Raw genomic sequence first — 51607 nt, forward strand, 5'->3', positions numbered from 1 at the left:
CGCCCGGTTACATTCCGAACCCGGAAGCTAAGCCTCACAGCGCCGATGGTACTGCAGGGGGGACCCTGTGGGAGAGTAGGACGCCGCCGAACAATCATTCAGGGAAAGCCCCCCGCCTTCTGGCGGGGGGCTTTTTCGCGTTTCCAGAGAATTCCCGACGCCGCCCGGCCCGGACCGCCCCACCGGGCCCGGGCCGGCACGCCTCAGAGGTGCGAGCCGCCGGTCGCGTCGATGGTCTGGCCGGTGATCCAGCGGGAGTCGGGGGTGGCCAGGAAGGCGACGATGTCGGCGATGTCGTCGGGCTGGCCGATGCGGCCGAGCGCGGAGAGGGAAGACGCGTGGGCCTGGGCGGCGGGGTTGTCGCGGAGCCAGAAGGCATTGACGTCGGTGTCGATGATGCCGGGCCGGACCGAGTTGGCGGTGATGCCGCGAGGGCCGAGCTGGGCGGCGAGGTTGAGGGTGAAGTTGTCGAGGGCGCCCTTGGTGGCGTTGTAGGCGATGATCTCGGGCATGGCGATACGGGCGACGCCGCTGGAGATGTTGATGATGCGGCCGCCGTCGCGGAGCCGGGGCAGGGCCTGCTGGGTGATGAAGAACGGGGCGCGGACGTTGACCGCGAAGACCTCGTCGAACTCGTCCTCGGTGAGCTCGGGGAGCGCGGAACTGCGGCCTATACCGGCGTTGTTGACCAGGATGTCGAGCCCGCCGTCGGGGGTGTACTCGTGGCCGGCCCGGTCGAAGGCCTCCCAGAGGCGGACGGCGTCGCCGTGGCTGCCGAGGGGTGCGTGGACCAGGAAGGCCCGACCGCCGTTGGCGCGGATCTTCTCCAGGACGGTGGTGGCGGCGTCGTGGTCGCGGGCGTAGCCGATGGCGACGGTGGCTCCGTCCTGGGCGAGGCGTTCGGCGATGCCGCGGCCGATGCCGCGGGAGGCGCCGGTGACCAGGGCGATCTTGCCGTCAAGTGCGCGAGCAGACATGGTGGTTGACCCATCCCTCATTTGTTGAGTGACCGTTCAAGAATGACCGTAGCATGGCCCGGCACACTTTTTGAGTGATCGCTCTAAAATGGATGGCATGACGACGAGTGCAGGTGCGAGACGCGGCCGCCCGCCGGCCTTCGACCGGGCGGCGGTGCTGGCGGCGGCGACCAGGCTGTTCTGGGAGCGGGGCTACCAGGCCACCTCGGTGGGGGAGTTGACCGGGGCGATGGGGATCAAGCCGGGCAGCCTGTATGCGGCGTTCGGCGACAAGGAGTCGCTGTTCCGCGAGGTGGTGCGGGCGTACCAGCAGTCCCCGGAGGGGGAGTTCGTGGGGCTGGCGTTCGCCGAGGAGCCGACCGTCCGGGCGGCGTTCGCCCGGATCCTGCGGGAGGCGGCGCGGGTCTACTCGGATCCGGAGCACCCGGCGGGCTGCCTGGTGATCAGCGCGGCCACCAACGTGGCCGCCCAGGACGACGAGGTGGCGGTGTTCCTCCGGGAGCTGCGGGCCGCGAACCTGGCGGCGTTCGAGGAGCGGCTGTCCTCCGCGCAACGGCTCGGCGAGCTCCCGCCCGGCGCGGAACCGGCCGCGCTGGCACGGTACTTCGGCGCGGTGCTGCAGGGGATGTCGCAGCGCTCCCGGGACGGCGCGGACACGGCGGAGCTGGCGGCGACGGCCGAACTGGCCATGGCGGCCTGGCCCGTTGTGGGCGCAGGCAGTATCGCCTCCTGAAACCGGGCCGGAGGACGTACGCTCGGCAGTATGCAGACTGCTGAGAACACGTCAGGCGGCGGCCGGGTCGAACGCGTCGAGGTGCTGACGGCGGAACAGGCCGAGGCGGTACGGGAGTTGCTGGCGGAGGCGGCCCGGACGGACGGCCGGGAGGCGGTCTCGGAAGCGGGCCGACTGCGCATTCGCCCCGACAGCCCCCGCCCGGGCGTGCGGCACCTGGTGCAGCTGGCGGACGACCGGGTCACGGGGTACGCCCAGCTCGAGGGCGAGCGTCCGGGGACGGTCGAGCTGACGGTGGCCCCGGCCGACCGCGGCCGGGGCCTGGGCGGATCGCTGGTGGACGCGGTGCTGAACGGGGCGGACGGCGAGCTGAACTTCTGGGCGCACGGCGGCCTGCCCGCTGCCCGGCACCTGGCCGAGGCCCACGGGGCGGTGCTGGTGCGGGAGTTGCGGCAGATGCGGCGCACCGCCGAGGCCCCGGAGCCGGTGCCGCTGCCGGCCGGCGTCGAGCTGCGGACGTTCGAGCCGGGCCGCGACGAGCAGGCCTGGCTGGCGCTGAACGCGCTGGCGTTCGCCCACCACCCCGAGCAGGGCTCGTGGACGGAGCAGGACCTGGCCGAGCGGATGGCCGAGCCGTGGTTCGACCCGAAGGGCTTCTTCCTGGCGGAGCGCGACGGCCGGCTGGTCGGCTACCACTGGACGAAGATCCAGCCGGACGGCCTGGGCGAGGTGTACGTGGTGGGCGTGGACCCGGCGGAGCAGGGCGGCGGCCTGGGCAAGGCGCTGACCGCGGCCGGCCTGCGGCACCTGATCCTGGAGCGCGGGGTGCCGACCGTGATGCTGTACGTGGACGCGGACAACGCTGCGGCCGTCCGGGTGTACGAGCGGCTGGGCTTCGCCGTCCACGAGGTGGACCTGATGTACCGCTGGGAGCCGTCCGCAGGCCGCTGAGCCGGTCGGGCTCGGGGCGGGTGCCAGGCGGACGGAGCCGTCCGGTAACTGCCACAGGGGTGACGGACTCAGCTTTCCTCCCGGCCATGCGGTGTTTACCGTGGATTCAATTGGCGCCGCGAAGATCACAGAATGTCGTCCGTATTGCCCCGTCCGCGTCACCGCTCCACCCGCCGTCCGGCCGGGCCGGTTCCGGCTGCGCCGGGTGGGTGGCCGTGGGTCGACGAGGACGAGCAGCGAGCGGAGGCGTGTCCTTCGTCCCGCCGGGACCGCGTCCTGCAGGAGGAGCTGGAACAGATGAGCATCCCGCGCCCCGTCTCCGATTCGGCAGCGGCCGAGTCCAGCACCGAGCAGAAGCCGACCGCCCGGTCCGGCGCGAAGGCCGGGCCCGCGAAGGCCGGGCCCAGGTCCGGCGGCAGGTCCGCGGCCAAGGACCCGGCCGGTGGTCCGGTGAAGCCGTCGAAGCCCCGGGCCGCGGCGCGCGCCAAGGCCGAGCCGCCGGCGCCGGCCGAGCCGCTCCGGGCGACCACCGCACTGCCGGCGGCCTTCCTGGCGGGCAGCGCGGGCGGCGTGGGCAGCACGGGCAGCACAGCCGTCGCGAGCAGCGCGGACGGGCGCGGCGCCGAGGAGGCGGAGCTGCCGCAGGGCCGGTTCCTGGACCGTGAGCGCAGCTGGCTGGCGTTCAACGAGCGGGTGCTGGAGCTCGCCGAGGACCCGAACATCCCGCTGCTGGAGCGGACCAAGTTCCTGGCGATCTTCGCGTCCAACCTGGACGAGTTCTTCATGGTGCGGGTGGCCGGCCTGAAGCGCCGGATCGCCACCGGGGTCGCCCAGCGGTCGGCGTCGGGGCTGCAGCCGCGCGAGGTGCTGGACCAGATCTGGCGCCGCTCCCGCGAACTGATGGCCCGCCACGCGGCGACGTTCCAGCAGGAGGTGCTGCCGGACCTCGCGGCCGAGGGCATCGAGCTGGTGCGCTGGCCGGACCTGGCGGAGACCGAGCAGTCCCGCCTGCACACGCTGTTCCGGCAGCAGATCTTCCCGGTCCTGACGCCGCTGGCGGTGGATCCGGCGCACCCGTTCCCGTACATATCGGGGCTGTCGCTGAACCTGGCGGTGGTGGTGCGCAACCCGGTGACGGGCCACAAGCACTTCGCCCGGGTGAAGGTGCCGCAGCTGCTGTCGCGCTTCCTGGAGGCCTCGCCGCAGCGGTACGTGCCGCTCGAGGACGTGATGGGCGCGCACCTGGAGGAGCTGTTCCCGGGGATGGAGGTGCTCGCCCACCACGCGTTCCGGGTCACCCGCAACGAGGACCTGGAGGTGGAGGAGGACGACACCGAGAACATCCTGAAGGCGCTGGAGAAGGAGCTGATGCGGCGCCGCTTCGGGCCGCCGGTGCGCCTGGAGGTCGAGGAGTCCATCGACCCGTACATCCTGGACCTGCTGGTGCGGGAGCTGAACATCACCGAGGCGGAGGTCTTCCCGCTGCCCGGCCCGCTCGACCTGACCGGCCTGTTCGGCATCGCCGACCTGGACCGCCCGGAGCTGCGGTACCCGAAGTTCGTGGCGGGCACCGCGCGCGGCCTGATCGACGTCGAGTCGGCCTCGCAGCCGGACATCTTCGCCGCGATGCGCGAGCGCGACGTGCTGCTGCACCACCCGTACGACTCGTTCTCCACCTCCGTGCAGGCGTTCCTGGAGCAGGCCGCCGCCGACCCGCACGTGCTGGCGATCAAGCAGACGCTGTACCGCACCTCCGGCGACTCGCCGATCGTGGACGCGCTGATAGACGCCGCGGAGTCCGGCAAGCAGGTGCTGGTCCTGGTGGAGATCAAGGCGCGCTTCGACGAGCAGGCCAACATCAAGTGGGCCCGCAAGCTGGAAGAGGCCGGCTGCCACGTGGTGTACGGCCTGATCGGGCTGAAGACGCACTGCAAGCTGTCGCTGGTGGTCCGCCAGGAGGGCGAGACGCTCCGCCGGTACTCGCACGTCGGCACCGGCAACTACCACCCGAAGACCGCCCGGCTGTACGAGGACCTCGGGCTGCTGACCTCCGACCCGCAGGTCGGCGCGGACCTCTCCGACCTGTTCAACCGGCTGTCCGGCTACTCGCGCCGCGAGTCGTACCGGCGGCTGCTGACCGCGCCGCGCGGGCTCCGCGACGGCCTGGTCGCCCGGATCAACGGCGAGATCGCGCACCATCGGGCCGGCCGGCCCGCCTCCGTCAAGATGAAGGTCAACTCGATCGTCGACGAGGTGGTCATCGACGCCCTGTACCGGGCCTCGCAGGCCGGCGTGCCGGTGGACGTGTGGGTGCGCGGCATCTGCGCGATCCGGCCGGGCGTGCCCGGGCTGAGCGAGAACGTCCGGGTGCGGTCCATCCTCGGCCGGTTCCTGGAGCACTCCCGGGTGTTCGTGTTCGGCAACGGCGGCGACCCCGAGGTGTGGATCGGCAGCGCCGACATGATGCACCGCAACCTCGACCGCCGGATCGAGGCACTGGTCCGGGTCACCGACCCGGCCCACCGGGCCGAACTGAACGGGCTGCTGGACCTCGGCGTCTCCGACGAGACCGACTCCTGGCACCTCGGCCAGGACGGCAGCTGGATCCGCCACGCGCAGGACGCCGAGGGCCGCCCACTGCGGCACGTCCAGGACCTGCTGATCGACTCACGCCGCCGCAACCGCGGCTCCGCCGCCGCACGCTGAGCGGCACCCCGCCCGCGCCGGGAGCCCTCCCGGCGCGGGCGGCATGCAGCCCCGGGGCAGGCCCGGGGACGGAATCGGGGAGAGCCACAGCCATGACCGATGCGCCGACGACGGCCCCGGTGGCGCGCGCCGCGACCGCCGGGGAGGTCCTTGCCGGCTACCTGACCGCACAGGCGGGCGTGTTCCTGCGCGCCCTGCCGCAGGCGGTCGGCGAGGCGGGCTCCAGACCGGGTGCGCTTCCGGCGTCGGCACAGGCCGCGGACGACCTGCTGCGCGCGGTGCGCCGGATCGGCGGGGCACTGCACACCTTCGGGCCGGCCTTCGACCCGGTGTGGGCGCAGGAGTCACGGACCGAACTGCGCTGGCTGATCGACCTGCTCACCCAGGAACCCGGCTACCGGCGCCGCTCCGACCGGCTGCTCGGCGCCGTCGACTCGCTGGCCGACACCGCCCCCGACGGGGCCGGCATGCTGGCCGGCCACCCGGGCGCGCCGAAAGCCCGGGCGCTGCTGGAACGCCAGCTGACGCTGGCCCGGACCCGTTCGCACACCGCGCTGCTGCAGGAGCTGCGCTCGGCCCGGCTGCACGCGCTGGCCGACCGGATGACGCTGCTGGCCGGCGAGCTGCCGCTGGAGCCGGAGGCCGCCGCCGAGCCGGCGGTGGCGCTGCTGCCGCGGACGGCGGCGGCGCTGGCGGCGCTGGTGGCGGCGGCCGAGCGGCTGCCCTGGCAGCGTTCCGCGCAGGCGTACGCCGGTGCGGGCCTGCACCGGCTCGGCGCGGCCCCGGCGGACACGGTGCCGGTACCGCGCGGCGCCGGAGACACCGCGGACGTGGCGCTGGCGGCGGACGACGCGCCGTGGCTGCGGGCCCGGATCCTGGTGAAGCGGGCCCGGTACGCGCTGGAGGTGTGCAGCGCGCCGGACGGCGAACTGCTGGAGCTGGACCGGGTGCTGGGCCACCACCAGGACGCCTCGGACGCGGCGGCCACGGTCGCCGCGGCCGCCCGCACGCCGCGGATCACCCCGGCGACGGCATACGTGCTGGGTGTGGTGCACGCCGATCAGCGGCTGGACGTGGAGGCCGCCCGGTACGCTTTCGGGCGCCAGTGGCCGGCGTTGGCGCCCGGGCTGGCCGGCCCGGCAGCGGTGGCGTCGGACTGAACCCTGGATCCCCGACCCGGATGGACCGCGTGCCGCAGCTCCCAGATCACCCGTCCCCGTCCGACCGCGCCCACCCCCGGGCGGGCGGTGCCCGCACCGACCGCCGCCCGGCGGCCGGTGCGCGGTCGACGGTGCTGGCGGCGGGCGCGGTGCTGTGGGTGCCCGGGCCGCTGCGCAAGGACGGCAGCCGCAAGAAGCCGCGGGTGGCGCTGGTGCACCGGCCCAAGTACGACGACTGGAGCCTGCCGAAGGGGAAGCTCGACCCCGGCGAGGGCTGGCGGACGGCGGCGCTGCGCGAAGTGTGGGAGGAGACCGGGATGCGCTGCGTGCTGGGCCCGGAGCTGCCCACCCAGCACTACCTGGTGCAGGGCCGCCCGAAGGAGGTCCGGTACTGGGCCGCGGTGCCGACCGGCGGGGCGTTCCGGCCCAACCGGGAGGTGGACCGGCTGGAGTGGCTGCCGCCGCGGCGGGCCAAGGAACGGCTGACCCACCCCCGCGACCGGGTACTGATCGACGCGCTGCTGGAGCTGTTGCTCGGCTGAGCGCCCCGGCCTGTTCCGTACGGCCGGAACGGGTGATCTGCCCGCGCCCGACCTGTGACGCAACCGTTACTACTGGCCAAGGTTTCCTGACATCCGTCCGAGGTTCACTCCCCGTTCATTTGTGACGGGCTGACGCGTCACCTGTCCTGCCTAACTTCGGGGTTACCGGAGGGCCGGAAGGGCCCCGGACCACAGCAAATCCGGTCACTCGTGGACCGGTATTGCCTCAGAAAGGGACACCCTGTGAACCTGCGGAACGGCCGCTCCAAGGCCCTCGCCATCGGTGCCGTCGCGCTCGTCTCCACGCTGTCGCTGTCGGCCTGCGGCACGGACGACAACTCCAAGCCCAGCGCGAACGGCTCGTCCGCCGGCGGGGCCCCGGCCGCCAAGATCGCCTGCTCCGACAAGGGCGGCCAGCTGCTGGCGGCCGGTTCGACCGCGCAGACCCCGGCGATCGAGGTCTGGAAGGCCGCCTACGGCGCCGCCTGCTCCAGCACCAGCCTGACCTACAGCGGCGGCGGCTCCGGCGCGGGTGTCACCCAGTTCAACCAGGGCAAGATCGCTTTCGCGGGCTCCGACGGCGCCCTCAAGGCGGCCGAGATCGACGCCTCGAAGCAGGTCTGCACCGGCGGCCAGGGCATCGACCTGCCGATGGTCGGCGGCCTGATCTCGATCGTCTTCAACGTCGAGGGTGTCGACAAGCTGACCCTGGACGCCCCGACCCTGGCGAAGATCTTCGACTCGCAGATCACCAAGTGGAACGCCCCGGAGATCGCCGCCCTGAACCCGGGCGTCAACCTCCCGGCCGCCGACATCCAGGCGATCCACCGCTCGGAGGACTCCGGCACCACCCAGAACCTGACCGCCTACCTGGCCAAGGCCGGCAACGGCGCCTGGAAGTACCCGGCCGCCAAGAGCTGGGCCGGCCAGGGCGGCCAGTCCGCGAACGGCTCCGCCGGCGTGGTGGCCCAGGTCAAGCAGGCCAAGAACTCGATCTCCTACGTCGAGCTGTCCTACGCCCAGACCAACAAGCTGAACAGCGCGTCCATCGCCACCGGCGCCTCCAAGCCGGTCGAGGCCAACGCCGCCAACGCCGCCACCACGCTGGCCAACGCCAAGATCACCGGCACCGGTGCGGACATGGCGCTGGACATCGACTACGCGACCAAGGCCGAGGGTGCCTACCCGCTGACCCTGGTCACCTACGAGATCGTCTGCGACAAGGGCAACAAGGCCGACACCCTGCCGGCCCTGAAGTCCTTCCTGAACTACACCGTCAGCGACGAGGGCCAGCAGGCCATCGGTGCGGTCGGCTACGTGCCGCTGCCGAAGGAGCTGGCCGGCAAGGTCAAGACCCAGATCGACGCCCTCGCCTGAGGCTGAGGGACGACCGGCCGGGCGGCCCCCGAAGGAGGGGGAGGGGCTGCCCGGCCGGGCCGTGCGCCACGCGCACCACCTGTAACACCAGCACCACCCACCATCAGAACGTCCGGGGCACCGCCGCCAAGGTGCCGCCCTCCGCGGGGCAGCGCCGCCAGACCGGAGTAAACGATCATGACTTCTTCCTCCCCCGCCGACGCGCGGGGACGGACCCCACGACGCCGCGACAGCCGCCGCGGTGACGCCGTGTTCTTCAACCTCTCCCGCGGTGCGGGCATCCTGCTGCTGGTCATCATGGCCGCCATCGCAGGCTTCCTGGCCTACCGCTCGGCCCTCGCCCTGGGCAAGAACGAGGGCAACTTCCTCACCACCTTCGAGTGGACGCCGGACGCCGCGACGCCGGTGTTCGGCATCGCCGTGCTCGCCTTCGGCACCCTGGTCAGCGCGCTCATCGCGATGCTGATCGCGGTCCCGATCGCGGTCGGCATCGCGCTGTTCATCTCGCACTACGCGCCGCGCCGGATCGCCCAGCCGTTCGCCTACCTGGTGGACCTGCTGGCCGCCGTCCCGTCGATCGTCTACGGCCTGTGGGGCGTGCTGTTCCTGGTCCCGCACATGGACGGTCTGACCAGCTGGATGGACCAGTACCTCGGCTGGACGTACATCTTCGACCAGTCCAGCGCCGGCGTCCTGCCGCGCAACCTGTTCACCGTCGGCATCCTGCTGGCGATCATGGTGCTGCCGATCATCACCGCGGTCACCCGCGAGGTGTTCCGGCAGGTCCCGCGGATGCACGAGGAGGCGGCGCTCGCGCTCGGCGCGACCCGCTGGGAGATGGTCCGCACCGCGGTGCTGCCGTTCGGCCGCCCCGGCATCATCTCCGCGTCCATGCTCGGCCTGGGCCGCGCGCTCGGCGAGACCATCGCGGTCGCCACCGTGCTGTCCACCAACAGCAAGCTGTCGCTGCACCTGCTCGACCCGGGCGGCGGCACCTTCGCGGAGAACATCGCGCTGAAGTTCAACGAGGCCCAGCCGCTCGGCCGGGACGCCCTGATGGCCTCCGGCCTCGTCCTGTTCGTGATCACGCTGCTGGTGAACGGTGCCGCCCGCGTCATCATCGCCCGCCGCAAGGAGTACTCGGGGGCCGCCGCGTGAGTACCGTCTCGACCGTCACCGACGCCACCGTTCCGCAGCTCAGCCACCGGCTGACCGCGGCCCGGCTGCCCCGCTGGGCACCGGCCGGCATCGCCGCGGCCTCGATCGCCGTCGGCTGCGGCCTCGGCGCCGTCGCCGGCCTCAAGAGCCACCTGCAGTGGGGCCTGATCTCCGCCCTGCTCTTCCTGGTCGCCAGCTACGCCGTCTCCGCCTCGGTGGAGGGCCGCCGGCAGGCCAAGGACCGCTTCGCCACCTCGCTGGTGTGGGTCGCCTTCATCTGCGCCGTGGTGCCGCTGGTCGCGCTGACCTTCTACACCGTGCAGCAGGGCATCGGGGCGATCAGCCCCGAGTTCCTCAGCCACTCGATGAAGGGCGTCGTCGCCACCCTCAGCCCGGACGGCGGCATCTACCACGCCATCATCGGCACCGTCGAGCAGGTCCTGCTGGCCACCCTGATCGCCGCGCCGATCGGTCTGCTCACCGCCGTCTACCTGGTGGAGTACGGCCGCGGCCGGCTCGCCAAGGCGGTCACCTTCTTCGTCGACGTGATGACGGGCATCCCGTCGGTCGTCGCCGGTCTGTTCATCCTCTCGCTCTGGAACATCCTCCTCGGCTTCCAGTACTCGGGCTTCTCCGGCAGCCTCGCGCTGGCGATCCTGATGATGCCGGTCGTGGTCCGCTCGACCGAGGAGATGCTCAAGCTCGTCCCGAACGAGCTCCGGGAAGCCTCGTACGCGCTCGGCGTGCCGCGCTGGAAGACCATCCTGCGGATCGTCCTCCCGACGGCCATCGGCGGAATCACCACCGGTGTGATGCTGGCGGTCGCCCGCATCACCGGTGAGACCGCCCCCGTGATGATGCTGGTGTTCGGCGCCGACTTCATCAACAGCGACCCGTTCAACGGACCTCAGCAGTCCCTGCCGCTCTACATCTGGCAGCAGTACTCGCAGGTCAACAACGACTACGGCTACTCGCGCGCCTGGGGCGCGGCGCTGGTGCTGATCGCCTTCGTGATGGGGCTCAACCTCATCGCACGGGGCATCGCCCGCTGGCGCGCGCCCAAGGGCGGACGCTGACCCCGACTGACGTACGAACAGACGAGAGAAGACGAAAGATCATGGCCAAGCGCATCGACGTCAGCGGACTGTCCGCCTACTACGGCTCCACCCGCGCCATCGAGGACATCTCGATGACCATCGAGCCCCGCTCGGTGACCGCGTTCATCGGCCCCTCCGGCTGCGGCAAGTCCACCTTCCTGCGCACCCTCAACCGGATGCACGAGGTGATCCCCGGCGCCCGGGTCGAGGGCAAGGTGATGCTCGACGACGAGAACCTGTACGGCTCGAACGTCGACCCGGTCGCCGTCCGCCGCTCGGTCGGCATGGTGTTCCAGCGCCCCAACCCGTTCCCCACCATGTCGATCTACGACAACGTGGTGGCCGGCCTGCGGCTGGCGGGCGTGAAGAAGAAGTCCGTCCTGGACGGCGTGGTGGAGAAGTCCCTGCAGGGCGCCAACCTCTGGAAGGAGGTCAAGGACCGCCTGAACAAGCCCGGCGCGGGCCTGTCCGGCGGCCAGCAGCAGCGCCTGTGCATCGCCCGGGCGATCGCGGTCGAGCCCGAGGTGCTGCTGATGGACGAGCCCTGCTCGGCCCTCGACCCGATCTCCACCCTCGCCATCGAGGACCTGATCGGCGAGCTGAAGTCGCAGTTCACCATCGTGATCGTGACCCACAACATGCAGCAGGCGGCCCGCGTCTCCGACCGCACCGCGTTCTTCAACCTGGCGGGCGTCGGCCAGCCCGGCAAGCTGATCGAACTGGACGACACCCAGCGGATCTTCTCCAACCCGTCGGTGCAGGCCACCGAGGACTACATCTCCGGCCGCTTCGGCTGACCGGCCCCGCCGCCTTCCGGCGGCGGAGCACACCAGCTGCTCCACGGTGCTGCATGGCGGTGCCGCCGCGGAGCCGACGAAGGGCCCGCCCCCGTGCTGTGGGGGCGGGCCCTTCCGCTCTGTCGCTTACTCGCTGACGCGGTCAGAGGACCAGCAGGTTGGTGAGGCCGAACATCGCGGCGGCCACGAGCGCCGCCGCCGGCATGGTGATGAACCAGCCCATCACGATGTTCTTCGCCACGCCCCAGCGGACCGCCCGGACCCGCTTGGTGGCGCCCACACCCATGATCGCCGAGGTGATCACGTGGGTGGTGGAGATCGGCGCCGCGTAGACGAACGAGGTGACGTACATGACCGCGGAGGCGGTCGCCTCAGCGGCGAAGCCCTGCGGCGGGTCCAGCTCGATGATCTTCCGGCCGAGGGTGCGCATGATCCGCCAGCCGCCCGCGTAGGTGCCCAGCGAGAGCATCATGGCGCAGGAGATCTTCACCCAGATCGGGATGCCGGTGCCGGAGTGGTGGCCGGAGATGGTCAACGCCATCACCACGATGCCCATGGTCTTCTGGGCGTCCTGCAGGCCGTGCGCCAGCGCCATCGCGGCCGCCGAGGCGGTCTGCGCCACCCGGAAGTTGCGCTTGGCCTTGTGCGGGTTGGCCTTCTTGAAGATCCACAGGATCGCCAGCATCACCAGGAAGCCGCCGATCAGGCCGACCACCGGCGAGATGACCATCGGAAGGATGATCTTCTCGACCACGCCGTGCCAGATCACCTCGGTACCGCCCGCCAGCGCCGCGCCCACCATGCCGCCGAACAGCGCGTGCGAGGAGGAGGACGGAAGGCCGAAGTACCAGGTCACCAGGTTCCAGGCGATGGCGCCGACCAGCGCGGCGAACAGGATCGCCATGCCCTTGGAGCCGGTAGGGGTCTCGATGATCCCCTCGGAGACGGTCTTCGCCACCCCGCTGCCGAGGAAGGCGCCCGCCAGGTTCATCACCGCGGCCATCGCCAGCGCCGCCCGGGGGGTCAGCGCCCGGGTGGAGACCGAGGTGGCGATCGCGTTCGCGGAGTCGTGGAAGCCGTTCGTGTACGTGAAGAAGAACGCCACGCCGACGACGACGATCAGTGCTGCCATGTCCACGGAGCTCAGGACTCCTTGACGGCGATGGTCTCCACCGTGTTGGCCACGTGCTCGAACGCGTCGGCGGCCTCTTCGAGGACGTCCACGACCTGCTTGAGCTTCAGCACCTCGATCGCGTCGTACTGGCCGGAGAACAGGTGGGCCAGCAGCTTGCGGTGGATCTGGTCCGCCTGGTTCTCCAGCCGGTTGATCTCGATCCAGTACTCGGTGAGGTTGGCCATCGAGCGCAGGTTGGGCATCGCCTCGGCGGTCAGCTCGGCGGCCCGGGCCAGCACCTCGATCTGCTGCTCGATGCCGTTCGGGAGGGTCTCGATGTCGTACAGGACGACAAGGTCGACGGCCTCCTCCATGAAGTCCATGATGTCGTCCAGCGAGGACGCCAGGGCGTAGATGTCCTCCCGGTCGAACGGGGTGATGAAGGAGGAGTTCAGCTGGTGGAAGATCGCATGGGTGGTGTCGTCCCCGGCGTGCTCGGCGGCGCGCATGCGCTCGACGATCTCCGCGCGGGCGGACACGTCCGAGCCCAGTAGTTCCAGCAGGAGCTTGGATCCGACGACAAGGTTCTCCGCCGCGGCGGCGAACATGTCGTAGAAGCTCGTCTCCTTCGGGGTCAGGCTAAAACGCACGGAAATCTCCGATGTGCGGGGTCGGTACTTGACGATGCTAGGCGCACGTCCGCCGTGTCCGGACACGGGGCCGCCGACGCGCGCCCTAAGTGTGTCCCACGACACGCCGGTTTGCTCCCGCTCTGCAGGGGGATCTGTGCCCTGACGCCCGGACGGCGGAACACCGGACCGGCGCCGGATGTTGGACACTGGGGGCACCTCCCGGCCGAAGGCTGGGGGAGGGCCGAGTACCGAAACCAAGAGGGCGGACCGGGATGACCACCATCGACACCCCCAGCACCGACACCGCACCGGCGTGCCACGGAGCGGCGCAGGGCGCCGGGCCGCACGGCTACAGCAGCGACAAGGAAGCACACCTGAAGCGACTGCGCCGGATCGAAGGTCAGATCCGCGGCCTGCAGCGGATGGTCGACGAGGACGTCTACTGCATCGACATCCTCACCCAGGTCTCCGCGTCGACCAAGGCGCTGCAGTCCTTCGCGCTGTCCCTGCTCGAGGTGCACCTGGCGCACTGCGTGGCGGCCGCCGCGGCGGCGGAGGACGGCGGCGAGGAGCTGAACGCCAAGGTCTCCGAGGCCAGCGCGGCCATCGCGCGACTGCTCCGCACCTGACGCCCGGTCGTCCTGACGTCCGCTCAGCCGTCCGTGCCGGACGGCTGTTCGTCGTCCCTGCGCAGCAGCACCTGGTCGATCTGCTCGGCGGCCAGCCGTTCGGCGCGGCTGGCCGAGGCGGCGATCATCAGCTCACCGGCCAGGTCGATCTCGTCCAGCGCGGTGCTGTCGTGGCCGCCGGTGCCGTTCTCCCCGGTTGCCATTGGCCTCCACCCCTTCCGCGCCCCGTCCGTGCCGACTACCCGCCCCGTACCAGCGTAGGCAGCGGGAGGCCGGCCCACATGGCACGGACGGGCCATCTCTGGTGTCCGAAACGGGTGGGACGGTCACTTCGGGGAGGGCGAGGCCGACATCGACCAGAGGTCGGCGGCGGACGGCTCGGCGGCCTCCACCGGCTTGCCGAAGTCGGTCAGCGCCAGCGTGGAGACCACCTTCACCTGGTCCTTCGCGGCGGTGGAGCCGGCCACCCCGGCGAAGGTGAAGTTCTCCACCACCTTGTGCAGCCGGCCCTGGCCGTCCAGCCAGACCTCGTACGGGACCTCCTTGACCGTGAAGGTCTGCCCGGCCATCCGCAGGCCGTCCGCGCCGCGGCCGCCGGTGGCGTCGGCGGCCTTCACCAGGTCCAGGGTGCCCTTGTAGTGCTTCAGCTCCACGCCGTTCACCGTCTCGGAGCCGACCAGCTCGGCGCTCTGCGCCCCGCGCAGCGCACCCGCGGCGGACGCCGGGTCGGTGGCGCCGGAGCTCACCAGATTGCCGTCCGGGAGCTGGCGGACGTCCAGCTTGACCCACTTGCCCTCGGGGATCTTGGCGCCGCTGTTCTGCAGGTAGACCGTGCCGGGCAGCACCACCTCGACGATCTTCCCGCCGGCGGCGGCCCCCGACGGGACGTCGATCTCCAGCCGGCCCAGCCGCTTCACGTAGTCGTAGCCGCCGGTGCCGTGGAACACCGCCTTCTTCTCCGCGGACTCGGTGCTCAGCTCCGTGGACGCGTGCGCCGAGCCGGTGCGGCCGGTGATGTCGGCGGTGGAGCGGACCGCGGTCAGTGGGTCGGCGGACAGCTGGTCGGCGGAGCTGTCCTGGTTCTGCCCGCCGCCGGTGCAGGCGGTCAGCACACCGGCGAGCGCGGCCGCGGCAGCGGCCCGGTAGAGCTTCTTCACGACTTCGACAACCCCCTGGCCCCGGAAGGCCCGGCCAGCAGCCGCCCCGGATGGACAGCGCGCCTGCCAGGCAAACGAATTGGGGTCCGGAAGGTTACGGGCGATCGACCCTTCGCCGAACACGTACCGGCGTGCGACCAGGGAGGACTACCGTGAAGGACGTGGCAGACCGGCAGCCGGAGACGACCGGCGTGGCAGCGTGCAGCGACCATCGACCCGAGGTGGTGGAGCGCGGATCCTTCTGCTTCGCCCAGTGCGACTGCGGCTGGTTCGCCCCCGGGCGGCGCTCCCGCGACCGGGCCCGGCGGGACGCCGCCGACCACCTGGCCGACCCGGAGCCGCTCGACTGACTCGCTGCTTCCGTGAGGCGGTCAGGCCGCCAGGTCGGACTCCCGGTCGCGCTCCGCACGCCGGCCCGAACGGGCCGCCCGCCCGCTGCCCTGACCGGCCGACCGACGCCGGCCACCGGCCGCGGCGGGGGCCTTGGCCGCCACCAGCGGCCGCAGCGCCGTCCGGGACAGCGCGTGACAGAGCGGCACCAGCACGGCCATCGCGATCGGCGCGAGCAGCAGCACCACGGCGGTGGCCAGCGCGTAGCCCCCGATCACGTCCGTCGGGTAGTGCACGCCCACGTACATCCGGCAGAAGCCCTGCAACAGGGCGAGCGCACCGGCGGCCACCCCGAGCTTGCGGTTGACCAGGAACAGCGCGACGGCGATGCCCATGGACATCGCGGAGTGGTCGCTGACGAAGGAGAGGGTGTCCTCCTTGCCGGGCACCAGCACGTCGATCTCGGGGTGGTCGACGAACGGGCGGGGCCGGTCGACGATCGCCGAGATCGGCAGGTTGGCGAGCTCGGCGATGGCGACCGCGATCGGCGCCCACAGCACCCCGGCGACGGCGACCGGCGCATCGGGGCGACGGCGGGCACTCAGCCAGGCGGTCAACCCGATCGCGGCCAGGCCCAGCAGGATGCCGTACTCGGCGGTCCAGGCGACCAGTGAGTCCAGCCAGCCGGGCGCGTCGGCGGCCAGGCCGTTGACTGCCTTGAGCAGGCCGAGGTCGGGGTCACCCGAACCGGTTCCCGCATCGGCGAGCAGCGTGGCCACGCCGTACCTCCCTGTCCGCATCTCCGCAGTGGTTCCCGATCAGTGCGGCCGGGTGCGGACGTCCGGCAGCCTCCTGAGTCAACGCGATCGAGACCACCGGGGGTTCCGTCCGAAACATGCTGTTATGCAAACTTGACTCACCGTCCACCCCGCATGCACATGCCGAGCGGACGGCCCGTCAGCTCTTTACCGGTCCTTGACCCGCCGTGATGGTGCCGTCGTTCGTGTTCCGGTTGGGCAGCGCGGCCGCACCGTCCGGGGTGACCCGGGTCGCCCCGATGTAGTCCCGCTGGTCGATCTTGTCGTAGCGCACCTTGGCGCCGGTGTGCGGGGCGTCGATCATGTAGCCGCCGCCGACGTACAGACCCACGTGGTGGATGGTCCGCGGGTCCTCCAGGTCATTGGCGAAGAACACCAGGTCGCCGGGCCGGAGTTGGTCCCGCGACGGGTGCGGCCCGCTGTACCACTGGTCGTTGGCCACCCGGGGCAGCTCGATGCCCACACTCTTGAACGCCGCCTGGGTCAAACCCGAGCAGTCGAACCGCCCGTCCTCCCAGGTCTGCCCGGTGCCACCCCACATGTAGTCGATGCCCAGCTTGCTCTGCGCGTAATAGATCGCCCCCGCCGCCTCCTTGGACAGCGCGATCTGCGCCCCCGCCTTCGGCGGCGCGGTGAACGACTTCGCCAGCGACTGGATGCTCTTCACGTACCCCTGGGTCTCCTTGTACGGAGGCACCCCGTTGTTCTTGATCACCGCGTACGGCCCGGCGTTGTACGCGGCCAGCATGTTGGCCTGCTTGTCCCCGGGCACCTTGGCGACGTCCCGGGCCAGCGCGCAGTCGTAGGTGGCGGCGGAGGCGATCGCGTCGTCCGGGTTCCAGATGTCCGGCTTGCCGTCGCCGTTGCCGTCCGTCCCGTACGTCGCCCACGTCCCCTCCAGGAACTGGGCCATCCCGTACGCCTTCGCCGGGCTCTTCGCCAGCGGGTCGAAACCGCTCTCCTGGTACAGCTGCGCGGCCAGCATCGGCGCCGAGATCTCCGGGCACAGCGCGCCCCACTTCTGGATCTGCGCCCGGTACTGCGCGGGCACCGTCCCACCGGACAGCGTCAGTTCACCGGCCTGCTCCGGCGCCCCGCTGGCCGCGTACGTCCCCAGCGTCACCACCCCGACGAACCCGATGGCCACCACCGCGGTCGCGGCACCAGCGAGCCGAGCCTTCCGGAGCACCATCCCGCACCATCCCGACGGATCGTCAGCAGTCATGTCCTGTTGCGTTATTGCCCGGTGCAATCATCACAGATACCAAGGGAGGGCAGTATCCTCGGACTACCGGACATCTTGGCGGAGGCGTCCGGCCACCACGAGCAATCCGCGAGAAGCAGCCAAGTCGGCGTCAGATCTGGCCAAGAATAGGACCTGCCCCTTCGCTCGACCGTGGTCCGGGGCCTTGAATTTTCCTGATCGGGCGGTGAGATGGGATGAACCTGAACGTGGACAGCGCAGTGATCGGGTACCTGGCGGAAGACCCGCCGAAGAAGGCCGGCATCGACACCATCATCGGCGGCATCGCCCCCGACTGGGGCCCGTTCGCCTCACTCGGCTCCTCGGCCCGCGTGATGGTCCAGGTCGTGATGGCCGTCGCCATCCTGGTCTGCCTGGGCATCGCGATCTGGGGCGCCGCCAAGCAGCGGATCGGCGCCACCGCGATGCGTGACACCTTCAGCGCCGAACAGGGCAAGGGGCTGATCATCGCCGGCCTGACCGGCGTGTTCATCATCGGTTCGCTCGGCACCCTGTTCACCATTGTGTACGGCATGGCGATCTGACCATCGGACAACTCCCGTCCACCTCGCGCAGATCCACGCTCCGCGCGCCGACACCGAGAACACCCGTCACGCCGCCGCGCCCCGCGCGGTGACGCCGCACCAGGAGGGCCCCCGTGCCGTTGTCCGACGACCAGCCGCACACCCGTACGCGGCTACCGGTCGCCGAACAGACCGCCCCCGCGGCCGGCCGCCAGGCCCGCCCCCTGCGCACCCTCCTCACCATCCTCGGCGTCGTCACCCTGCTGGTGATCGCCGTCGCCATCGCCAACCGTGACAAGGCCCTACCCGGCCGCACCCCCGCCGCGACCTCCGGCGACCAGGCCCGCGGCGGAACCGCCCCCGCCGCCGACCGCACCGCCGCGACCGGCCAACAGCCCGTCACCACCACCACCAACGGCATCGGCACCGGCTACCCCCACACCGACCAGGGCGCGCAGTCCGCCGCCGCCAACTACGCGGTCGCGCTGGGCTCCACCGACATGTTCCGCCCCGACACCCGCCACACCATCCTCGCCACCGTCGCCGACCCCACCAGCCTCCCCACCCTCCAGACCCGCCTGGACCAGGCGTTCTCCCCGGAGACCAACGCGCGGTACGGGCTGGACGCCCAGGGCAAAGCGGCCAAAGGCCTCACGTTCATCAGCCGCACCGTTCCGATCGGTGCCAACCTGGCGAACTACTCCGACACCGGGACGAAGGTGGATGTGTGGTGCAACTCGCTGGTGGGGCTGACCGGCGAGGCCTCAACCATCCCGGTCACCGAGAACTGGTACACGCTCAATGTCACGCTGCGCTGGACCGGCAGCGACTGGAAGCTCATCGACTTCAGCCGGAAGGCAGGCCCGACCCCGTTGCCCGCTGACCAACAGGCCGCGACCTCGGAGGAGATCACGGATGCCGTCCAGCAGTTCGGAGGTTTCCGTTATGCGCGCTGACGGATCGGGTAGAGGCTTCGGCCGCCGAGTCGCAGCCCTGGCCGGCGCCACCGCCGCGCTCCAGATGGCGATTCTCGCGGTGGCCCGGATCGCCACTGCCGCTCCCTCGCCCAGCCCACAACCGTCCTGCAAGGTGGACGTTCCGGTGCCGGGCGCCGACAAGTTGTGCACTCCCCCCGGGGTGCCGGTGGTCGGCGGGGACACGGTCTCCTCGGTGACGGATCCGTTGGGGTCGTTGGCCAAGGGGTGTGCGCAGGCGGCGGCCTGGGTGGTGCGGCAGTTGGCGGGGGCGATCGACGGGACGACGAAGGTCGATTTCACCAACGCGGCGTTCCTGCAGCAGTACGCGGTGGTGTTCGCGGTGTCGACGGTGGTCACGCTGGTGCTGTGGCTGCTGGCGGTGACGAAGCGGGCGGTGCGCGGTGCGGCGCTGGGGCAGGCGTTCGGTGAGGCGGTCGGGTTCCTGTGGCTGACGGTGATCGCTTCGGCGTTCACGCCGCTGATCCTGTACACGGTGGTGACGGTCACCGACGGGCTGACGGATGCGATTGCGGCGGGGACGAAGTCCGACACGGGCACGTACCTGGGCGGGTTCGCGGACACCCTGGACAAGGGCAGCATGGGTGGTGGCCCGCTGATTCTGATCATCGTGTCGCTGGTGGCGGTGCTGGCCGCCGCGGTGCTGTGGATCGAGCTGGTGATCCGGGCGGCGATGCTGTACGTGGGTGCGCTGCTGGGGACGGCGGTGTACGCGGGGCTGGTGGACAAGCAGCTGTGGAAGCACGTGCGCCGGTGGGCGGCGATGATGCTGGCGATAGATCTGGCGAAGCCGATCATCGTGATCATCCTGGGTCTGGCGGGTGCGGTGGCGACCGGTGCGGGCGCGGACGACGACTTCGCGCGGGTGCTGAGCGGGCTGGCGATCCTGTTCCTGTCGATCTTCGCGAGCGCCGCGGTGTACCGGTTCGTGCCGGGCTTCGGTGACGAACTGCTGTCGATGCGGCAGGCCCGGGCGAGTGCGGTGCAGGCGGGCAGTGCGATGATCAACGGCCCGGCGAACTTCGTGAAGCAGGGTATTTCGACGCACGGTTCGCGTGGCGACGCGCAGGGCGGGGGCGGATCCCCGGGCGCGGGTGGCGGTGGCGGGGTGGCCCCGGGCATTGCCGCGCACGCGTCCCGGCCCGCCGGTCCCGGCCGGCAGGCCGGTCCGCCCGCGCAGTCCCAGGCCCCGGTCAACAACCCGAAGGGAGGGTGACGGGTAGATGAGCAGCGAACAGTTCGGCCAGTACGGCACCCAGTACGCCCAGCCTTATGCCCAGCAGCGCCGCAGTTACCTGATCGGCAAGGCGCGTCCGAACGCGCCGATCGGGCGCAACCGGGAGACCGGCGAGATCGTGCTGATCATCGCCGGCGCGGGCCTGGGCATGCTGTGGGGTCTCGGGGTGCCGTTCCTGACGCTGCGGCTGGCCGGCCTGGTGGGCTTCCCGCTGCTGGCGATCATGGCGGTGTACGTGCCGTACCGGCGGCGGACGTTCTACAAGTGGGTGGAGATCAACCGGACGTACCGGCGTACGGTGCGCAGTGGTCGGGCGGTGTGGAAGCCGGACGTGCACGAGGCCGGGACGCGGCTGGACGGGCGCGAGGTGGAGATCGGCCCGCCGCCGGGGGTGGGGCGGCTGCGCTGGCTGACGGCGCCGTTCGGGCCGGACGAGGTCACGGTGCTGATGCACCTGGAACGCCGTACGGTGACGGCGGCGATCGAGATCGAGGGCCCGGGCGTGGGCCTGCGCGACTCGGAGGACCAGGAGGCGCTGGTCGACCGGTTCGGCACGCTGCTGAAGCACGTGGCCAACGGCGACGGTTTCGTGACGCGCCTGCAGATCCTGGCCCGCACCCTGCCGGCCGACCCGGACGCGCACGCCAAGGACGTGGAGCGGCGCGGCGACCACGCGGCGCCGCGCTGGCTGCAGGACAGCTACGACGAGCTGCAGTCGATGGTGTCGACCTCCTCGGAGCAGCACCGGGCGTACCTGGTGGCGTGCATGCAGTACACCCGTGACCTGGCGTCCGAGGCGCACGCGATGGGGCGGACCGCGTACGGGCGGGACGAGGGCAAGCGGGACCGCGGCGACGACGGTCTGGCGACCGTGATGGCGCGGGAACTGACGGACATCTGCGCCCGGTTGGCGGAGGCGGACATCCGGGTGCGGCAGCCGCTGGGGCAGGCCCGGCTGGCGTCGCTGATCCACTCGATGTACGACCCGGACCACCCGATCGACCACATCCAGGCGATGAGCCGGCGCAACGCCTGGCCGGCCGAGCTGGACGCCACGCACCCGCAGTACCTGACGGCGAAGACCCGGGAGTCGGCGACCCGGGAGCCGTGGTGCCACGCCACCGCGTGGATCAAGGAGTGGCCGCTGACCCCGGTCGGGGTGAACTTCCTGGCGCCGCTGCTGGTGCACACCCCGGACGTGATCCGGACGGTCGCGGTCACCATGGACCTGGAGCCGACCGACGTGGCGATCGAGCGGATGCTCACCGAGAAGACCAACGACGAGGCGGAGGCCAGCCGCGCGGCGAAGATGAACCGCACGGTGGACCCGCGCGACCTGGCGCACACCGGCCGGGTGGACCAGCGCGGCGACGACCTGGCGTCCGGCGCGGCCGGGGTGAACCTGGTGGGCTACCTGACGGTGTCCTCGCGCAGCCCGGAGGCGCTGGCCCGGGACAAGCGGACCATCCGCGCCTCGGCCGGCAAGAGCTACCTGAAGCTCGAGTGGTGCGACCGCGAGCACCACCGGGCGTTCGCCAACACCCTGCCGTTCGCCACCGGCATCCGCCGCTGACCCTCTCGGAGGCCCGCACATGCTCGGCAATCTCACCGACGCCTTCGCCAGCGCCCTGTTCGGCAAGGTGGAGACCACCCGGCTGCCGGTGCGCACCTCCAGCGGCCAGGCACAGGCGGTGTACCTGCCGACGGCGGCGCCCGGCCTGGGCGACTCCGGGGTGATCATCGGCCGCGAGGTGTACAGCGGCAAGGGTTACGTCTACGACCCGTTCCAGCTGTACGGCCAGCAGCTGCCGGCCCCGCACTGGCTGGTGCTGGGGGAGTCCGGCAACGGCAAGTCCGCGCTGGAGAAGACGTACGTACTGCGGCAGTTGAGGTTTCGCGACCGCCAGGTGGTGGTGCTGGACGCGCAGGGCGAGGACGGCGTCGGCGAATGGAACCTGATCGCCAACGCGCTGGGGATAAAGTCCATCCGGCTCGACCCGATGGCGGCCCGGGACGGCGGGGTGAAGCTGAACCCGCTGGATCCGGCGATCACCACCACCGGTCAGCTGTCGCTGCTGCGCACCATCATCGAGGTGGCGATGGCGCGTCCGCTGGAGGAGCGGGCCGGTTTCGCGCTGAAGGCCGCGCACGCGCACGTGCACGCCACGGTGAAGGACCGTCAGCCGGTGCTGAACGACATCATCGACACGCTGCGCAGCCCCGACCTGTCGGCGGTGGAGTCGCTGGGCGTCGAGGTCGGCGAGGTGCAGTCCTGGGGCCTGGACGTGGCGCTGGTGCTGGACCGGCTGGTCGACGGTGACCTGCGCGGCATGTTCGACGGCCCGACCTCGGCGGGCATCGACCTGGACGCGCCGCTGATCGTCTTCGACCTGTCGCACATCGACCGGAACTCGATCGCGATGCCGATCCTGATGGCGATCGTCGGGGTGTGGCTGGAGCACACCTGGCTGCGGCCGGACCGGGTGAAGCGGATCTTCCTGGTCGAGGAGGCCTGGCACATCATCAACAGCCCGTTCGTGGCGCAGCTGTTCCAGCGGCTGCTTAAGTTCGGACGCCGGCTGGGCCTGTCCTTCGTGGCCGTGGTGCACCACCTGTCGGACGTGGTGGACGGGGCGGCGGCGAAGGAGGCGTCGGCGATCCTGAAGATGGCGTCCACCCGCACCATCTACATGCAGAAGGCGGAGGAGGCCAGAGCCACCGGCCGGGTGCTGGGCCTGCCGCGCTGGGCGGTGGAGATCATTCCGACGCTGTCGCCGGGCATCGCGGTGTGGGACGTCAACGGCAATGTGCAGGTGGTCAAGCACATCATCACCGAGGCCGAGCGCCCGCTGGTGTACACCGACCGCGCGATGACCGAGGACGCGATGGAGGAGCGGGAACGGGCCGAGCAGCAGCTGGCCGCCCAGCCCAGGATCTGACCTCCGCAGGCGGGCTGAGCAGGGGTCAGCGGAGAACTCGTCAGGCTTCGGATACCAGCTCGTTACCCCAGGGTTCCTGACAGCTACGCGCGTGGACCCTAGGCTGCTCCCCGATACAACGCCAGGCCGCCGTCCGTCGCGGCCCCGACGGTGCAGGGGACCCTCATGCCCATTTCCGGTTCGACCGGCCGCCGCAGGACCGCGCTCGCGGTCGCCGCGACTGTTGCCCTCTTCGGCTCGATGGCCCTGCCGGCCACCGCCGAGGCCAACGGCCAGGGCAAGCCGAAGCTCGAGGACCTGCAGCTCCTCGCCATCAACGACCTGCACGGCAACCTGGAGCCGCCGGCGGGCTCGTCCGGCACCATCAACGAGATCGACGCGACCACCGGCAAGACCGTCGCCACCCCCGCCGGCGGCGTCGAGTACCTGGCCACCGCGCTGCGCAACGCCCGCGAGGGCCACCCGAACAGCGTGACCGTCGCGGCCGGCGACATCATCGGCGCCAGCCCGCTGATCTCCGGCCTGTTCCACGACGAGCCGACCATCGAGGCGATGAACCAGATCGGCCTCGACGTCACCTCGGTGGGCAACCACGAGTTCGACGAGGGCTCGGCCGAGCTGAAGCGCATGCAGGACGGCGGCTGCCACCCGACCGACGGCTGCTACGAGCCGGGCCGCACCTTCGAGGGCGCCGAGTTCCCGTACCTGGCGGCCAACGTCACCAACGAGAAGACCGGCAAGCAGCTGCTCAAGCCGTACTGGGTGAAGAACGTCCGCGGCGTGAAGGTCGGCTTCATCGGCGTGACCCTGGAGGGCACCCCGAACATCGTCACCGCCTCCGGCGTGCAGGGCCTCAAGTTCGGCAACGAGGTCGAGACGATCAACAAGTACACCGCCGAGCTGAAGCGCCAGGGCGTCAACTCGGTGGTCGCGCTGATCCACGAGGGCGGCCTCCCGGCCAGCAGCGTCTACAACTACGACTGCGGCTCGGGCGGCTCGGGCATCTCCGGCCCGATCGTGGACATCGCCAAGCGCCTCGACCCGGCGGTCGGCGCGATCGTCACCGGCCACACCCACAACTCGTACGCCTGCATGATCCCGGACCCGAACGGCGTGCCCCGCTCGGTCACCAGCGCCGCCTCGTTCGGCCGCCTGTACACCGAGATCGACCTCAAGCTGGACAAGCGCACCGGCAGCATCGTCCGCCCGTCGGTGACCGCGACCAACCACATCGTGCGCCGCGACGTCCCCAAGGCGCCGGACATGACCACCCTGATCGACCGGTACCGGCAGCTGTCCGCGCCGATCGCCAACCGGGCCGTCGGCTACATCAGCAGCGACATCAACGGCCGCGGCTCGACCGACCTGGAGAAGCCGCTCGGTGACCTGATCGCCGACGCGCAGCTGGCCGGTCTCGCGCCCGCCGACAAGGGTGGCGCGCAGGTCGCGTTCATGAACCCCGGCGGCATCCGCTCGGACCTGGTCTACAAGGCGTCCGGCAGCGAGGGCGACGGCGTGGTGACCTACGGCGAGGCGTTCACCGTCCAGCCGTTCACCAACATGATGCAGATCAAGACCCTCACCGGCGCCCAGCTGATCCAGGTCCTGCAGCAGCAGGTCTCCGGCTCCAACGCGGCCTCGCCGAAGATCCTGCAGATCTCCGGCAACCTCGCCTACACGCTCGACCTGAACAAGGCCGGCGCGGACCGCGTGGTCCTCGACTCGGTCCGCCTGAACGGCGCCCCCGTCGACCCGAACGCCAAGTACCGGGTCGCGGCCAACGAGTTCCTGGCCGGCGGCGGCGACGGCTTCCCGGCCTTCGCGGCCGGCACCGACAAGCTCGTCGGCGCCTCGGACCTGGACGTCTTCAACGCGTACCTGTCCGGCCACAGCACCGCCACCGCCCCGATCGCCCCGCCGGCCCAGAACCGGATCAAGATCATCGCGGTCGGCCAGACCGGCTGACGAACCAGTCACGGCGAAGGGCGGGGCACTCCGGTGCTCCGCCCTTCGGCGTGCTCAGCGCGGGTCGTCCGGCTGACCCGGCAGCACCATCACCGCCTGCGTCCCCGGGCCGCCGTCCGCCGCCGGCCCCAGCGAGACCTGGCCGCCGGTGTCCCGGACGGTCTGCGCGACGATCGACAACCCCAGGCCCGAGCCCGGCAGTTGGCGGGAGGACGGGGAACGCCAGAACCGGTCGAAGACGAACGGCAGCTCCTCGGCCGGGATGCCCGGGCCGTGGTCGCGGACCGTCAACCGGCCCGCGCGCAGGCGTACTTCGACGGTGCCGGACGGCGGCGAGTACTTCACCGCGTTGTCCAGCAGGTTGATCACGGCCCGTTCGAGCGCGGCCGGATCGCCGTGTACGTACCAGGGGTTGACCTCGGTGACGAAGGTCAGCGCCGGGCCGCGCAGCCGCCCGCGCTCCAGCGCTCGCTCCACCGTCTCGTGGAACGGCACCACGGTGCGCACCGCCTCCGGATTCGGGGTGTCCGGGCGGGAGAGCTGCAGCAGGTCGCCGATCAGCACGGTGAGTTCCTGCATCTGCGCCTTCATGTTGCCCAGCATCCGGGCCCGCGTCTCCGGCGGCAGCGCCCGGCCCTGGGCGTCGGACCGGATCAGCAGGTCCACGTTGGTGCGCAGGGAGGTGAGGGGCGTGCGGAGCTCGTGCCCGGCGTCGGCGATCAGGCGGGTCTGCCGCTCCCGGGAGTTGGCGAGCGCGGTGGACATCGAGTTGAAGGAGGTGGAGAGCCGGGCGATCTCGTCGCTGCCGTTGACGGGGATGGTGGTGCCGACTTCTTCGGTGCGCGCGATGTGCTCGACGGCGCCGGTCAGTTGGTCGACGGGCTTGAGCGCGGACCGGGCCACCACCTGCCCGGCGACGCCCGCGCCGAGGACGCCGAGGCCGGCGACGCCGGTCATCAGCAGGGCGAGGGAGCTGAGCGAGTTCTGCACTCCCTGGGTCGGCAGGGCGGTCAGCAGGACGGCGGGCTGCAGGATGCCGTTCGGCAGCAGGACGGCACTGTTGGTGCGCCGTACCTGCGCGTGCTCGTCGCTGTCCACGTAGTGGCCGGTGCGGTAGACCGTGGTGTTCCGGGGCAGCGGTGCGCTGTCGCCGGGCGCCACCTGGATGGCCCGGGTGGCGTCGCCGGTCAGGCAGATGGTGCCGTCGGGCAGCACGTACTGGAAGTCGTACTTCTGCGGGCCGAGCCGGCCACTGCCCCCCGGGGGGACGTTCGCCAGCGCCTCGGCCGGGGTCGCGCCGCAGTGCAGCTGCCCCCGGTCGGGCGGCGCCACCGGGCTCCTGGGGGCGGCGGAGAGGGTGTCGTGCAGCTCCTGGTAGAGCCGCTCGCGGACCAGCAGCCAACTCGCCAAGCTGACCACCGCGATGGCAACCGCCACCGCGGCAGCCGTGAGCATGGCCAGTCGGCTCCGCAGCGACCTGCTGCGGAACCACCCCGTGAACCGGCCGATCAGTTTCACGCCGCAGCGCCGCTGGTGGCGGTGCGCAGCGCGTAGCCGACGCCGCGGACGGTCTGGATGATGCGGGGCATGGCGTGCTGTTCGGTCTTGCGGCGGAGGTACATGACGTAGACGTCGAGGGAGTTGGAGGAGGGTTCGAAGTCGAAGCCCCAGACGGCCTTGAGGATCTGTTCGCGGGTGAGCACCTGGCGCGGGTGGGAGAGGAACATCTCCAGCAGCATGAATTCGGTGCGGGTGAGTTCGATGGTGGTGCCGGCCCGGGTGACTTCGCGGGTCGCGGTGTTCATCCGCAGGTCGGCGAAGGCGAGCACCTCGCCGCCGTCCTCGTCGGCGGCGGTGCGGGCGGCGGCCTCGGTGGCGAGTGCGTTGCGGCGGAGCAGGGCACGGACCCGGGCGAGGAGTTCGTCGAGTTCGAAGGGCTTGGCGAGGTAGTCGTCGGCGCCGACGTCGAGTCCGGTGACGCGGTCGCCGACGGCGTCCCGCGCGGTGAGCATCAGGACGGGGACGGTGTCGCCGCGCGAGCGCATCCGGCGGACGGCGGTGAGGCCGTCCATGCGGGGCATCATGATGTCGAGCAGGACGAGGTCGGGGTGTTCGCGGTCGACGGCGGTGAGGGCCTCGTAGCCGTCGGTGGCGGTGGTGACGTGGTAGCCCTCGAAGGCGAGGCTGGATTCCAGCGCGTCGCGCAGGGCGGGTTCGTCGTCGACCACGAGGACGCGGGCGCCGCCGCCCGGGGCCTCGGCAGGGGTGCGGTCGTCGGCGGGGGGAGTCATCGGCGCGGGGCCCTTTCTGAGTCCGGTGCGGTCGTGGCCATTGTCCGTCGCTGGGAGACGGAACCGGCGGGTGTCAGAGGTTCTTGCCGGCCTGGAGCTGCGGCAGCACCTGCTTGACGCTGTTGATCGGGATGGCGAAGCCGAGTCCGACGCTGCCGGCCTCGGTGCCGCCGGTGGAGCCGGAGCCGCTCGCGGCGTACATGGCCGAGTTGAGGCCGATGACCTGGCCGGCGGCGTTGATCAGCGGTCCGCCGGAGTTGCCGGGGTTGAGGGCGGCGTCGGTCTGCAGCGCCTGGTAGGTGGCGGTCTCGGAGCCGGTGGCGCCGGTGGAGCCGCGCAGGCCGGGCAGGTTGGGGAGGCCGAAGCCGCCGTTTCCGCTGGTGGTGCCCTCGTCGACCTGGACGGTGACGGGGCGGTTCTTGGCGGAAATGATGCCGGAGGTGACGGTGCCGGTGAGGCCCTCGGGGTTGCCGATGGCGACCACGGGGTCGCCGACGGCGGTGGCGTCGGAGTCGCCGAGCACGGCGGTGGTCAGGCCGCTGACGCCGGACGCGGTGATGACGGCGGTGTCCAGGGACTTGTCGGTGCCGGTGACGGTGGCGGAGGCGGTCCGGCCGTCGTGGAAGGTGACGGTGGCCCGGCCGCCGTTCACCGCGCCGGAGATGACGTGGTAGTTGGTGAGGATCTGCCCGTCGGCGGTGAGGATCACGCCGGTGCCGGTCGCGGTGCCGTTGCCGGTCTTGACGGTGATCTGCACAACGGCGGGGGAGAGCGCGGCGGCGATCGCCGACACGTTGGCGCTGCCGTCGGCGTTGGCCGCCACCGGGCGGACCAGGGCGCTCGCAGTGGCGCTGCCGGAGCCGTTCCGCTCGTTCACCAGGGCGCCGCCGGTGACGCCACCGAGCAGGGCCGCCACCGCGGCGACGGCGGTGGCCAGCGCGACGCGGCTCTTCAGCAGGCCGCGCCGGGCACGGTGGCCGTGCGGGGGCGGCGGCAGTTCGGGGCCTTCGGGGCCGTGGAAGGCGGGCGGCGTCGGCGGGAGCCAGCCCGCGCCGCCGTCCTGGGGGTGGGGCTCGTGGGTGCTGCGGTACTGGTCGCTCATGGAGATGACGTTCCGCCCGTTTCATGAACGTTCGATGAGAGGGCGGTACGAGTTCCCCGAGAAGCGCGTCAGCTTCTCATAAAGCCTGGTCAGGCCGGAGGTCAGTCGGTTTCGCCGGAGCAGCCGCAGGAACGCCGCACGACCAGCCGGGACGGGAACTTGCGGACCCGTTCGGTGTCGCTGCCGGGCACCATCAGCGAGTCGTCGAGGACCAGGTCGACGGCGGCCCGGGCCATCGCGTCCCGGTCGGAGGCGACGGTGGTGAGCGGCGGGTCGGCGAACCCGGCCTCGGGGATGTCGTCGAAGCCGGCCACCGCGAGGTCCTCGCCGACCTTCAGGCCGAGTTCGCGGGCGGCCCGCAGCACGCCGATGGCCTGGTCGTCGGTGGAGCAGAAGATCGCGGGCGGCCGCCGGTCGGAGGCGAGCAGCTCGAGCGCGACCTGGTAGGCGCCGTAGCGGTGGAACGGGGCGTCGATCAGGTGCGGCTCGGTGGGCAGGCCGTGCGCGGCCATGGCGAGTTCCCAGCCGGCCACGTGGTCGATGACCGGGTCGCCGGGGGCGGGCGATTCGACCGGGCCGCCGAAGCACGCCACGTACGGGTGGCCGTGCACTTCGAGCAGGTGACGGACGACCAGTTCGGAGCCGCCGACGTCGTCGGTGACCACGGCGACGTCGTCGATCGCCTCGGGGCGGCGGTGCAGCAGCACCACCTTGGCGCCCTCCATGGCGGCGAACTCCTCGGCGGCGCGCTGCGAGGGGCCCTGGCTGACCAGGATCAGGCCGGACACCCGCATGCCGAGGAAGGCGCGGACGTAGTGCACCTCGCGGTCGTCGACGTAGTCGGAGTTGCCGATCAGCACGAGCTTGCCGCGCTCGGAGGCGGCGCGTTCCACGGCGTGCGCCATCTCCGCGAAGAACGGCTGCCGGGCGTCGGGGACGACCATGCCGATCAGGTTGGTGCGCCGGGAGGCCATCGCCTGGGCGACGGAGTTCGGGCGGTACCCGAGCTGCTCGATCGCGGCGAGCACCTTTTCCCTGGTGGCCGGGGCGACCGGCCGGGGACCGTTGTTGATCACATAGCTGACGACCGCGGTCGAGGTCCCAGCCAGTCGGGCTACATCGTCGCGCGTCACCTTGGCCACGGGGGGAGTCTACGCGTGTGGTCAGGTGCCTCTCGCCGGGGTCTTGCCCGGTGGGACGGGGCGCTTTTCCGGACCGAATCGGACCGATCCGGGCAAGCCGGGCGGGCCGGGCGAGGGGTGCCGCCGCCCGGCCCGTCCGACGGCCGGTCAGCGTCCGCGGCGTGCCGCGGCTCTGCTCGGCTCGGCCCGGTCGGTGCCCTTGTCGGCCCGCTCGGGGACCACGAAGCGGTAGCCGACGTTGCGCACGGTGCCGATCAACTGCTCGTTCTCGACGCCGAGTTTGGCCCGCAGCCGGCGCACGTGGACGTCCACGGTGCGGGTGCCGCCGAAGTAGTCGTAGCCCCACACCTCCTGGAGCAGCTGGGCCCGGGTGAACACCCGGCCGGGGTGCTGGGCCAGGTACTTGAGCAGCTCGAACTCCTTGAAGGTGAGGTCGAGGACGCGCCCCTTGAGCTTGGCGGAGTAAGTGGCCTCGTCGACGGACAGCTCGCCGTTGCGGATCTCCATCGGGGAATCGTCGACGGCGACCTGGAGGCGGCCGAGGGCGAGCCGCAGCCGGGCTTCGACCTCGGCCGGTCCGGCGGTGTCGAGCAGCACGTCGTCGATGCCCCATTCGGCGGTGACGGCGGCCAGGCCGCCCTCGGTGACCACCAGGATCAGCGGGCTGCCGATGCCGGTGGAGCGCAGCAGCTGGCACAGGCTGCGGATCTGCGGCAGGTCGCGGCGCCCGTCGACCAGGATCACGTCGGCGCTCGGGGTGTCGACCAGGGCGGACCCCTCGGCGGGGGCCACCCGGACGCTGTGCAGCAGCAGTCCGAGTGCGGGCAGCACCTCGGCGGAGGGTTGCAGGGCGTTGGTCAGCAGGAGCAGTGAACTCATACCCGGTTAGTCCCCTTTCCGGGTCGTCGCGGTCGCGGCCGCCGGGGGGAACGGCGGACGCGGTACAGGGCGGGGGAGCGCCGACAGTCCGGAGGGTGCGGCGGCGGACGGGGCGGTGGCCGGCCGGGGGTCCCGCAACCCCTGGCGTCCCACTGGTGCCTCGTCCATCGGCGTACCCTCCGCTCTGTCCGCCGGCGGCCGACACGTCGTCGTGCGGCCGGCGGTGGGGCCGGTCCGGCGGCCGGTGCGGGTGGGGCACCGGTCGCAAGAACGTCCTACTGGCGTCCTGAAAGCACAAAAGGACCCGGGGGCGACTCTGCCCGGATCCCTTACGGAATCGAGGATAGCCGACCGCTCGCGTGGCCGGGAGTGGCTCGAGCGGCGCGCGGGCCCGCGACCGGCTCCGGAACGGGTGAGGTACGACACCTTGTGCCCCCGTGATGACCTGGGAGGTTTGCCCGGTGGCGGGGGCCGGGGGCGATGATGGGGGCCGCACCGGGCCGGCCGCCGTACCGGGCGAGGACCACCGAGAGGGGTTGCCGTGACCGGGACCGCCGATGCCCGTCCCACGCCGGATTCACCTGTGCGGGTGAGCGGGACGGTCCGCTACTGGGCCGCCGCCAAGTCCGCCGCGGGCCGGGCCGAGGAGCCGTACCTGGCCGCCACGCTGGCGGAGGCGCTGGCCGAGGTGCGGGCCGCGCACGCCGGGCGGCCGGAGCTGCTGCGGGTGCTGACCATGTGCTCGTTCCTGGTGGACGGCGATCCGGTCGGCGCCCGGGAGCACGCCGCGGTGCCGCTGACCGAGGGCGGCACGGTGGAGGTGCTGCCGCCGTTCGCCGGGGGCTGAGCGCGCATTTGCCCGAGTACCGCGCCGGAACCCGGGCATCCGTGCGATCGTCCTGTCTTCGGGGCCGGTTCGTCGACGGAGCGGCCCGGCCGGAGCGTTTCAGGGGGAAGCGATGCGTGGCGCGGTGAAGTTGCTGATCGGCCTGGGGGTCGTGGGCGCCCTGCTGGTCGCCGCCGACCGGGTGGCCGTGGGGGTCGCGGAGGACCAGGCCGCCGATGCCGCGGTCTCCTCCGGCTGGCTGACCGGCAAGCCGGACGTCGAGATCGGCGACATCCCTTTCCTGACCAGCGCGGTGGCCGGTGAGCTCGACCAGGTCAGCCTCTCCTCGGACGGGATGACCGTCACCGACGGCAAGGAGAAGGTGACGGTGCACTCGTTCCGGGCCAGCCTGTCCCAGGTGAAGTTCACGGACTCCTACCGGGGCGTGACGGTCGGGCGCGGTGACGGCCAGGGCGTGGTGGATTACAAGGAGCTCGCCAAGTTCATGAACGGCAGCGGCCTGCTCGGCCTGGAGTACGCCGGCCCCGGCACGGTGAAGGCCGCGGTGCCCGGTGGCGGGATCGAGGGCAAGCTGCGCAGCGAGGGCAACGACCTGGTCGTCGACAACCTCCAACTGACCGGCGCTGCTTCGGTGTTGAAGGGCGTCGCGGGCGACCGGCTGAAGCCTCAGCGGTACCACCTGGCCGGCCTGCCCAAGGGCCTGTCGCTGGCCGAGGCCACCCCGGAGGCGGGCGGGGTGCGGCTGCGCTTCACGGTCGCCCCCGGCACGTCGCTGGGGCACTGAGGCTCCTCGGCGCCTGTCCGGTGGGCGAGACGCGCTGTCCAGCGCCGCCGGAAAAATCCTTCGCAGCACCGGTTCGCCCGGCCCCCGTGCGGGGGTCCGGGCCCCCGGCGTGCGTGCGTGCACGGCGGAAAGACGGTGAATCTCAGGATTCGAGTGATCCGGTCTCATTATTCGACACGATGATGACAGCGCCCCTCCGGAGTCCCTAGCATCGTCGTCATGAAGCGACAGGCAGACCTCACAAAGCGGCGGGCGGTAGACCACTGCCGCGTGTCGAGCTGCCTTTGTCGAATGCGCTGACCGGGCGGTCCTGACCCCAGTCACGGCAAGCCCGCCCCCGTTCCGACGCCGCGAACCGGTAGCAGTTGCGCACCGGTGCGTCGGGGACGACGAGCACACCTCACGATCAACTCCCCCGGCTCTGCCGCACCTCACGCCGTCCCAGCATGCGGACAGGTGTGCGGACAACGCGGCCCGGGAGAACCTCCAGCAGCCTTCCGCCAACCGCCCCCGGATGGAGAACAGCACATGAGCCGCAGCGACGTCCTGGTCGATGCCGACTGGGTCCAGGCCCACCTGGACGACCCGAAGGTCGTCATCGTCGAGGTGGACGAAGACACCGCCGCCTACGACAAGAACCACATCCGCAACGCGGTCCGGATCGACTGGAAGAAGGACCTCCAGGACCCGGTCCGCCGCGACTTCATCGACCAGGCCGGCTTCGAGGCGCTGCTGTCCGCCAAGGGCATCGCCAACGACGACACCGTGGTGCTCTACGGCGGCAACAACAACTGGTTCGCCTCCTACGCCTACTGGTACTTCAAGCTGTACGGCCACGGCGACGTCCGCCTGCTGGACGGCGGCCGCAAGAAGTGGGAGCTGGACTCCCGCGAGCTGGTCGTCGAGCAGCCCGAGCGGGCCGCCACCCAGTACACCGCGCAGCCGGCCGATTCCTCGATCCGCGCCTTCCGCGACGACGTGATCGACGCGATCGGCACCCTGAACCTGGTCGACGTCCGCTCGCCCGACGAGTTCTCCGGCAAGCTGCTCGCCCCGGCCCACCTCCCGCAGGAGCAGTCGCAGCGCCCCGGCCACGTGCCGAGCGCCAAGAACATTCCGTGGGCGAAGAACGCCAACGACGACGGCACCTTCAAGAGCGACGACGCGCTGAAGGCGCTCTACGAGGCCGAGGGCGTCGACCTGGCCACCGACACCATCGCCTACTGCCGGATCGGCGAGCGCTCCGCGCTCACCTGGTTCGTCCTGCACGAGCTGCTCGGCCAGCAGAACGTCAAGAACTACGACGGCTCGTGGACCGAGTACGGCAGCCTGGTCGGCGTGCCGATCGAGCTCGGCAACTGAGCCCCGGCTCGCGCGAAGCAAGGAAGAGGGAGAACAGACATGTGCGGTGCGAAGGCCGGCGGCCCGGACCTGGCAGGAGTTGACGTGGCGAACGAGACGATCATCCAGGGTTCGGTGACCCGCAACGAGGAGCCGGTCAACGGCTACGTGCGGCTGCTGGACGAGAACGGCGAGTTCACCGCCGAGGTGCCGACCTCGGCGACCGGGCAGTTCCGGTTCTTCGCCCGCCCGGGCAAGTGGACCCTGCGGGCCCTGGTGCCCGGCGCCACCGTGGACCGCCAGGTGGTCGCCACCCAGGGTGAGTTCACCGAGGTCGCGATCGCGGTCTGACGACCGTGGTGAGGGCCCCGGTCGTCTTCTGGCGGCCGGGGCCTTCGGCCTACCCTGGAAGCGTGCAGGCACACCGGCGGCATGTGCGCTACTTCGTGATGATGGCGGTCTGCCTTGGGCTGTTCGTCCTCGCCTGGGGCGTGGTGCGCTTCTTCTCGGTCGGCGCCGCCATCGGCATGTGCGTGGTCGCCATGCTGATACCGCCACTGGCCGCCGTCCTCGCCAACAAGCGCGACAAGGACGACGACTGGTGGAACGATCCGCGCTGGGAGGACCCGCGCTGGGAGCAGCGCGGCCACGACCGGGACCGGCCGGACCACGAGCCACCCACGGACCCGTGGGGCGGTGAGGGCGCGGACGACCCGCGCTGGGACGACCCGCACTGGGAGCAGCCCGGCCACGACCGCGACCGGCCGGACCGGGAGCCCCCGGACGCTCAGTAGACGAGCGCCTGGGCGTCGTCCGCCATCACCTCGGACAGGAACACCTGCGCGCCGGCGATCCGCACGCCCTCGATGACGTCCGCCTGGCCGATGTCCCGGCGCGCCGCGCACTGGGTGCACAGGGTGACGGTGCCGGCGGCGAGGATCGCCTCCAGCAGGTCGGGCAGCGGTGCGGCGTGCGGCAGTTCGAACTCGGCGGCCTTGCCGGGCAGCGCGAACCACGAGGACTCACCGGTGAGCCAGAGCGAGACCGGCACGCCGCTGGCGACCGCGACCGAGGCGACGGTGAAGGCCTGCGAGCAGCGCTCCGGCGCGTCCGCACCGGCGGTGACCTTGATGACCAGCTTCTTCGACATGCCCCAGAGACTACGGCCGCAGGGGCCGCCCGATAGACTCCCGGCCGTAGTGGAAAGCCCCGTTCCTCCGTCGAACCCGCCCCTGGGAGCACACCGTGTCCGGTCTTGAGATCTTCTTCGAAAGTGTCCTGGTTCTGGTGGCCGTGCTGATCACCTGGTTCGCCATCTTCTCGGTCATGAAGCTCTACCAGGGCCAGCGCTGAGCACTGCCGTACGGTTGAGCCGGTAACCGCCCGACGACAGCAGCCAGGATCATGATCGAGATTCCTTCCGACCTCCACCGGGACGTCGTCCCGCTCGCCTTCCTCCTCGGTACCTGGGAGGGCGCGGGTGTGCACGACTTCCCCGGCAGCGAGAAGTGCAACTTCGGCCAGGAGATCGTCTTCCGTCACGACGGACGACCCTTCCTGGAGTTCCGTTCCCGCACCTGGGTGCTGGACGAGCAGGGCGAGAAGGTCCGCCCGCTGGAGATGGAGCACGCGTTCTGGCGTGTCACCAGCAACCAGCACGGGACCAGCGGCGAGCGCGAGATCGAGGTCTCCTCGGTGCGCGACGACGGCACTGTGGAGATCTGGTACGGCAAGCTGCACGACGGCAAGCCGCAGATCGACCTGGCCACCGACGCGGTCGCCCGGATCGAGGGCGCGGCCCCGTACAGCGGCGGCAAGCGCCTGTTCGGCCTGGTCAAGGACGAGCTGCTGTGGGTCGGCGAGAAGGCCGCCCCCGAGGTGCCGCTCCGGCCGTACATGTCGGCGCAGCTGAAGAAGGTGCTCAACCCGGCGCAGCTGATCAAGGACGTCAACGACCTCCCGGACGACGGGATCGCGTTCTTCCGCTGAGCGGACCGGCGTGGACGAGTGGGGGACCGACCCGGCGGTCGGTCCCTACACTGGTCGGCACGACCTCTCAACGGGCAGGGACACCGTGGCGAACACCGACACCACCGACTGGAAGGCCGACCTGCGCGAGCGCGGCTACCGGTTGACCCCGCAGCGCCAGCTGGTGCTGGAGGCCGTCGACGTGCTCGACCACGCCACCCCGGACGAGATCCTGGCGCAGGTCCGCCGCACCGCCAGCGGCGTCAACATCTCCACCGTGTACCGGACGCTGGAGCTCCTGGAGGAGCTCGGCCTGGTCTCGCACGCCCACCTCGGGCACGGCGCGCCCACCTACCACCTGGCGGGCCGGCACACCCACCTCCACCTGGTCTGCCGGGACTGCGACCAGGTCACCGAGACCGACACCGCGATCGCCGCGCCGCTGATCGACAGCCTGCGCACCGAGCACGGCTTCGACACCGACCTGAAGCACTTCGCCATCTTCGGCCGGTGCGCGGACTGCACCGCGAAGCTGGAGGACGGCCGGTCGTAACGGCGAGGCTTTAGGCTGGCCGGTATGAAGAGCCCGCTGCTTGCGCTGCCCGGCGCCGTCGCCGCCGAAGGTCCCGACGAAGGGGTCGCCGCCCACTACGGCAACCTGTTCCGCGAGCAGCGCGAACTGGCCGCCGGGCGCGGCTTCACGGACCTGTCGCACCGCGGCGTGATCACCGTGACCGGCCCGGACCGGCTGAGCTGGCTGCACCTGCTGCTCACCCAGCACGTCAGCGAACTGCCGCCGCAGCAGGCCACCGAGGCGCTGGTGCTGTCCCCGCACGGGCACGTCGAGCACGCCCTCTACCTGGTCGACGACGGCGCCACCACCTGGATCCACGTCGAGCCCGGCACCGCGCCCGCGCTGGTGAAGTACCTGGAGTCGATGAAGTTCTGGAACCGGGCCGAGGTCACCGACGCCACCGCCGACTACGCCGTGGTGTTCCTGCCGGCCGGCTCCACCGCCCCCGCCGACCGGGCCGCCGCGGTGCGCGAACTCCCGTGGGGCCGCGACCTGTTCGTCCCGCGCGCCGAACTCGCCGAGGCCGTCGCCGGGTTCGGCCCGGCCGCAGGCGTGTGGGCGTACGAGGCGCTGCGGATCGAGGGGCACCGGCCGCGCCTGGGCTTCGAGACCGACCACCGGACCATCCCGCACGAGGTGGACTGGCTGGGCAGCGCGGTGCACCTGAACAAGGGCTGCTACCGCGGCCAGGAGACGGTCGCCCGGGTGCACAACCTGGGCCGCCCGCCGCGCCGGCTGGTCTTCCTGCACCTGGACGGCACCGAGGAGAAGCTGCCCGGGCACGGCGCCGAGGTCCGCGTCGAGGGCCAGGACCGTCCGGTCGGCTTCGTCACCTCCTCGGCCCGCCACCACGAGCTCGGCCCGGTCGCGCTGGCCCTGGTCAAGCGCAACACCCCGGTCGACGCGGTGCTGCTGGCCGACGGCGTGCCCGGCAGCCAGGACGTGATCGTCCCGGCCTGACCGGTTCTCAGACCTCCAGCAGGACGGTGAACGGCCCGTCGTTCACCAGCGACACCTTCATGTCGGCGCCGAACCGCCCGGTCTCCACCTTCGCGCCCAGGGCGCGGAGCTCGGCGACCACGGCGTCCACCAGCGGTTCGGCGACCGGGCCGGGGGCGGCGGCGTTCCAGGTGGGGCGGCGGCCCTTGCGGGCGTCCCCGTACAGGGTGAACTGGCTGATCACCAGCAGCGGGGCGCCGAGTTCCGAGCAGGACTGTTCGGGGCTGCCGGGGAACAGCCGCAGCGTCCACAGCTTGCGGGCCAGTTGGGCGGCCTGCGCCGGAGTGTCCTCGTGGGTGGCGCCGACCAGGACGCACAGGCCCGGCCCCTCGATCGCGCCGACCGTCTCGCCGTCCACCGTCACGGCCGCCTCGGCGACCCGCTGCACCACTGCTCGCATGCCGCCATTGTGCCCGCACGTCCGTACCGGGGGCGCGCACCCTCCGGTTGCACGCCGGGGTCGCACGTGATGCGCCCCGATCGGTGCAGGTGAACCCATGGCGCGAATTCTTCGTACTAGCCAGGGGTGTTCGCCAGGGGGCCATCCGGGTACACGGGCGTGCGGCGCCGGGGCCCGGGGTGGCACGCTGTCCGACGGCCCGGAGCCATCCGGGCCCCGAGGGGGCGTCCGTCGTCCCGGCGAACCGCGTCACCCGCACGAGTGGCATCGCCCGCCGGGGGGAACCCTGAGTGGCGGGCGGCCGTGCGATCGGCGGGCACAGGTACTACGGCAGGTGGTCGGATTGATGGACGTGAGCGCGCTCGACGGGCTGGCCGGCCTGGCCCTGGAGGAACTGCGGGTGCTGCGCCGGGACGCCCTGGAGCAGGAGGCCGACCTGTCGTACCTGCGCCGCCTGCTGCACGGCCGGATGGACATCCTGCGGGCCGAACTCCAGCGTCGGGAGATCCCGTTGGCCGGCGCCAGCGAGGCGCAGTGCGCGCTGCTCGACCGGCTGCCCGCGATCCTGGCGGACGCCCCGTCCGCGACCCGCCGCCCGGCCCGGCACCTGACCCTCGGCCCGCCCCGCGGCGAGCGCTACCGGCTGGAGGCGGACGCCCTGATGGGCGACGTCCAACTGGCCGACCTCGGCGCGCACGCCACCGCCGACCTGCTGTCCGCCGTCGAACGGCTGGCCGAGCACGAGCGCGAGGTGTCCGGCCGCCGCCAGGCGCTGCAGCGCACCGCGGACGACTGCGGGGCGGAGATCACCCGCAGGTACCGTGAGGGGGAGGCCCGGGTCGAGGACCTGCTCGGCGGAGGCTGAGCGGTCGGGACGCGGCCGGAGCCCACCCACCCTCACCGCACGTCCTGGAGACCACCCGTGTCGCAGTCCGCCCTGCCCGCCCTCGCCGAGGTCATACGCTCCGGTTTCACCGAGGGCCGCCACCGCGGTTCGCTGGTCCTGCTCGACGCCGACGGCACCGTCGCGTACACGCTGGGCACCCCCGATCAGCCGGTCTACCCGCGCTCCACCGCCAAGCCGTTCCAGGCGATGGCCACCCTGCGGGCCGGCCTGGAGCTGCACGGCGAGCAGCTCGCACTGGCCGCCTCCAGCCACTCCGCGGAGCCCTTCCACCGGGCCGCGGTCCGCCGGATGCTGGCCGACGCGGGCCTCACCGAGGCCGCCCTGCGCACCCCCGCCGAGCTGCCGCTGGACGAGGTCGAGGCGGAGGAACTGCTGCGCTCCGGCGGCGAACGGGCGCCGATCATGATGGACTGCTCCGGCAAGCACGCCGGCTGGCTGGCCGCCTGCGCCGCCAACGGCTGGGACCTGGCGTCCTACCTCGACCCCGAACACCCGATCCAGCGCCTGGCCCGTACCGCGCTGGAGGAGACCACCGGCGAGCCGGCCGCGCACACCGGCACCGACGGCTGCGGCGCCCCGCTGCTGGCCGTCTCGCTGATCGGCCTGGCCCGCGGCTACCGCGCCCTGGTGCTGGCCGAGCCCGGCACCGTGCAGCGCCGGGTGGCCGACGCGATGCGTGCCCACCCCGAGTACGTGGCCGGCACCCGCCGGGCCGACACCTGGCTGATGCGTGCGGTGCCCGGCACGCTGTCCAAGATGGGCGCCGAGGCCGTCCAGGTGGTCGCGCTGGCCGACGGCCGGGCCCTGGCGTTCAAGATCGAGGACGGCGCGGAGCGCGCCCGCGGCCCGGTGCTGGCGGCCGCGCTGCGCCGCCTCGGCGTCCAGGACCCGGTGCTGGAACGGATCGCCTCCGCCCCGCTGCACGGCGGCGGCGCGGTGGTCGGCGAGGTCCGCGCGGCGTTCTGACGCCCCGTCGGGCGAAGCCGGGATGCCCGCCCCGGCGCTCTGGTGCACGGTGGACGGCGGGGGAGTGCCCGCCACCGCCGCACAGGGAGTACCTGCCATGTCCGACCACACCTACCGGGTCACCGAGATCGTCGGCTCCTCGCACGAGGGGGTGGACGCCGCCATCCGCAACGGCATCGCCCGCGCCGGCCGCACCCTGCGCCACCTCGACTGGTTCGAGGTGGTGCAGGTCCGCGGCCACATCGAGGACGGGGCGGTGAAGCACTTCCAGGTCGGCCTGAAGGTCGGGTTCAGGCTCGACGACAACGACGGCTGACCGGCCGCCGGAAACCGGCGAGGGGCGGGAGTCCGGTGTCGGACTCCCGCCCCTCGCACGGGCACTGCGGGCCACCCCGAAGGGCGTGAAGGCTCAGTGGCCGCCCTGCTCCTGGAGGCGCTTGATCGAGGCCTCGACCTCGGCCTCGGCCTCGGCCCGGCCGACCCAGTCGGCGCCCTGGACGGACTTGCCGGGCTCCAGGTCCTTGTAGACCTCGAAGAAGTGCTGGATCTCCAGACGGTCGAACTCCGACACGTCGTTGATGTCCTGCAGGTGCGACCAGCGCGGGTCGGTCGCCGGGACGCACAGCAGCTTGTCGTCGCCGCCGGCCTCGTCGGTCATCTGGAACATGCCGATGGCGCGGCACTTGATCAGGCAGCCCGGGAAGGTCGGCTCCTCCAGGATGACCAGCGCGTCCAGCGGGTCGCCGTCGTCCGCGAGGGTGCCCTCGACGTAGCCGTAGTCGGCCGGGTAGCGGGTCGAGGTGAAGAGCATGCGGTCCAGACGGAGGCGACCGGTCTCATGGTCGACCTCGTACTTGTTGCGCGAGCCCTTCGGGATCTCGATCAGGACGTCGAACTCCAACGCTTCCTCCAAGGGTGGGGACTGACAGAATCCAAGTGTCTCCTACGGCAGGGAGTGCTCGGGAAAGGGGCCGGTCGGTGAGATCAGGGACAGGGGTGGGACGCGGGCGCAGGACGGCGCTCGTCGGGGTCCTGGGGGTGGCGCTGGCGGCGGGAGTGCTGACCGTCGCCGATCCGGCACTGGCCCAGCCCTCGCCGGGCGCCAGCCGCTCGGACGGGCACGGCAAACACGCCGACGACGGGCACGGGCAGGGCGGGGACGGGCAGGGCAACGGCCGCGGCAAGCAGGACCGGCGCGGGGACCGGCACCGGGCCGTCCCGGTCAAGGGCCCGGTGCTGCCGGCCGGGGACGCCGGCGACAGCCACCCGCCGACCGGCAGCGGGCTGCGCGGCGCGCTCGGCGCCACCGTCCAGGACAAGTCGCTGGGCACCCTGAACTTCGCGGTCGCCGACGCCGCCACCGGCGAGCTGCTGTTCGGCGCGCAGGAGAACGCCCCGGCCACGCCCGCCTCCACCACCAAGCTGGCCACCGCGGTCGCCGCCCTGGCGCTGCTGCCGGCCGGCCACCGGATCGCCACCACCGTGGTGCAGGGCGCCACCCCCGGTGAGATCACCCTGGTCGGCGGCGGCGACCCCACCCTGACGGCGCTGCCCACCGATCAGATCCGGATCGGCGGCGCCCCCGTGGACGCGGACAGCGCACCCGCCTCGATGGCCGACCTGGCCCGCCGCACCGCCACCGCGCTGAAGGCGGCCGGCACCACGAGCGTCAAGCTGTCCTACGACACCTCGCTGTACAGCGGCCCGCTGCTGCACAAGGACCACGACGCGATGAACATCGCCGCGGTCACCCCACTGATGGTCGACGAGGGCCGGATCGACCCGCGCTCCGTCGACGAGGCCCCGGCCCGGGTGTTCGACCCGGCCGGGCAGGCCGCCGAGACCTTCGCGAACCTGCTGAAGGCCGAAGGCGTCACCGTCCAGAACAAGGCAGGCCAGGCCACCGCCCCCGCCGGGGCCAAGGAACTGGCCCGGGTAGAGTCGCCGGAGATCGGACGGGTGGTGGAGCGGATGCTCACCACCTCCGACAACCAGCTCGCCGAGGCCGTCGCCCGGCAGGCCGCGCTCGCCGCCAAGCAGCCCGCCAGCTTCGAGGGCGGCGCGAGCGCCGTCACCGCCGAACTCGGCAAGCTCGGGGTGCCGATGACCGGCGTGGTGCTCACCGACGGCAGCGGCCTGGCCAAGGCCAACCTGATCCCGCCGATCACCCTGGTGAAGCTGCTCGCCGAGGCCGCCTCCCCGCAGCACCCGGAGCTGCGCCCGGTGATCACCGGCCTGCCGGTCGCGGGCTTCACCGGCACCCTGGCCGGCCGGTTCGGCGCCAAGTCCGGGGCCGGCGAGGCGGCCGGCATCGTGCGCGCCAAGACCGGCACCCTGCAGGGCGTCAACACGCTGGCCGGCACCGTGGTCGACGCCGACGGCCGGGTGCTGGCGTTCGCGCTGATGACCCGCACCGGCGCCGACCCGACCGCGGCCCGCGCCGCGGTCGACCGGATCGTCGCGAAGCTCGCCGCCTGCGGGTGCTGATCACCCGGTGACACCCCGTCGGCCCGCTGACCCGCCGTCAACGGGCCGGACAGGCCCCCGGACAGACCAGGGGCCTGTCCGGACGCCCAGTTGTCTCCCGGGGGCGGGGGCGAGCACGTACCGTGAGGGCATGACGAGCGCGAACAGCGGTGCGGAGATGGTCGACTGGGATCTCGCGGTGGCGACCGCGGTGCGCCTGGCCCGGCCCGGGCCCCGGATCGGCCGGGAGGAGGCCCGTGCGGTGGTCTCCGAACTGCGCCGGCATGCCGTCGAGGCCGAGCGGCACGTGCGCGAGTTCACCCGGATGGGAACGGGCGAGGACACCCCCGGCACCCCCGTGCTGGTGGTCGACCGGCCCGGCTGGGTGCGGGCCAATGTGGCGGGTTTCCGTACCGTGGTCCGCCCGCTGACGGACCGGCTGGCGGCCCGCCGCCCGGAGGGCCCGGGCACGGCGGCGGTCGGTTCGGTGGGCGCCAAGGCCACCGGCGTGGAGGTCGGCGCGGTGCTGGCGTTCCTGTCGGCGAAGGTGCTCGGCCAGTACGAGACCTTCGCCCCTGCCGAGCTGCCCACCGCCCCGGACAGCCCCGAGGGCCTGTTCGACCAGCCGCGCCGGGGCCTGGCGATGCCGCCCGGACGGCTGCTGCTGGTGGCGCCGAACATCGTCCAGGTGGAGCGCGAACTCGACGTCGACCCGCACGACTTCCGGCTCTGGGTGTGCCTGCACGAGGAGACCCACCGCACCCAGTTCACCGCGGTGCCCTGGCTGCGCGACCACATCCAGTCCGAGGTGCAGGAGTTCCTGGCGCAGACCGACGTCGACCCCTCGGCGCTGCTGGACCGGCTGCGCGAGGCGCTCGGAGGCCTGCCGGGCTTCGGCGGCCGCGGCAACGGCTCCACCGCGGGCAGCCTCGTCGACCTGGTGCAGACGCCCGCGCAGCGGGAGATCCTGGCCCGGCTGACCGCCGTGATGTCGCTGCTGGAGGGCCACGCCGACGTGGTGATGGACGGCGTCGGCCCGGCCGTGGTGCCCTCGGTGGCGGAGATCCGGGAGAAGTTCCAGCGCCGCCGCGACCGCGGCAGCGGCCGGCTCGACCTGGTGCTGCGCCGACTGCTCGGCATGGACGCCAAGCTGCGCCAGTACCAGGACGGCGCGGTGTTCGTCCGCGGCGTGGTGGAGCGGGCCGGGATGGACGGCTTCAACCGGGTGTGGACCTCGCCGAACACGCTGCCCACCAAGGACGAGATCCACGACCCGGCGTCCTGGGTGGCCCGGGTGGTCGGCTGAGGCGGATGCCCAGCAGCGCCCGGTCGGGCGGCAGGTGCGGCCCGCGGTGGACGGTCAACCGGGCGAGTCGTACACCTGGCGGCAGACGTAACGTTTCTCCATTCACCCGTACGTGGGACCGTGGATCCGCCGTTGGCGCGGAGGGCGTGGGCGGTGGCCGGATTCTGCGACCATCTGTGAGCGCCTGGTGACAGAGAGCTGACAGGCGGCCGACGTACCCCCCCTCCGCCAAGGAGTGCCAACCATGGGCCCACACCCCGCTGTCGCGGCGATACGCCTCGCCGTCCGCCGTACCCTCGCCGAGCTCGCCGCCGAGGCGGGCGTCACCCCCGGAGAGCCGGTGCGCGCCGTCCGCACCGCGCCGCCGGCGCAGGCCGCCCCGCTGCCCGCGCTGGCCACCACCGCCACGGTGCCCGGCACGTTGATCGGCAATGCCCGCCGCCACCCCTCCGGCCTGCCCCGCACCCCGGCCGCCCCCGGCTCCCCGCTGGTTCTGGTCGCGGTCTCCGGCGGCGCCGACTCGATGGCCCTGGCCACCGCCACCGCCTTCGAGGCCCCCAAGCTCGGCCTGCGGGTCGGCGCCGTCACCGTCGACCACGGCCTGCAGGACGGCTCCGCGGAACGCGCCGAACAGGTCGCCGTCCGGCTGCGCGAACTGGGCCTGGACCCGGTGGAGGCGATCGCGGTGCACGTCGGCCGCGAGGGCGGCCCGGAGAACGCCGCCCGGGAGGCCCGCTACGCCGCGCTGGACTCCGCCGCCGAACGCCACGGCGCGCTCGCCGTCCTGCTCGGCCACACCCGCGACGACCAGGCCGAGACGGTGCTGCTGGGCCTGGCCCGCGGCTCCGGCGCCCGTTCGCTGGCCGGGATGCCCGCACAGAAGGGCCGCTACCGCCGCCCGCTGCTGGAGCTCGACCGGGCCGCCACCCGGCAGGCCTGCTCCGCGCAGTCCATCCCGGTCTGGGACGACCCGCACAACGCCGATCCGGCCTACACCCGCTCCCGGGTCCGCCACGAGGTGCTGCCGGTCCTGGAGAAGCACCTCGGCGGCGGAGTGGTGGAGGCGCTTGCCCGCACCGCCCGGCTGTTCCGCGACGACGCGGACGCGCTGGACCAGTGGGCGGCCCTCGCCGAACGCGACCTGCGCGGCCCCGACGAGGCCCTCGACGTGGGCAAGCTCTCCGAACTGCCCCCCGCGGTGCGCCGTCGGGTGCTGCGTCGCGCGGCCCTGCGCGCGGGCTGCCCGGCCGGCGACCTGTTCGCCCGCCACCTGGAAACCGTGGACCTGCTGGTCACCGGCTGGCGCGGCCAGGGCCCCCTGCACCTACCCGGGGGCGTCGAAGCCGTGCGCCGGTGTGGCACGCTGGTGTTTCGGCGGCAGGGCGACTGAGCACGAACCAGTCGTACCGCCGCCGCCGAACCCAGACCCCGAACGTTTGAGGACGTATCCCCGGTGGACCAGAACGACATGGGCGCAGACCTCGCGAAGGTGCTCATCAGCAAGGACGAGATCGACGCCAAGCTGGTGGAGCTGGCCGCGCGGATCGACCAGGACTACGCCGGGAAGGACCTCCTGCTGGTCGGCGTCCTCAAGGGTGCCGTGATGGTGATGGCTGACCTGGCCCGGACCCTGCACAGCCAGGTGACCATGGACTGGATGGCGGTCTCCTCGTACGGCATGGGCACCAAGTCCTCGGGCGTGGTGCGCATCCTGAAGGACCTGGACACCGACATCGCCGGCCGCGACGTGCTGATCGTCGAGGACATCATCGACTCCGGCCTGACGCTGTCCTGGCTGCTCGGCAACCTCGGTTCCCGCGGCCCGGCCTCGCTGAAGGTGTGCACCCTGCTGCGCAAGCCGGACGCCGCCAAGGTGGAGATCGACGTCGAGTACGTCGGCTTCGACATCCCCAACGAGTTCGTGGTCGGCTACGGCCTGGACTACGCGGAGAAGCTGCGCAACCTGCCGTTCATCGGCACCCTGGCCCCGCACGTCTACGGGGGCTGAACCGTTCGGGCGATGGGTGGGAACAGTGCCTTGTTCCCGCCCGTTGTGCGGGGGTAGGAAAATAGGCTGCACCGTGGTGTGATCCCGTCGTGAGCGGGGGCCGCTGCGGTACGGTCCAATCAACCGCTCGTCTGACGAGCACATATCGGATGCGCCGCGGCCCACGGCCGACCAGCGCCCGTTGAATGGCAGGAGGGACGGGGCGGTGACGCCCCGCATGGATGGACGTCAAGCGATACTTCCGTGCGCCGATCATGTGGGTCGTGCTGGCCGCCCTCGCCGTGTTCGCGTTGATGGAGCTCGTCTCGGACTCGAGCGGCTACAAGACTGCGGACACCGGTCAGATCATCAGCGCGATCGACAACAACCAGGTGAAGTCGGCGCAGCTCACCACCGGTGACTCGAACCTCATCAAGATCCAGCTGCAGGACAACCAGAAGCTGAAGCCGGGCGCCAACGGCAAAGCGCCGTCCGGCAGCCGCTTCCAGGCCTCCTACACCGGCGACGTTCAGGCCGCCGATCTGGCCAGGAACCTGCAGACCAAGTACGCCGGCGGGCAGATCCCGGACGGTTACACCGTCAGCCCCGAGAAGCAGTCGACCTTCGTCAGCCTGCTGTTCTCGATGCTGCCGATCGTGATCATCGTCGTGGTCTTCCTGTTCCTGATGAACCAGATGCAGGGCGGCGGCTCCCGGGTCATGCAGTTCGGCAAGTCCAAGGCCAAGCTGCTCACCAAGGACACCCCGAAGACCACCTTCGCGGACGTCGCGGGCGCCGACGAGGCCGTCGAGGAACTCCACGAGATCAAGGAGTTCCTGCAGGAGCCGGCCAAGTTCCAGGCGGTCGGCGCGAAGATCCCCAAGGGTGTGCTGCTGTACGGCCCGCCCGGTACCGGCAAGACCCTGCTGGCCCGCGCCGTCGCGGGTGAGGCGGGCGTCCCGTTCTACTCGATCTCCGGCTCGGACTTCGTCGAGATGTTCGTCGGTGTCGGCGCCAGCCGGGTCCGCGACCTCTTCGAGCAGGCCAAGGCCAACGCCCCGGCGATCATCTTCGTCGACGAGATCGACGCTGTCGGCCGGCACCGCGGTGCGGGTCTCGGCGGCGGTCACGACGAGCGCGAGCAGACCCTCAACCAGCTGCTGGTCGAGATGGACGGCTTCGACGTCAAGGGTGGCGTCATCCTGATCGCCGCCACCAACCGCCCCGACATCCTGGACCCGGCGCTGCTGCGCCCCGGCCGCTTCGACCGGCAGATCGCCGTTGACCGCCCGGACCTCCAGGGCCGGCTGGACATCCTCAAGGTGCACCAGAAGGGCAAGCCGATCGCGCCCGACGTCGACCTGTCGGCCGTCGCCAAGCGCACCCCCGGCTTCACCGGTGCCGACCTGTCGAACGTGCTGAACGAGGCGGCGCTGCTCACCGCGCGCTCCGACAAGAAGCTGATCGACAACCTGATGCTGGACGAGGCGATCGACCGCGTCGTGGCCGGTCCGCAGAAGCGCTCGCGGATCATGTCCGACAAGGAGAAGAAGATCACCGCGTACCACGAGGGCGGTCACGCCCTGGTCGCGGCGGCCTGCAACTACTCCGACCCGGTGCACAAGATCACCATCCTGTCCCGGGGCCGCGCGCTCGGCTACACCATGGTGCTGCCGGACGAGGACAAGTACTCGACCACCCGCAACGAGATGCTCGACCAGCTCGCCTACATGCTGGGCGGCCGGGCGGCGGAGGAACTGGTCTTCCACGACCCGACCACCGGCGCCTCGAACGACATCGAGAAGGCCACCGCCACCGCGCGGGCCATGGTCACCCAGTACGGCATGAGCGAGCGCCTGGGTGCGATCAAGTTCGGCACCTCCGACTCCGAGCCCTTCCTGGGCCGCGAGATGGCCCACCAGCGCGACTACTCCGAGGAGATCGCCGGGCTGGTGGACGAAGAGGTCAAGAAGCTGATCGAGACCGCGCACAACGAGGCCTGGGAGATCCTGGTCGAGAACCGCGACGTGCTCGACAACCTGGTCCTCGAACTGCTGGAGAAGGAGACGCTGAACAAGGAGCAGATCGCCGAGGTCTTCGCTCCGGTCATCAAGCGTCCCCCGCGTCCGGCGTGGACCGGCTCGGCCCGCCGCACCCCGTCCACCCGGCCGCCGGTGCAGTCGCCGAAGGAGCTGGCGCTGAGCAACGGCGCCGTCTCCGGCAACGACAGCCCGGTCGACACCGTGAAGCTGCCGCCGGCCGACGGCGGCCAGGTCGAGAGCTGACCGACCGAGCACCTGTTCGGAATGGATGCCGCGTTTCCGGGGTTTGTACCCTGGAGGCGCGGCATTCGTGCTGCACGGACACTGTTTTCCCCTTTGACGAGCAGCGAGGCACGCATGATCGATCCGGTGACGCTCGACGGTGAGTTCCCCGTCCGCGAGTTCGACCAGAAGCGGGCCGAGAACGCCGTCCGCGAACTGCTCATCGCCGTCGGTGAGGACCCGGACCGGGAGGGCCTGCTGGAGACCCCCGCCCGGGTCGCGCGCGCCTACCGGGAGATATTCGCGGGCCTGTGGCAGCAGCCGGAGGACGTGCTCACCACCACCTTCGACCTCGGCCACGACGAGATGGTGCTGGTCAAGGACATCGAGGTGTACTCCACCTGCGAGCACCACCTGGTCCCGTTCCGCGGCGTCGCGCACGTCGGCTACATCCCCGCGGTCAGCGGCAAGATCACCGGCCTGTCCAAGCTGGCCCGGCTGGTCGACGTGTTCGCCCGCCGCCCCCAGGTGCAGGAGCGGCTCACCAGCCAGGTCGCGGACGCGCTGATGCGGATCCTGGAGCCGCGCGGCGCCATCGTGGTGATCGAGTGCGAGCACATGTGCATGTCGATGCGCGGCATCCGCAAGCCGGGCGCCACCACCGTCACCTCGGCGGTGCGCGGCCAGCTGCGCGACCCCGCGACCCGGGCCGAGGCGATGAGCCTCATCATCGGGCGATAGAGGCAGTACCTGGGAGGGATGCCCCCGTCAGGGCCGCGGTTCGCGGTCCTGCGGGGGTGCGAGGTGGTCGCTGAGCCACTCCAGGGTGGCCGGCAGTTCGCGGCGCCAGGTGTCGAAGGTGTGGCCGCCGTCCGGCAGCAGCAGCGAGTCGATCAGGAATTCCGGGTGGTCGGCGGCGGCCTGTTTCGCGGCGCTGAGGAACTTCTCGGTCGCCGGGTAGTCGTCCTCGGCGTGGGTGGAGACCACCAGCAGGGTCGAGGCCGGCGCGGGCAGGTTCTTCAGCCGCCAGTTCAGGTCGGCGTGCTTGGCGGCGTCCGCGTCGCCCCCGAACAGGTCACCGTCGGTCCACCGGTCGTTCGGGACGACGTAGTCCGGGTGCATCCCGGCGGCGTTCCGGTACACGTCGGGGTGACGCATCGCCAGCCGCAGCGCGCAGGAGCCGCCGGTGGAGTAGCCGAACACGCCCCAGGACTCCGCCGTACGGCCCACCCGGTACGCGGAGCGCAGCGCGGCCGGCACGTCCTTGACGAACCAGGTCTCGGTCTTCGGGCCGCCCGCCACGTCCACGCACTCGGTGTCCCGCGGCGGGGCGACGGTGGGGCGGGCCATCACGATCACGGTGGGGGCCATCTGTCCGGTGCGCTGCAGTTCGGCGGCGGTCTGTGGCAGCTGGAGGTTCTCGACCAGGTGCAGCGTCGGGCCGGGGTAGCCGGCCAGCGCGACCAGCACCGGGAAGTGCTCGCGGTTGTAGCGGGGGTTGAAGTACTCGGGCGGCAGATAGACGAACATCTGATCCGACAGGCCGGACTCGGTGCCGGTCAGCCGCACCGAGTCGACCCGGCCGACCTGCTCGGGCGGCCCGGCCGGCAGCACGTCCTTGACCGTCTCCAGACCGCCGTCGGTGGTCGGCTGCACCAGCTTGTCGGTCTCGGGGGCGGCGCCGGGGGAGCGCCCGGTGTTCAGGGCCAGTGGGGCGGCCTTGCCGGGGCGGAGCAGGTCGTTCCAGGAGGTGTAGAAGCCGTAGGCGTTGTTCACCGACAGGAGCAGCACCGAAAGCGCCGCCACTTGAGTGACTGTCAGTAGCCCTAGTCGCCCCAGCACCGGAAGCGGCCGTTGCCGGGACAGTCGCGGCCACAGCCAGAGGGTGGCGATCAGGGCCGCCACACCCACCACGGTCAGCACGTACACCAGTGTCCGGCTGGTCAGCTCCATGCCGTCCGGCCCTCCTCGACTCCCGCTCGGTCAACGTTGTTTGACGGTCCGTCGGGTGCGAGTGGGGGTAGTCTGACCGAGCGTCGGAAACCAGTACGACCGGATGACTGCACGAACGGGAACCGTCGCCCTAGAATGCGGCGTCCACGGGTTGGAATCGCGCCGAACCGCCGGGCCGGCGGCCACAGGTGCGGCATCGGTGGTACCCGCCGCGTCCCCCGGTCCAATGAGCGCAGCCGTTCGAACCGAGCCCCGGGCGGGCCCTTTCCTCCGCCCGGTGTACCCCTCTTGACGTGCGGATTGCCAGAAAAAGGAACAGTCATGAAGGTTCATCACAACCCGGCGCCCGGGGTGCGCGAGCAGCGCCCGGGTGCCTCTAGGCTGGGTTCCCATGAGCGCTCCCGTGTCTGCTGAGACGACATCCGACCAGCCCCGCCGGCGGGGGCTGCAGGCGCTCCGGTCCCAAGCCTCCGCCGTACCGAGGCAGTGGCTGCCGGGTGTCGTCGGGTACGCCTGTCTGGCGATCGGCCTGATCGACATCACCTCCGCGGTCTTCCCCCGGTTCCGGGCCACCCGGATGCACACCTGGGCCGGTCAGCTGCCCGGCGGCACCACCACGCTCGCCGCCGCCGGCACCCTGATGGTCGGCATGGTGCTGGTGCTGCTCGCGCACGCGCTGCGCCGCCGCAAGCGGCGCGCCTGGCGCGCCGTGTGCGTGCTGCTGCCGATCGGTGCCGCGCTCCACATGCTGCGCTGGCACCAGTTCGTCCAGGCCGCGATCTCGCTGGCGCTGTTCGTGGTGATGCTGATCCACCAGCGCGAGTTCTACGCCAAGGCCGACCCGCGCACCCGCTGGCGCGCGGCGCTCAACTTCGTCGTGCTCGGCACCGTCTCGGTGCTGATCGGCATGGCGATCGTCTCCGTCCGGTGGAAGTACGAGATCGGCGACCCGTCGCTGTACCAGCGGCTGGAGCACGTCGGCTACGGCCTGTTCGGCTTCGAAGGCCCGATCCACTACACCAGCGAGCGGATCAGCGACCTGGTCGGTTACTCGCTCGGCGCGCTCGGCCTGGTCACCGCGCTCACCACCGCGTACCTGGCGCTGCGCCCCGAGAAGCCCGAACCCGAGCTCACCCCCGAGGACGAACTCAAGGTCCGCGAACTGCTCGCCCGGCACGGCAAGCGCGACTCGCTCGGCTACTTCGCGCTGCGCCGCGACAAGAGCGTGCTGTTCTCGCCCACCGGCAAGGCCGCGATCTCCTACCGGGTGGTCTCCGGCGTGATGCTCGCCTCCGGCGACCCGGTCGGCGACGTCGAGGCCTGGCCCGGCGCGATCAAGGTCTTCATGACCACCGCCCGCGAACACGCCTGGGTGCCCGCCGTCATGGGCTGCTCCGAGGTCGGCGGTGAGGTCTGGACCCGCGAGGCCGACCTGGACGCGCTCGAACTCGGCGACGAGGCCATCGTCGACACCTCCACCTTCTCGCTCTCCGGCCGCGCCATGCGCAACGTCCGCCAGATGGTCAAGCGGATCGAACGCAACGGCTACTCCTGCAAGGTCCGCCGGGTCGGCGACCTCACCCTGGAGGAGAAGCGCCAGATCGCTGACGCGGCCGCCCGCTGGCGCGGCACCGACACCGAACGCGGCTTCTCCATGGCGCTCGGCCGCTTCGGCGACGCCGGCGACGACGACTGCGTGGTCGTCACGGCGCACAAGGCCCCCGAGGAGGGGGAGGGCGCTTCCGGCGGCGACGACCTGAAGGCCGTGCTGCACTTCGTCCCGTGGGGCGACGACGGCATCTCGCTGGAACTGATGCGCCGCGACCGGGAGGCCGACCCCGGCCTCAACGAACTGCTGATCGTCGCTGCCCTCCAGGAGGTCGGCGCGATGGGCATCCGTCGGGTCTCGCTGAACTTCGCGATGTTCCGCTCGGCGCTCGCCCGCGGCGAGCGGATCGGCGCCGGGCCGGTGCTGCGGGCCTGGCGCGGGCTGCTGGTGTTCCTGTCGCGGTGGTTCCAGATCGAGTCGCTGTACAAGTTCAACGCGAAGTTCCAGCCGGTCTGGGAGCCCCGGTTCCTGGTCTACCAGCAGACCCGCGACCTCCCGCGGATCGGCTTCGCCGCGATGCAGGCGGAAGCGTTCATCACGCTGGGCATGCCGCGGTTCGGGCGCAAGCGGCAGCGGCAGGGGCTCATGCCGGAGGTTCCGGCGCAGCTGGGCAAGGCCGCGTAGGGCGAAACCGGGGAGAGCACCATCAGGGGCGCGTGGGGGGGGGGGGGGGGCCCCCCCCGCCCCGGGGTGTGGTGTAGCCGGGTGGGTGTCCGCAGCCCGCCGAAAGGGGGGGAGGTG

The 51607-nt window shown here is 71.6% G+C and carries 50 protein-coding genes, 1 rRNA gene and 1 pseudogene; 36 read left to right on the plus strand and 16 right to left on the minus strand.

Annotation, left to right across the window (positions count from 1 at the left end; genetic code table 11):
- Nucleotides 1-92: ribosomal RNA gene (gene rrf, locus ACIHEI_RS00005) — 5S ribosomal RNA — on the plus strand; the annotation flags it as partial.
- Nucleotides 93-203: 111 nt separating this feature from the next.
- On the opposite strand, the gene ACIHEI_RS00010 is transcribed toward rrf, so the two are convergent.
- Nucleotides 204-977, minus strand: a complete 774-nt coding sequence (locus ACIHEI_RS00010; protein WP_396605084.1) for an SDR family oxidoreductase — start codon at nucleotides 975-977, stop codon at nucleotides 204-206.
- Between the two features lie 88 nt (nucleotides 978-1065).
- Here ACIHEI_RS00010 and ACIHEI_RS00015 point away from each other — a divergent pair, with 88 nt between their 5' ends.
- From ACIHEI_RS00015 to pstB, 9 genes are all read left to right on the plus strand, one after another.
- Entirely contained in the window at nucleotides 1066-1710 is a 645-nt protein-coding gene (locus tag ACIHEI_RS00015; RefSeq protein WP_396605085.1) for a TetR/AcrR family transcriptional regulator, read from the plus strand.
- Between the two features lie 30 nt (nucleotides 1711-1740).
- The gene (gene mshD, locus ACIHEI_RS00020) at nucleotides 1741-2661 is read left to right on the plus strand and encodes a mycothiol synthase (RefSeq protein WP_396605086.1); all 921 of its coding nucleotides are present in this window, start codon (nucleotides 1741-1743) and stop codon (nucleotides 2659-2661) included.
- Nucleotides 2662-2958: 297 nt separating this feature from the next.
- On the plus strand, nucleotides 2959-5367 hold the full coding sequence (locus ACIHEI_RS00025) for an RNA degradosome polyphosphate kinase (protein WP_396605087.1): 2409 nt from the start codon (nucleotides 2959-2961) through the stop codon (nucleotides 5365-5367).
- Between the two features lie 92 nt (nucleotides 5368-5459).
- The gene (locus ACIHEI_RS00030; RefSeq protein WP_396605088.1) at nucleotides 5460-6527 is read left to right on the plus strand and encodes a CHAD domain-containing protein; all 1068 of its coding nucleotides are present in this window, start codon (nucleotides 5460-5462) and stop codon (nucleotides 6525-6527) included.
- A 29-nt stretch (nucleotides 6528-6556) separates the two neighbouring features.
- Nucleotides 6557-7069, plus strand: a complete 513-nt coding sequence (locus tag ACIHEI_RS00035) for an NUDIX hydrolase (RefSeq protein WP_396605089.1) — start codon at nucleotides 6557-6559, stop codon at nucleotides 7067-7069.
- 243 nt (nucleotides 7070-7312) lie between these two features.
- Entirely contained in the window at nucleotides 7313-8446 is a 1134-nt protein-coding gene (gene pstS / locus ACIHEI_RS00040; protein WP_387638804.1) for a phosphate ABC transporter substrate-binding protein PstS, read from the plus strand.
- A 177-nt stretch (nucleotides 8447-8623) separates the two neighbouring features.
- A complete protein-coding gene (gene pstC, locus ACIHEI_RS00045; RefSeq protein ID WP_387638801.1) occupies nucleotides 8624-9604 on the plus strand; it encodes a phosphate ABC transporter permease subunit PstC in 981 nt (326 codons plus the stop codon).
- Nucleotides 9601-10680 carry a phosphate ABC transporter permease PstA gene (gene pstA, locus ACIHEI_RS00050; protein ID WP_387638798.1) on the plus strand — a complete coding sequence of 360 codons (1080 nt, stop codon included), beginning with the start codon at nucleotides 9601-9603 and terminating at the stop codon, nucleotides 10678-10680. Before pstC ends, pstA begins: the two co-directional genes overlap by 4 nt.
- A 41-nt stretch (nucleotides 10681-10721) precedes the next feature.
- Nucleotides 10722-11498, plus strand: coding sequence for a phosphate ABC transporter ATP-binding protein PstB (gene pstB, locus ACIHEI_RS00055; RefSeq protein WP_380488732.1), 777 nt, complete (start codon nucleotides 10722-10724; stop codon nucleotides 11496-11498).
- Nucleotides 11499-11640: 142 nt separating this feature from the next.
- On the opposite strand, the gene ACIHEI_RS00060 is transcribed toward pstB, so the two are convergent.
- Entirely contained in the window at nucleotides 11641-12636 is a 996-nt protein-coding gene (locus tag ACIHEI_RS00060) for an anion permease (RefSeq protein ID WP_387638795.1), read from the minus strand.
- Nucleotides 12637-12641: 5 nt separating this feature from the next.
- Nucleotides 12642-13262 (minus strand): DUF47 domain-containing protein, encoded by a 621-nt coding sequence (locus ACIHEI_RS00065; protein WP_387638793.1) that lies wholly within the window; start codon nucleotides 13260-13262, stop codon nucleotides 12642-12644.
- 254 nt (nucleotides 13263-13516) lie between these two features.
- Between ACIHEI_RS00065 and ACIHEI_RS00070 the strand changes: the two genes are divergently transcribed.
- Nucleotides 13517-13873 (plus strand): metal-sensitive transcriptional regulator, encoded by a 357-nt coding sequence (locus ACIHEI_RS00070; RefSeq protein ID WP_396605090.1) that lies wholly within the window; start codon nucleotides 13517-13519, stop codon nucleotides 13871-13873.
- A gap of 23 nt (nucleotides 13874-13896) precedes the next feature.
- On the opposite strand, the gene ACIHEI_RS00075 is transcribed toward ACIHEI_RS00070, so the two are convergent.
- Together ACIHEI_RS00075 and ACIHEI_RS00080 are read right to left on the minus strand one after the other, a co-directional pair.
- Nucleotides 13897-14076, minus strand: coding sequence for a hypothetical protein (locus ACIHEI_RS00075; RefSeq protein ID WP_387865882.1), 180 nt, complete (start codon nucleotides 14074-14076; stop codon nucleotides 13897-13899).
- A 123-nt stretch (nucleotides 14077-14199) separates the two neighbouring features.
- Nucleotides 14200-15030, minus strand: coding sequence for a hypothetical protein (locus ACIHEI_RS00080; RefSeq protein WP_392946535.1), 831 nt, complete (start codon nucleotides 15028-15030; stop codon nucleotides 14200-14202).
- A gap of 152 nt (nucleotides 15031-15182) precedes the next feature.
- Here ACIHEI_RS00080 and ACIHEI_RS00085 point away from each other — a divergent pair, with 152 nt between their 5' ends.
- On the plus strand, nucleotides 15183-15380 hold the full coding sequence (locus ACIHEI_RS00085; RefSeq protein WP_392946538.1) for a hypothetical protein: 198 nt from the start codon (nucleotides 15183-15185) through the stop codon (nucleotides 15378-15380).
- A gap of 21 nt (nucleotides 15381-15401) precedes the next feature.
- Here the strand turns inward: ACIHEI_RS00085 and ACIHEI_RS00090 are convergent, their stop codons facing one another.
- Entirely contained in the window at nucleotides 15402-16160 is a 759-nt protein-coding gene (locus tag ACIHEI_RS00090; protein ID WP_387638779.1) for a phosphatase PAP2 family protein, read from the minus strand.
- A gap of 157 nt (nucleotides 16161-16317) precedes the next feature.
- The gene (locus tag ACIHEI_RS00095) at nucleotides 16318-17370 is read right to left on the minus strand and encodes an NlpC/P60 family protein (protein WP_392946541.1); all 1053 of its coding nucleotides are present in this window, start codon (nucleotides 17368-17370) and stop codon (nucleotides 16318-16320) included.
- 248 nt (nucleotides 17371-17618) lie between these two features.
- Between ACIHEI_RS00095 and ACIHEI_RS00100 the strand changes: the two genes are divergently transcribed.
- The 6 genes from ACIHEI_RS00100 to ACIHEI_RS00125 all read left to right on the plus strand — a co-directional run bounded on the left by ACIHEI_RS00100 (nucleotide 17619) and on the right by ACIHEI_RS00125 (nucleotide 25081).
- A complete protein-coding gene (locus tag ACIHEI_RS00100; RefSeq protein WP_392946543.1) occupies nucleotides 17619-17966 on the plus strand; it encodes a hypothetical protein in 348 nt (115 codons plus the stop codon).
- Between the two features lie 113 nt (nucleotides 17967-18079).
- Nucleotides 18080-18901, plus strand: coding sequence for a hypothetical protein (locus ACIHEI_RS00105; protein ID WP_396605091.1), 822 nt, complete (start codon nucleotides 18080-18082; stop codon nucleotides 18899-18901).
- Nucleotides 18891-20156 carry a hypothetical protein gene (locus tag ACIHEI_RS00110; RefSeq protein WP_396605092.1) on the plus strand — a complete coding sequence of 422 codons (1266 nt, stop codon included), beginning with the start codon at nucleotides 18891-18893 and terminating at the stop codon, nucleotides 20154-20156. The genes ACIHEI_RS00105 and ACIHEI_RS00110 overlap by 11 nt, the downstream gene beginning before the upstream one ends.
- A 7-nt stretch (nucleotides 20157-20163) precedes the next feature.
- A complete protein-coding gene (locus ACIHEI_RS00115) occupies nucleotides 20164-21750 on the plus strand; it encodes an SCO6880 family protein (RefSeq protein WP_396605093.1) in 1587 nt (528 codons plus the stop codon).
- Nucleotides 21751-21769: 19 nt separating this feature from the next.
- Nucleotides 21770-23116: an ATP-binding protein gene (locus ACIHEI_RS00120; RefSeq protein WP_387865869.1), complete on the plus strand. Its 1347-nt coding sequence runs from the start codon at nucleotides 21770-21772 to the stop codon at nucleotides 23114-23116.
- Nucleotides 23117-23281: 165 nt separating this feature from the next.
- The gene (locus tag ACIHEI_RS00125) at nucleotides 23282-25081 is read left to right on the plus strand and encodes a bifunctional metallophosphatase/5'-nucleotidase (RefSeq protein WP_396605094.1); all 1800 of its coding nucleotides are present in this window, start codon (nucleotides 23282-23284) and stop codon (nucleotides 25079-25081) included.
- A gap of 54 nt (nucleotides 25082-25135) precedes the next feature.
- On the opposite strand, the gene ACIHEI_RS00130 is transcribed toward ACIHEI_RS00125, so the two are convergent.
- From ACIHEI_RS00130 to ACIHEI_RS00150, 5 genes are all read right to left on the minus strand, one after another.
- The gene (locus ACIHEI_RS00130) at nucleotides 25136-26536 is read right to left on the minus strand and encodes a sensor histidine kinase (RefSeq protein WP_396605095.1); all 1401 of its coding nucleotides are present in this window, start codon (nucleotides 26534-26536) and stop codon (nucleotides 25136-25138) included.
- A gap of 59 nt (nucleotides 26537-26595) precedes the next feature.
- Entirely contained in the window at nucleotides 26596-27372 is a 777-nt protein-coding gene (locus tag ACIHEI_RS00135) for a response regulator transcription factor (protein ID WP_387638753.1), read from the minus strand.
- 73 nt (nucleotides 27373-27445) lie between these two features.
- Nucleotides 27446-28474: a S1C family serine protease gene (locus tag ACIHEI_RS00140; RefSeq protein WP_392946559.1), complete on the minus strand. Its 1029-nt coding sequence runs from the start codon at nucleotides 28472-28474 to the stop codon at nucleotides 27446-27448.
- Between the two features lie 101 nt (nucleotides 28475-28575).
- A complete protein-coding gene (locus ACIHEI_RS00145) occupies nucleotides 28576-29616 on the minus strand; it encodes a LacI family DNA-binding transcriptional regulator (protein ID WP_392946562.1) in 1041 nt (346 codons plus the stop codon).
- Nucleotides 29617-29763: 147 nt separating this feature from the next.
- Nucleotides 29764-30495 (minus strand): response regulator transcription factor, encoded by a 732-nt coding sequence (locus ACIHEI_RS00150; protein ID WP_387638744.1) that lies wholly within the window; start codon nucleotides 30493-30495, stop codon nucleotides 29764-29766.
- Between the two features lie 589 nt (nucleotides 30496-31084).
- On the opposite strand from ACIHEI_RS00150, the gene ACIHEI_RS00155 reads away from it, so the two are divergent.
- From ACIHEI_RS00155 to ACIHEI_RS00175, 5 genes and pseudogenes are all read left to right on the plus strand, one after another.
- A complete protein-coding gene (locus tag ACIHEI_RS00155; RefSeq protein WP_396605096.1) occupies nucleotides 31085-31342 on the plus strand; it encodes a MoaD/ThiS family protein in 258 nt (85 codons plus the stop codon).
- A 112-nt stretch (nucleotides 31343-31454) separates the two neighbouring features.
- On the plus strand, nucleotides 31455-32126 hold the full coding sequence (locus ACIHEI_RS00160; RefSeq protein ID WP_392946569.1) for a DUF2993 domain-containing protein: 672 nt from the start codon (nucleotides 31455-31457) through the stop codon (nucleotides 32124-32126).
- Nucleotides 32127-32654: 528 nt separating this feature from the next.
- Nucleotides 32655-33488, plus strand: a complete 834-nt coding sequence (locus tag ACIHEI_RS00165; RefSeq protein WP_387638736.1) for a sulfurtransferase — start codon at nucleotides 32655-32657, stop codon at nucleotides 33486-33488.
- A 39-nt stretch (nucleotides 33489-33527) separates the two neighbouring features.
- Nucleotides 33528-33818, plus strand: coding sequence for a DUF1416 domain-containing protein (locus tag ACIHEI_RS00170; protein ID WP_035864892.1), 291 nt, complete (start codon nucleotides 33528-33530; stop codon nucleotides 33816-33818).
- A gap of 62 nt (nucleotides 33819-33880) precedes the next feature.
- Nucleotides 33881-34132: pseudogene (locus ACIHEI_RS00175) on the plus strand (DUF3099 domain-containing protein); the annotation flags it as partial.
- Between the two features lie 122 nt (nucleotides 34133-34254).
- Here the strand turns inward: ACIHEI_RS00175 and ACIHEI_RS00180 are convergent.
- Nucleotides 34255-34617, minus strand: a complete 363-nt coding sequence (locus tag ACIHEI_RS00180; RefSeq protein ID WP_392946574.1) for a DsrE family protein — start codon at nucleotides 34615-34617, stop codon at nucleotides 34255-34257.
- Nucleotides 34618-34871: 254 nt separating this feature from the next.
- On the opposite strand from ACIHEI_RS00180, the gene ACIHEI_RS00185 reads away from it, so the two are divergent.
- The 3 genes from ACIHEI_RS00185 to ACIHEI_RS00195 all read left to right on the plus strand — a co-directional run bounded on the left by ACIHEI_RS00185 (nucleotide 34872) and on the right by ACIHEI_RS00195 (nucleotide 36969).
- Nucleotides 34872-35456 (plus strand): FABP family protein, encoded by a 585-nt coding sequence (locus ACIHEI_RS00185; protein ID WP_043915577.1) that lies wholly within the window; start codon nucleotides 34872-34874, stop codon nucleotides 35454-35456.
- A gap of 85 nt (nucleotides 35457-35541) precedes the next feature.
- A complete protein-coding gene (locus tag ACIHEI_RS00190) occupies nucleotides 35542-35988 on the plus strand; it encodes a Fur family transcriptional regulator (protein ID WP_387638729.1) in 447 nt (148 codons plus the stop codon).
- A gap of 24 nt (nucleotides 35989-36012) precedes the next feature.
- Nucleotides 36013-36969, plus strand: coding sequence for a YgfZ/GcvT domain-containing protein (locus ACIHEI_RS00195; protein WP_396605097.1), 957 nt, complete (start codon nucleotides 36013-36015; stop codon nucleotides 36967-36969).
- A gap of 7 nt (nucleotides 36970-36976) precedes the next feature.
- On the opposite strand, the gene dtd is transcribed toward ACIHEI_RS00195, so the two are convergent.
- A complete protein-coding gene (gene dtd / locus ACIHEI_RS00200; protein ID WP_035872970.1) occupies nucleotides 36977-37408 on the minus strand; it encodes a D-aminoacyl-tRNA deacylase in 432 nt (143 codons plus the stop codon).
- A gap of 346 nt (nucleotides 37409-37754) precedes the next feature.
- Here dtd and ACIHEI_RS00205 point away from each other — a divergent pair, with 346 nt between their 5' ends.
- The 3 genes from ACIHEI_RS00205 to ACIHEI_RS00215 all read left to right on the plus strand — a co-directional run bounded on the left by ACIHEI_RS00205 (nucleotide 37755) and on the right by ACIHEI_RS00215 (nucleotide 39597).
- The gene (locus ACIHEI_RS00205) at nucleotides 37755-38273 is read left to right on the plus strand and encodes an ABC transporter substrate-binding protein (protein ID WP_392946583.1); all 519 of its coding nucleotides are present in this window, start codon (nucleotides 37755-37757) and stop codon (nucleotides 38271-38273) included.
- A 57-nt stretch (nucleotides 38274-38330) separates the two neighbouring features.
- Nucleotides 38331-39281 (plus strand): asparaginase, encoded by a 951-nt coding sequence (locus ACIHEI_RS00210; protein WP_396605098.1) that lies wholly within the window; start codon nucleotides 38331-38333, stop codon nucleotides 39279-39281.
- A gap of 97 nt (nucleotides 39282-39378) precedes the next feature.
- Nucleotides 39379-39597, plus strand: coding sequence for a dodecin (locus tag ACIHEI_RS00215; RefSeq protein WP_396605099.1), 219 nt, complete (start codon nucleotides 39379-39381; stop codon nucleotides 39595-39597).
- A 93-nt stretch (nucleotides 39598-39690) separates the two neighbouring features.
- On the opposite strand, the gene ACIHEI_RS00220 is transcribed toward ACIHEI_RS00215, so the two are convergent.
- On the minus strand, nucleotides 39691-40182 hold the full coding sequence (locus ACIHEI_RS00220; protein WP_387638715.1) for an inorganic diphosphatase: 492 nt from the start codon (nucleotides 40180-40182) through the stop codon (nucleotides 39691-39693).
- A gap of 95 nt (nucleotides 40183-40277) precedes the next feature.
- Between ACIHEI_RS00220 and dacB the strand changes: the two genes are divergently transcribed.
- The 6 genes from dacB to folE all read left to right on the plus strand — a co-directional run bounded on the left by dacB (nucleotide 40278) and on the right by folE (nucleotide 48045).
- Nucleotides 40278-41768, plus strand: coding sequence for a D-alanyl-D-alanine carboxypeptidase/D-alanyl-D-alanine-endopeptidase (gene dacB, locus ACIHEI_RS00225; protein ID WP_396605100.1), 1491 nt, complete (start codon nucleotides 40278-40280; stop codon nucleotides 41766-41768).
- 130 nt (nucleotides 41769-41898) lie between these two features.
- Nucleotides 41899-43053: a zinc-dependent metalloprotease gene (locus ACIHEI_RS00230; RefSeq protein WP_387865848.1), complete on the plus strand. Its 1155-nt coding sequence runs from the start codon at nucleotides 41899-41901 to the stop codon at nucleotides 43051-43053.
- Nucleotides 43054-43297: 244 nt separating this feature from the next.
- Nucleotides 43298-44443 (plus strand): tRNA lysidine(34) synthetase TilS, encoded by a 1146-nt coding sequence (gene tilS / locus ACIHEI_RS00235; protein ID WP_396605101.1) that lies wholly within the window; start codon nucleotides 43298-43300, stop codon nucleotides 44441-44443.
- Nucleotides 44444-44506: 63 nt separating this feature from the next.
- The gene (gene hpt / locus ACIHEI_RS00240; protein ID WP_043915585.1) at nucleotides 44507-45061 is read left to right on the plus strand and encodes a hypoxanthine phosphoribosyltransferase; all 555 of its coding nucleotides are present in this window, start codon (nucleotides 44507-44509) and stop codon (nucleotides 45059-45061) included.
- Between the two features lie 221 nt (nucleotides 45062-45282).
- On the plus strand, nucleotides 45283-47325 hold the full coding sequence (gene ftsH / locus ACIHEI_RS00245) for an ATP-dependent zinc metalloprotease FtsH (RefSeq protein ID WP_396605102.1): 2043 nt from the start codon (nucleotides 45283-45285) through the stop codon (nucleotides 47323-47325).
- 114 nt (nucleotides 47326-47439) lie between these two features.
- Nucleotides 47440-48045 (plus strand): GTP cyclohydrolase I FolE, encoded by a 606-nt coding sequence (gene folE / locus ACIHEI_RS00250; RefSeq protein ID WP_387638704.1) that lies wholly within the window; start codon nucleotides 47440-47442, stop codon nucleotides 48043-48045.
- 27 nt (nucleotides 48046-48072) lie between these two features.
- Here the strand turns inward: folE and ACIHEI_RS00255 are convergent, their stop codons facing one another.
- Nucleotides 48073-49257, minus strand: a complete 1185-nt coding sequence (locus ACIHEI_RS00255) for an alpha/beta hydrolase (RefSeq protein ID WP_392946600.1) — start codon at nucleotides 49255-49257, stop codon at nucleotides 48073-48075.
- A 391-nt stretch (nucleotides 49258-49648) separates the two neighbouring features.
- Here ACIHEI_RS00255 and ACIHEI_RS00260 point away from each other — a divergent pair, with 391 nt between their 5' ends.
- Nucleotides 49649-51490 carry a phosphatidylglycerol lysyltransferase domain-containing protein gene (locus tag ACIHEI_RS00260; protein WP_392946602.1) on the plus strand — a complete coding sequence of 614 codons (1842 nt, stop codon included), beginning with the start codon at nucleotides 49649-49651 and terminating at the stop codon, nucleotides 51488-51490.
- Nucleotides 51491-51607: the final 117 nt, after the last annotated feature.

It is taken from the genome of Kitasatospora sp. NPDC051984 (genome assembly GCF_044593455.1).
In the GTDB taxonomy this organism is placed as follows: domain Bacteria; phylum Actinomycetota; class Actinomycetes; order Streptomycetales; family Streptomycetaceae; genus Kitasatospora.

Bases quoted from the DNA above. Each gene is read 5' to 3' on its own strand.
- ACIHEI_RS00010 (WP_396605084.1), bottom strand. From the start codon at position 977: ATGTCTGCTCGCGCACTTGACGGCAAGATCGCCCTGGTCACCGGCGCC.
- ACIHEI_RS00015 (WP_396605085.1), top strand. From the start codon at position 1,066: ATGGATGGCATGACGACGAGTGCAGGTGCGAGACGCGGCCGCCCGCCG.
- mshD (WP_396605086.1), top strand. From the start codon at position 1,741: ATGCAGACTGCTGAGAACACGTCAGGCGGCGGCCGGGTCGAACGCGTC.
- ACIHEI_RS00025 (WP_396605087.1), top strand. From the start codon at position 2,959: ATGAGCATCCCGCGCCCCGTCTCCGATTCGGCAGCGGCCGAGTCCAGC.
- ACIHEI_RS00030 (WP_396605088.1), top strand. From the start codon at position 5,460: ATGACCGATGCGCCGACGACGGCCCCGGTGGCGCGCGCCGCGACCGCC.
- pstC (WP_387638801.1), top strand. From the start codon at position 8,624: ATGACTTCTTCCTCCCCCGCCGACGCGCGGGGACGGACCCCACGACGC.
- pstB (WP_380488732.1), top strand. From the start codon at position 10,722: ATGGCCAAGCGCATCGACGTCAGCGGACTGTCCGCCTACTACGGCTCC.
- ACIHEI_RS00070 (WP_396605090.1), top strand. From the start codon at position 13,517: ATGACCACCATCGACACCCCCAGCACCGACACCGCACCGGCGTGCCAC.
- ACIHEI_RS00075 (WP_387865882.1), bottom strand. From the start codon at position 14,076: ATGGCAACCGGGGAGAACGGCACCGGCGGCCACGACAGCACCGCGCTG.
- ACIHEI_RS00090 (WP_387638779.1), bottom strand. From the start codon at position 16,160: ATGCGGACAGGGAGGTACGGCGTGGCCACGCTGCTCGCCGATGCGGGA.
- ACIHEI_RS00095 (WP_392946541.1), bottom strand. From the start codon at position 17,370: ATGGTGCTCCGGAAGGCTCGGCTCGCTGGTGCCGCGACCGCGGTGGTG.
- ACIHEI_RS00100 (WP_392946543.1), top strand. From the start codon at position 17,619: ATGAACCTGAACGTGGACAGCGCAGTGATCGGGTACCTGGCGGAAGAC.
- ACIHEI_RS00110 (WP_396605092.1), top strand. From the start codon at position 18,891: ATGCGCGCTGACGGATCGGGTAGAGGCTTCGGCCGCCGAGTCGCAGCC.
- ACIHEI_RS00115 (WP_396605093.1), top strand. From the start codon at position 20,164: ATGAGCAGCGAACAGTTCGGCCAGTACGGCACCCAGTACGCCCAGCCT.
- ACIHEI_RS00120 (WP_387865869.1), top strand. From the start codon at position 21,770: ATGCTCGGCAATCTCACCGACGCCTTCGCCAGCGCCCTGTTCGGCAAG.
- ACIHEI_RS00125 (WP_396605094.1), top strand. From the start codon at position 23,282: ATGCCCATTTCCGGTTCGACCGGCCGCCGCAGGACCGCGCTCGCGGTC.
- ACIHEI_RS00130 (WP_396605095.1), bottom strand. From the start codon at position 26,536: ATGCTCACGGCTGCCGCGGTGGCGGTTGCCATCGCGGTGGTCAGCTTG.
- ACIHEI_RS00135 (WP_387638753.1), bottom strand. From the start codon at position 27,372: ATGACTCCCCCCGCCGACGACCGCACCCCTGCCGAGGCCCCGGGCGGC.
- ACIHEI_RS00140 (WP_392946559.1), bottom strand. From the start codon at position 28,474: ATGAGCGACCAGTACCGCAGCACCCACGAGCCCCACCCCCAGGACGGC.
- ACIHEI_RS00150 (WP_387638744.1), bottom strand. From the start codon at position 30,495: ATGAGTTCACTGCTCCTGCTGACCAACGCCCTGCAACCCTCCGCCGAG.
- ACIHEI_RS00160 (WP_392946569.1), top strand. From the start codon at position 31,455: ATGCGTGGCGCGGTGAAGTTGCTGATCGGCCTGGGGGTCGTGGGCGCC.
- ACIHEI_RS00165 (WP_387638736.1), top strand. From the start codon at position 32,655: ATGAGCCGCAGCGACGTCCTGGTCGATGCCGACTGGGTCCAGGCCCAC.
- ACIHEI_RS00170 (WP_035864892.1), top strand. From the start codon at position 33,528: ATGTGCGGTGCGAAGGCCGGCGGCCCGGACCTGGCAGGAGTTGACGTG.
- ACIHEI_RS00180 (WP_392946574.1), bottom strand. From the start codon at position 34,617: ATGTCGAAGAAGCTGGTCATCAAGGTCACCGCCGGTGCGGACGCGCCG.
- ACIHEI_RS00185 (WP_043915577.1), top strand. From the start codon at position 34,872: ATGATCGAGATTCCTTCCGACCTCCACCGGGACGTCGTCCCGCTCGCC.
- ACIHEI_RS00195 (WP_396605097.1), top strand. From the start codon at position 36,013: ATGAAGAGCCCGCTGCTTGCGCTGCCCGGCGCCGTCGCCGCCGAAGGT.
- dtd (WP_035872970.1), bottom strand. From the start codon at position 37,408: ATGCGAGCAGTGGTGCAGCGGGTCGCCGAGGCGGCCGTGACGGTGGAC.
- ACIHEI_RS00205 (WP_392946583.1), top strand. From the start codon at position 37,755: ATGGACGTGAGCGCGCTCGACGGGCTGGCCGGCCTGGCCCTGGAGGAA.
- ACIHEI_RS00215 (WP_396605099.1), top strand. From the start codon at position 39,379: ATGTCCGACCACACCTACCGGGTCACCGAGATCGTCGGCTCCTCGCAC.
- ACIHEI_RS00230 (WP_387865848.1), top strand. From the start codon at position 41,899: ATGACGAGCGCGAACAGCGGTGCGGAGATGGTCGACTGGGATCTCGCG.
- tilS (WP_396605101.1), top strand. From the start codon at position 43,298: ATGGGCCCACACCCCGCTGTCGCGGCGATACGCCTCGCCGTCCGCCGT.
- ftsH (WP_396605102.1), top strand. From the start codon at position 45,283: ATGGACGTCAAGCGATACTTCCGTGCGCCGATCATGTGGGTCGTGCTG.
- folE (WP_387638704.1), top strand. From the start codon at position 47,440: ATGATCGATCCGGTGACGCTCGACGGTGAGTTCCCCGTCCGCGAGTTC.
- ACIHEI_RS00255 (WP_392946600.1), bottom strand. From the start codon at position 49,257: ATGGAGCTGACCAGCCGGACACTGGTGTACGTGCTGACCGTGGTGGGT.
- ACIHEI_RS00260 (WP_392946602.1), top strand. From the start codon at position 49,649: ATGAGCGCTCCCGTGTCTGCTGAGACGACATCCGACCAGCCCCGCCGG.